General features: G+C 62.3%; 55 protein-coding genes (1 of these 55 cut by a window edge). 25 read left to right on the plus strand and 30 right to left on the minus strand.

Features of this window, described 5'->3' with window-relative positions; genetic code table 11:
• Positions 1–159 precede the first annotated feature (159 nt).
• Positions 160–906 carry an NRDE family protein gene (locus tag BLL38_RS14235; RefSeq protein WP_076963121.1) on the minus strand — a complete coding sequence of 249 codons (747 nt, stop codon included), beginning with the start codon at positions 904–906 and terminating at the stop codon, positions 160–162.
• 214 nt (positions 907–1,120) lie between these two features.
• On the opposite strand from BLL38_RS14235, the gene lgt reads away from it, so the two are divergent.
• On the plus strand, positions 1,121–1,933 hold the full coding sequence (gene lgt, locus BLL38_RS14240) for a prolipoprotein diacylglyceryl transferase (protein WP_032858860.1): 813 nt from the start codon (positions 1,121–1,123) through the stop codon (positions 1,931–1,933).
• A gap of 51 nt (positions 1,934–1,984) precedes the next feature.
• Complete coding sequence (locus BLL38_RS14245) at positions 1,985–2,956, plus strand: thymidylate synthase (protein WP_076963122.1); 972 nt, start codon at positions 1,985–1,987, stop codon at positions 2,954–2,956.
• A gap of 130 nt (positions 2,957–3,086) precedes the next feature.
• Here the strand turns inward: BLL38_RS14245 and cadR are convergent, their stop codons facing one another.
• Positions 3,087–3,536 (minus strand): Cd(II)/Pb(II)-responsive transcriptional regulator, encoded by a 450-nt coding sequence (gene cadR, locus BLL38_RS14250; RefSeq protein WP_076963123.1) that lies wholly within the window; start codon positions 3,534–3,536, stop codon positions 3,087–3,089.
• 85 nt (positions 3,537–3,621) lie between these two features.
• Between cadR and BLL38_RS14255 the strand changes: the two genes are divergently transcribed.
• From BLL38_RS14255 to BLL38_RS14285, 7 genes are all read left to right on the plus strand, one after another.
• Entirely contained in the window at positions 3,622–5,940 is a 2,319-nt protein-coding gene (locus tag BLL38_RS14255) for a heavy metal translocating P-type ATPase (RefSeq protein ID WP_076963124.1), read from the plus strand.
• 16 nt (positions 5,941–5,956) lie between these two features.
• Positions 5,957–6,820, plus strand: coding sequence for a LysR family transcriptional regulator (locus BLL38_RS14260; RefSeq protein ID WP_076963125.1), 864 nt, complete (start codon positions 5,957–5,959; stop codon positions 6,818–6,820).
• Positions 6,821–7,057: 237 nt separating this feature from the next.
• Positions 7,058–8,122 (plus strand): putative 2-aminoethylphosphonate ABC transporter ATP-binding protein, encoded by a 1,065-nt coding sequence (locus tag BLL38_RS14265; protein WP_076963126.1) that lies wholly within the window; start codon positions 7,058–7,060, stop codon positions 8,120–8,122.
• Between the two features lies 1 nt (position 8,123).
• Entirely contained in the window at positions 8,124–9,848 is a 1,725-nt protein-coding gene (locus BLL38_RS14270; protein WP_076963127.1) for a putative 2-aminoethylphosphonate ABC transporter permease subunit, read from the plus strand.
• Positions 9,849–9,874: 26 nt separating this feature from the next.
• On the plus strand, positions 9,875–10,900 hold the full coding sequence (locus BLL38_RS14275) for a putative 2-aminoethylphosphonate ABC transporter substrate-binding protein (protein ID WP_076963128.1): 1,026 nt from the start codon (positions 9,875–9,877) through the stop codon (positions 10,898–10,900).
• Positions 10,901–11,024: 124 nt separating this feature from the next.
• Positions 11,025–12,158, plus strand: coding sequence for a TIGR03364 family FAD-dependent oxidoreductase (locus BLL38_RS14280; protein ID WP_076963129.1), 1,134 nt, complete (start codon positions 11,025–11,027; stop codon positions 12,156–12,158).
• A complete protein-coding gene (locus BLL38_RS14285) occupies positions 12,158–12,712 on the plus strand; it encodes a phosphonate degradation HD-domain oxygenase (protein ID WP_076963130.1) in 555 nt (184 codons plus the stop codon). Before BLL38_RS14280 ends, BLL38_RS14285 begins: the two co-directional genes overlap by 1 nt.
• Here the strand turns inward: BLL38_RS14285 and BLL38_RS14290 are convergent.
• Both BLL38_RS14290 and BLL38_RS14295 read right to left on the minus strand, forming a co-directional pair.
• Complete coding sequence (locus tag BLL38_RS14290; protein ID WP_076963131.1) at positions 12,709–14,076, minus strand: DUF3482 domain-containing protein; 1,368 nt, start codon at positions 14,074–14,076, stop codon at positions 12,709–12,711. The genes BLL38_RS14285 and BLL38_RS14290 overlap by 4 nt on opposite strands.
• The gene (locus tag BLL38_RS14295) at positions 14,069–15,448 is read right to left on the minus strand and encodes a DUF2868 domain-containing protein (protein ID WP_076963132.1); all 1,380 of its coding nucleotides are present in this window, start codon (positions 15,446–15,448) and stop codon (positions 14,069–14,071) included. Before BLL38_RS14295 ends, BLL38_RS14290 begins: the two co-directional genes overlap by 8 nt.
• A gap of 69 nt (positions 15,449–15,517) precedes the next feature.
• Here BLL38_RS14295 and BLL38_RS14300 point away from each other — a divergent pair, with 69 nt between their 5' ends.
• A complete protein-coding gene (locus tag BLL38_RS14300) occupies positions 15,518–16,030 on the plus strand; it encodes a dihydrofolate reductase (protein ID WP_076963133.1) in 513 nt (170 codons plus the stop codon).
• A gap of 73 nt (positions 16,031–16,103) precedes the next feature.
• Here BLL38_RS14300 and BLL38_RS14305 read toward each other — a convergent pair whose 3' ends face one another.
• On the minus strand, positions 16,104–17,495 hold the full coding sequence (locus BLL38_RS14305; protein ID WP_076963134.1) for an L-cystine transporter: 1,392 nt from the start codon (positions 17,493–17,495) through the stop codon (positions 16,104–16,106).
• 242 nt (positions 17,496–17,737) lie between these two features.
• Here BLL38_RS14305 and BLL38_RS14310 point away from each other — a divergent pair, with 242 nt between their 5' ends.
• Positions 17,738–18,796 (plus strand): HAD family hydrolase, encoded by a 1,059-nt coding sequence (locus BLL38_RS14310; RefSeq protein ID WP_076963135.1) that lies wholly within the window; start codon positions 17,738–17,740, stop codon positions 18,794–18,796.
• A gap of 150 nt (positions 18,797–18,946) precedes the next feature.
• On the opposite strand, the gene ilvD is transcribed toward BLL38_RS14310, so the two are convergent.
• From ilvD to BLL38_RS14325, 3 genes are all read right to left on the minus strand, one after another.
• Complete coding sequence (gene ilvD, locus BLL38_RS14315) at positions 18,947–20,788, minus strand: dihydroxy-acid dehydratase (protein ID WP_076963136.1); 1,842 nt, start codon at positions 20,786–20,788, stop codon at positions 18,947–18,949.
• Positions 20,789–21,016: 228 nt separating this feature from the next.
• Positions 21,017–22,216 (minus strand): MFS transporter, encoded by a 1,200-nt coding sequence (locus BLL38_RS14320; RefSeq protein WP_076963137.1) that lies wholly within the window; start codon positions 22,214–22,216, stop codon positions 21,017–21,019.
• A 246-nt stretch (positions 22,217–22,462) separates the two neighbouring features.
• On the minus strand, positions 22,463–23,659 hold the full coding sequence (locus BLL38_RS14325; RefSeq protein WP_057960898.1) for a class I SAM-dependent rRNA methyltransferase: 1,197 nt from the start codon (positions 23,657–23,659) through the stop codon (positions 22,463–22,465).
• Between the two features lie 279 nt (positions 23,660–23,938).
• Between BLL38_RS14325 and BLL38_RS14330 the strand changes: the two genes are divergently transcribed.
• Together BLL38_RS14330 and mutM are read left to right on the plus strand one after the other, a co-directional pair.
• Positions 23,939–24,751 carry an HDOD domain-containing protein gene (locus tag BLL38_RS14330; RefSeq protein ID WP_169865750.1) on the plus strand — a complete coding sequence of 271 codons (813 nt, stop codon included), beginning with the start codon at positions 23,939–23,941 and terminating at the stop codon, positions 24,749–24,751.
• A 21-nt stretch (positions 24,752–24,772) separates the two neighbouring features.
• Positions 24,773–25,585 carry a bifunctional DNA-formamidopyrimidine glycosylase/DNA-(apurinic or apyrimidinic site) lyase gene (gene mutM / locus BLL38_RS14335; protein ID WP_076963139.1) on the plus strand — a complete coding sequence of 271 codons (813 nt, stop codon included), beginning with the start codon at positions 24,773–24,775 and terminating at the stop codon, positions 25,583–25,585.
• Between the two features lie 124 nt (positions 25,586–25,709).
• On the opposite strand, the gene BLL38_RS14340 is transcribed toward mutM, so the two are convergent.
• The 5 genes from BLL38_RS14340 to BLL38_RS14360 all read right to left on the minus strand — a co-directional run bounded on the left by BLL38_RS14340 (position 25,710) and on the right by BLL38_RS14360 (position 30,309).
• A complete protein-coding gene (locus BLL38_RS14340) occupies positions 25,710–25,961 on the minus strand; it encodes a YfhL family 4Fe-4S dicluster ferredoxin (protein WP_003213796.1) in 252 nt (83 codons plus the stop codon).
• Positions 25,962–26,064: 103 nt separating this feature from the next.
• Positions 26,065–26,544 carry a pantetheine-phosphate adenylyltransferase gene (gene coaD / locus BLL38_RS14345; RefSeq protein WP_003176711.1) on the minus strand — a complete coding sequence of 160 codons (480 nt, stop codon included), beginning with the start codon at positions 26,542–26,544 and terminating at the stop codon, positions 26,065–26,067.
• Between the two features lie 114 nt (positions 26,545–26,658).
• Positions 26,659–28,254 (minus strand): GMC family oxidoreductase, encoded by a 1,596-nt coding sequence (locus tag BLL38_RS14350; protein WP_076963140.1) that lies wholly within the window; start codon positions 28,252–28,254, stop codon positions 26,659–26,661.
• A 53-nt stretch (positions 28,255–28,307) separates the two neighbouring features.
• Positions 28,308–28,853, minus strand: coding sequence for a twin-arginine translocation pathway signal protein (locus BLL38_RS14355; RefSeq protein WP_076963141.1), 546 nt, complete (start codon positions 28,851–28,853; stop codon positions 28,308–28,310).
• Positions 28,854–28,881: 28 nt separating this feature from the next.
• Positions 28,882–30,309, minus strand: coding sequence for a coniferyl aldehyde dehydrogenase (locus BLL38_RS14360; RefSeq protein ID WP_076963142.1), 1,428 nt, complete (start codon positions 30,307–30,309; stop codon positions 28,882–28,884).
• Positions 30,310–30,456: 147 nt separating this feature from the next.
• Here BLL38_RS14360 and BLL38_RS14365 point away from each other — a divergent pair, with 147 nt between their 5' ends.
• Both BLL38_RS14365 and BLL38_RS14370 read left to right on the plus strand, forming a co-directional pair.
• Positions 30,457–31,128 (plus strand): TetR/AcrR family transcriptional regulator, encoded by a 672-nt coding sequence (locus BLL38_RS14365; RefSeq protein WP_029300622.1) that lies wholly within the window; start codon positions 30,457–30,459, stop codon positions 31,126–31,128.
• 33 nt (positions 31,129–31,161) lie between these two features.
• Positions 31,162–32,016, plus strand: a complete 855-nt coding sequence (locus tag BLL38_RS14370) for a sulfurtransferase (RefSeq protein ID WP_076963143.1) — start codon at positions 31,162–31,164, stop codon at positions 32,014–32,016.
• Between the two features lie 9 nt (positions 32,017–32,025).
• Here the strand turns inward: BLL38_RS14370 and BLL38_RS14375 are convergent, their stop codons facing one another.
• The 4 genes from BLL38_RS14375 to BLL38_RS14390 form a co-directional block, all read right to left on the minus strand.
• On the minus strand, positions 32,026–33,024 hold the full coding sequence (locus BLL38_RS14375) for a hydrolase (protein WP_076963144.1): 999 nt from the start codon (positions 33,022–33,024) through the stop codon (positions 32,026–32,028).
• 236 nt (positions 33,025–33,260) lie between these two features.
• Entirely contained in the window at positions 33,261–33,875 is a 615-nt protein-coding gene (gene rsmD / locus BLL38_RS14380) for a 16S rRNA (guanine(966)-N(2))-methyltransferase RsmD (protein WP_076963145.1), read from the minus strand.
• Positions 33,875–35,365 (minus strand): M16 family metallopeptidase, encoded by a 1,491-nt coding sequence (locus BLL38_RS14385; protein ID WP_076963146.1) that lies wholly within the window; start codon positions 35,363–35,365, stop codon positions 33,875–33,877. Before BLL38_RS14385 ends, rsmD begins: the two co-directional genes overlap by 1 nt.
• Positions 35,358–36,713, minus strand: a complete 1,356-nt coding sequence (locus tag BLL38_RS14390) for a M16 family metallopeptidase (protein WP_076963147.1) — start codon at positions 36,711–36,713, stop codon at positions 35,358–35,360. The genes BLL38_RS14385 and BLL38_RS14390 overlap by 8 nt, the downstream gene beginning before the upstream one ends.
• A 341-nt stretch (positions 36,714–37,054) precedes the next feature.
• Between BLL38_RS14390 and ftsY the strand changes: the two genes are divergently transcribed.
• The 4 genes from ftsY to rpoH all read left to right on the plus strand — a co-directional run bounded on the left by ftsY (position 37,055) and on the right by rpoH (position 41,120).
• Positions 37,055–38,449: a signal recognition particle-docking protein FtsY gene (ftsY, locus tag BLL38_RS14395; protein ID WP_076963148.1), complete on the plus strand. Its 1,395-nt coding sequence runs from the start codon at positions 37,055–37,057 to the stop codon at positions 38,447–38,449.
• Positions 38,446–39,117, plus strand: coding sequence for a cell division ATP-binding protein FtsE (gene ftsE / locus BLL38_RS14400; RefSeq protein ID WP_017476533.1), 672 nt, complete (start codon positions 38,446–38,448; stop codon positions 39,115–39,117). Before ftsY ends, ftsE begins: the two co-directional genes overlap by 4 nt.
• Positions 39,114–40,136, plus strand: a complete 1,023-nt coding sequence (ftsX, locus tag BLL38_RS14405; RefSeq protein ID WP_076963149.1) for a permease-like cell division protein FtsX — start codon at positions 39,114–39,116, stop codon at positions 40,134–40,136. Before ftsE ends, ftsX begins: the two co-directional genes overlap by 4 nt.
• A 129-nt stretch (positions 40,137–40,265) precedes the next feature.
• A complete protein-coding gene (gene rpoH / locus BLL38_RS14410; protein ID WP_003176698.1) occupies positions 40,266–41,120 on the plus strand; it encodes an RNA polymerase sigma factor RpoH in 855 nt (284 codons plus the stop codon).
• A 100-nt stretch (positions 41,121–41,220) separates the two neighbouring features.
• Here rpoH and mtgA read toward each other — a convergent pair whose 3' ends face one another.
• Positions 41,221–41,943, minus strand: coding sequence for a monofunctional biosynthetic peptidoglycan transglycosylase (gene mtgA / locus BLL38_RS14415; protein WP_076963150.1), 723 nt, complete (start codon positions 41,941–41,943; stop codon positions 41,221–41,223).
• A 74-nt stretch (positions 41,944–42,017) separates the two neighbouring features.
• On the opposite strand from mtgA, the gene BLL38_RS14420 reads away from it, so the two are divergent.
• From BLL38_RS14420 to trmB, 4 genes are all read left to right on the plus strand, one after another.
• Positions 42,018–42,398: a DUF423 domain-containing protein gene (locus BLL38_RS14420; protein WP_076963151.1), complete on the plus strand. Its 381-nt coding sequence runs from the start codon at positions 42,018–42,020 to the stop codon at positions 42,396–42,398.
• Positions 42,399–42,469: 71 nt separating this feature from the next.
• Positions 42,470–42,670, plus strand: coding sequence for a sulfur carrier protein ThiS (thiS, locus tag BLL38_RS14425; protein WP_207303155.1), 201 nt, complete (start codon positions 42,470–42,472; stop codon positions 42,668–42,670).
• A 55-nt stretch (positions 42,671–42,725) separates the two neighbouring features.
• Positions 42,726–43,520 (plus strand): thiazole synthase, encoded by a 795-nt coding sequence (locus BLL38_RS14430; protein WP_017845016.1) that lies wholly within the window; start codon positions 42,726–42,728, stop codon positions 43,518–43,520.
• A 9-nt stretch (positions 43,521–43,529) separates the two neighbouring features.
• Entirely contained in the window at positions 43,530–44,255 is a 726-nt protein-coding gene (gene trmB, locus BLL38_RS14435) for a tRNA (guanosine(46)-N7)-methyltransferase TrmB (protein ID WP_076963153.1), read from the plus strand.
• 138 nt (positions 44,256–44,393) lie between these two features.
• On the opposite strand, the gene BLL38_RS14440 is transcribed toward trmB, so the two are convergent.
• The 9 genes from BLL38_RS14440 to BLL38_RS14480 form a co-directional block, all read right to left on the minus strand.
• A complete protein-coding gene (locus tag BLL38_RS14440) occupies positions 44,394–44,717 on the minus strand; it encodes a DUF3392 domain-containing protein (protein WP_029300493.1) in 324 nt (107 codons plus the stop codon).
• A 19-nt stretch (positions 44,718–44,736) separates the two neighbouring features.
• Positions 44,737–45,939: a radical SAM family heme chaperone HemW gene (gene hemW / locus BLL38_RS14445; protein ID WP_076963154.1), complete on the minus strand. Its 1,203-nt coding sequence runs from the start codon at positions 45,937–45,939 to the stop codon at positions 44,737–44,739.
• Positions 45,936–46,532 carry an RdgB/HAM1 family non-canonical purine NTP pyrophosphatase gene (rdgB, locus tag BLL38_RS14450; protein WP_162493908.1) on the minus strand — a complete coding sequence of 199 codons (597 nt, stop codon included), beginning with the start codon at positions 46,530–46,532 and terminating at the stop codon, positions 45,936–45,938. Before rdgB ends, hemW begins: the two co-directional genes overlap by 4 nt.
• Positions 46,529–46,963: a DUF4426 domain-containing protein gene (locus BLL38_RS14455; protein ID WP_076963156.1), complete on the minus strand. Its 435-nt coding sequence runs from the start codon at positions 46,961–46,963 to the stop codon at positions 46,529–46,531. The genes rdgB and BLL38_RS14455 overlap by 4 nt, the downstream gene beginning before the upstream one ends.
• A 21-nt stretch (positions 46,964–46,984) precedes the next feature.
• On the minus strand, positions 46,985–47,605 hold the full coding sequence (metW, locus tag BLL38_RS14460) for a methionine biosynthesis protein MetW (protein ID WP_076963157.1): 621 nt from the start codon (positions 47,603–47,605) through the stop codon (positions 46,985–46,987).
• A gap of 7 nt (positions 47,606–47,612) precedes the next feature.
• The gene (metX, locus tag BLL38_RS14465; protein WP_076963158.1) at positions 47,613–48,752 is read right to left on the minus strand and encodes a homoserine O-succinyltransferase MetX; all 1,140 of its coding nucleotides are present in this window, start codon (positions 48,750–48,752) and stop codon (positions 47,613–47,615) included.
• A 156-nt stretch (positions 48,753–48,908) separates the two neighbouring features.
• Positions 48,909–49,499: a YggT family protein gene (locus BLL38_RS14470; RefSeq protein WP_038444147.1), complete on the minus strand. Its 591-nt coding sequence runs from the start codon at positions 49,497–49,499 to the stop codon at positions 48,909–48,911.
• Between the two features lie 9 nt (positions 49,500–49,508).
• Positions 49,509–50,327: a pyrroline-5-carboxylate reductase gene (proC, locus tag BLL38_RS14475; RefSeq protein WP_076963159.1), complete on the minus strand. Its 819-nt coding sequence runs from the start codon at positions 50,325–50,327 to the stop codon at positions 49,509–49,511.
• Between the two features lie 34 nt (positions 50,328–50,361).
• Positions 50,362–51,048, minus strand: coding sequence for a YggS family pyridoxal phosphate-dependent enzyme (locus tag BLL38_RS14480; protein ID WP_076963160.1), 687 nt, complete (start codon positions 51,046–51,048; stop codon positions 50,362–50,364).
• 57 nt (positions 51,049–51,105) lie between these two features.
• Here BLL38_RS14480 and BLL38_RS14485 point away from each other — a divergent pair, with 57 nt between their 5' ends.
• Entirely contained in the window at positions 51,106–52,140 is a 1,035-nt protein-coding gene (locus tag BLL38_RS14485; RefSeq protein ID WP_076963161.1) for a type IV pilus twitching motility protein PilT, read from the plus strand.
• A 118-nt stretch (positions 52,141–52,258) separates the two neighbouring features.
• Here BLL38_RS14485 and BLL38_RS14490 read toward each other — a convergent pair whose 3' ends face one another.
• On the minus strand, positions 52,259–52,894 hold the full coding sequence (locus BLL38_RS14490) for a C40 family peptidase (RefSeq protein ID WP_076963162.1): 636 nt from the start codon (positions 52,892–52,894) through the stop codon (positions 52,259–52,261).
• 249 nt (positions 52,895–53,143) lie between these two features.
• Between BLL38_RS14490 and BLL38_RS14495 the strand changes: the two genes are divergently transcribed.
• Entirely contained in the window at positions 53,144–53,572 is a 429-nt protein-coding gene (locus tag BLL38_RS14495) for an NINE protein (protein ID WP_057440372.1), read from the plus strand.
• A gap of 128 nt (positions 53,573–53,700) precedes the next feature.
• On the opposite strand, the gene BLL38_RS14500 is transcribed toward BLL38_RS14495, so the two are convergent.
• Both BLL38_RS14500 and BLL38_RS14505 read right to left on the minus strand, forming a co-directional pair.
• Complete coding sequence (locus BLL38_RS14500) at positions 53,701–54,972, minus strand: dihydroorotase (protein WP_076963163.1); 1,272 nt, start codon at positions 54,970–54,972, stop codon at positions 53,701–53,703.
• A protein-coding gene (locus BLL38_RS14505; protein ID WP_076963164.1) for an aspartate carbamoyltransferase catalytic subunit crosses the window boundary here: on the minus strand, positions 54,969–55,045 show its 3' portion. It continues 928 nt past the right edge of the window; only the last 77 of its 1,005 coding nucleotides appear in the window; its start codon lies off the right edge, out of view; it ends in the stop codon at positions 54,969–54,971. Before BLL38_RS14505 ends, BLL38_RS14500 begins: the two co-directional genes overlap by 4 nt.

The following is a 55,045-nucleotide window of genomic DNA, read 5'->3' on the forward strand; positions in this document are numbered from 1 at the left end:
TTGGATTGAGCTTGGTAACTTCTTGAAGATCGTTTTGGAGGGGCATGAAACGAACTCATAAAAACAGAGCCCGTTTCTATTATTGCTTGGCGGAGAAGTCAATTTCTTAACTGACTGGCATTAGGGCAAGCCCGCTCCCACCGTTGACCTGCGGCGCTGTTAAATCCTCAGTTCCACCTCACCCAGCCGCCCACCATGAGGCCCAAAACTGCGCTCGACCATATGCCGCATGCCATCGGCATGCACAATCAGCGCGGTACTCGCCCGCGTCCCGTAACTGGGGCTGGCGATAAACACACTCGACAATAAACTCTCCGTGGCCAACCCCACCCCGGTATCCGGCAGTTCGGCAAAGGGCGCGGTCTGCGGGTCGTTCAAAATACCCAGCAAGGCTTCCGGTTGCGGATCATCCAGCACGTGGGCCAGTGCCGCCTTGGCCTTGAGCAGTTTCGGCCATGGCGTGTCCAGCCCGGCATTGGATAAGCCATAGATCCCGGCCGTCAGTTGGGTAGGCGTCGACTCATGGGCGTTGTAGTGCCATAGCTCTTGAGGCGTGCCAATCAGCAGGTTGAAGCCGGCATATTCAATGGATCTGCCGTTAACATCGGCTAAATAGTCGCTAACCGGCAGCGAACCGTTGAGAAAGCGTGCCACCAACTCGCCCCGGGACTTGCGCGCCGGTGGCTGGTGCGGGTCACGGATATTGGTCAGCGCGGCAAACCGTCCGTCGGCGCCGATCCCCAGCCAGGTGCCTCCGGCTTCCTGGTCGCGGCCGGCATACACCTGCGGTGCATCCAGCCACTGGGCCAGGGGCAGGCTGGGCCGGGCGTAGAATTCGTCACGGTTGGCCGCGACGATCAGCGGCTGGGCATGGCCCGGCCGCCAGGCGAAAACAATCAGGCACATAAGGCGATCCCTTTGTGTTTTGCCCACTCTACCCATAGAACCGCCGGCTATCCATCGTATCGAAGTTGGGCCACAGGCCTCCCATCCGTTAACATGCCAGGCTGCTTGGCGTGGGGGGCGTACTTCTTCATTTGATCGAACTGCTGTAACGCAGGCTTAATCGCCCACCGGCATGGTCCGTGCGCAATAACCAATGATTTAACGAGGAGTCGCAATGCTGCCTTACCCGCAGATCGACCCGGTGGCCCTGGCCATCGGTCCGCTGAAAATCCACTGGTACGGGTTGATGTACCTGATCGGCATCGGCGGCGCCTGGCTGTTGGCTTCCCGACGCCTGAACCGCTTCGACCCGACCTGGACCAAGGAGAAGCTCTCCGACATGGTGTTCTGGATGTCGATGGGCGTGATCGTCGGCGGGCGCCTGGGCTACGTGCTGTTCTACGACCTGAGCGCGTACCTGGCCAACCCGACCCTGATCTTCGAGGTGTGGAAGGGCGGCATGGCGTTCCATGGCGGCTTTATCGGCGTGATGCTCGCGGCCTGGTGGTTTGGCCGGCGCAATGGCAAGTCATTCTTCCAGTTGATGGACTTCGTCGCACCGATGGTGCCGATTGGCCTGGGGGCCGGGCGTATCGGCAACTTTATCAACGCCGAATTGTGGGGCAAGCCGACCGACGTGCCGTGGGCCATGGTGTTCCCGCCGTTCAGCGACCCGGCGCAACTGCCGCGCCATCCGTCGCAGTTGTACCAGTTCGCCCTCGAAGGCGTGGCGCTGTTCCTGATTCTCTATATCTTCTCGCGTAAACCGCGCCCCACCATGGCGGTTTCGGGGATGTTCGCCCTGTTCTACGGGATCTTCCGCTTTATCGTCGAGTTCGTGCGGGTGCCGGATGCGCAACTGGGTTACCTGGCCTTTGGCTGGCTGACCATGGGGCAGGTGCTGAGCATTCCGATGATTCTCGCCGGCCTGGGCATGCTCTGGTGGGCTTACAACCGTCCGCAGGCGATCAAGAACACCGCGCTATAAATTTGAACGCCGGGGCCTTGGGGCCTCGGCTTCACCGATACAGGTAATGTCATGAAGCAATATCTCGAGCTGGTTTCCCACGTCATCAACAACGGCACCAAGCAGGCCAACCGCACGGGCGTGAACACCATCAGCTTCCCCGGTGCGATGTTGCGTTTTGACCTGCAGGAAGGTTTCCCGGCCATCACCACCCGCAAAATGGCCTTCAAATCGGCGATTGGCGAGATGTGTGGCTTTTTGCGTGGGGTGAATAACGCCGCCGAATTCCGCGCCCTGGGCTGCAAGGTCTGGGACCAGAATGCCAACGAAAACGCGCAGTGGCTGGCCAACCCGTTCCGCCAGGGCGAGGACGACCTGGGCGAGATCTACGGCGTGCAATGGCGCAAATGGCCGGCGTACAAGCAGATCCCGCTGAGCAACCAGGCGGCCATCGAGCAGACCCTGGCCCAGGGCTATCGCCAGATCGCCGAAGGTGAGGAAGACGGCCAGGCCTACGTGGTGCTGTACAAGGCCATCGACCAGATCCGCCAGTGTGTCGACACCATCATCAAGGATCCGGGCAGCCGGCGCATCCTGTTCCACGGCTGGAACTGCGCCCAGCTCGATGAAATGGCCTTGCCGCCGTGCCACCTGCTGTACCAGTTCCACCCGAATGTGCAGACCAAGGAAATCTCCCTGACCCTCTACATCCGTTCCAACGACCTGGGCCTGGGCACGCCGTTCAACCTCACCGAAGGCGCCGCGCTGCTGAGCCTGATCGGGCGCCTGACCGGCTACACGCCGCGCTGGTTCACCTATTTCATTGGTGATGCCCACGTCTACGAAAACCACCTGGACATGCTCAACGAACAGCTCAAGCGCGAGCCATTCGCCGCGCCGAAACTGGTGATCAGCGAGCGCGTGCCGGAGTTTGCCAAGACCGGGGTGTACCAGCCGGAGTGGCTGGAGCTGATCGAGCCGGGCGATTTCTCGCTGGAAGGCTATGAGCACCATGCGCCGATGACGGCGCCGATGGCGGTCTGATCTAAACGCGGTCAAAAAATGTGGGAGCGGGCTTGCTCGCGATAGCGGGGTATCAGTCGACATCTTAATCGACTGGCCCACCGCTATCGCGAGCAAGCCCGCTCCCACATTTAGTTGGTGTTCACATGAGTTAGTGGCCGTGGCTTCTGCCCACATGGGAATGCTCCGCCTCACTGGCCGCCACACTCCCACTGACCTCCAGGCGCTGCAAGATCCCGCACTGCTCAATCTCCGGCCCTTCGCCACAACGCTGGCGCAGGTCGAGCAATTGCTTCTGCAAGGCCAACAACCCATCAATCCGCGCCTTGACGTGATGGATATGCTCGTCGATCAGTGCATTGACGCTTTCGCACTGGTCCTGGGGGCTGTCGCGCAGGCCCAGCAGGCTGCGGATCTCTTCCAGGGTCATGTCCAGGCTGCGGCAGTTGCGGATAAACGTCAGGCGCTCGGTGTGGGCCTGGGTGTACAGGCGGTAGTTGCCCTCGCTGCGAGCCGGCGGCGGCAGCAGGCCTTCCTTCTCGTAATAACGGATGGTTTCCACCGGGCATTCGGTCAGTTTTGCCAGTTCACCGATCTTCATCGCAGCAATCTCCAAAAGGGGGCTTGACCCTATAGTGGCTACAGGGTCTTTACTTGGCAACAGGCACCTCTATGGACGCGACACAATGAGCGATTCCCTGCGCACCCCACACAAGCACGACCACAGCCACGATCACGACCACGGTCATGATCATGACCATAGCCATCACGACCACAGCCATGATCATAGCCACCATGATCACGCGCAAAAGCTTGCGCCTGTGAAAAAGCATGATCACGGCGGCGATTCCTGCTGCTCCGGCGCGGCGGCCCCGTCGTTGGTGACGTTGACGCAAGCCACCAGCGCCAACGCGCGCCTGAGCACTTTCCGCATCGAAGCCATGGACTGCCCCACCGAGCAGACGCTGATCCAGAACAAACTGGGCAAGATGGCCGGTGTGCAGCAACTGGAATTCAACCTGATCAACCGCATCCTCGGTGTCACCCACGACCTGCCGAGCACCGCACCGATCGTCGAGGCCATCAAGTCCCTGGGCATGCAGGCCGATCCGATCGAAGAGGGCGTGCCGGCCGCCGCACCACCGGCCAAGAAGCATTGGTGGCCGCTGGCCCTGTCTGGCTTTTGCGCCCTGGCGGCGGAGGTGATCCATTTCACCGACGCGGCCCCGACCTGGGTGGTGGCGCTGGTGGCGCTGGTGTCGATCCTCAGTGGCGGCCTCACCACCTACAAAAAGGGCTGGATTGCCCTGAAAAACCTCAACCTGAACATCAACGCGCTGATGAGCATCGCCGTGACCGGTGCGATCCTGATCGGCCAGTGGCCGGAAGCGGCGATGGTGATGTTCCTGTTTACCGTGGCCGAGTTGATCGAGGCCAAGTCCCTGGACCGTGCGCGCAATGCCATCAGTGGCTTGATGCAGATGACCCCGGAACGGGCCACGGTGCGCCAGGCTGACGGTAGCTGGGTCGAACAGGAGGTCAAGAACATTGAGTTGGGTGCGATCGTGCGGGTACGCCCCGGCGAGCGTATTGGCCTGGACGGCGAAGTCAGCGCCGGCCAGTCCACCATCGACCAGGCGCCAATCACCGGCGAAAGCCTGCCGATCGAGAAAACCGTGGGCGATAAAGTCTTCGCCGGCACCATCAACCAGGCCGGTTCCCTGGAATACCGGGTGACCGCTGCCGCCAACAACTCCACCCTGGCGCGCATCATCCATGCCGTGGAACAGGCCCAGGGCTCGCGGGCACCGACCCAGCGCTTTGTGGACAGCTTCTCGAAAATCTATACCCCGGTGATATTCCTGTTTGCCCTGGCCGTGGCCGTGATCCCGCCGCTGTTCATGGGGGGCGTGTGGTTCGACTGGATCTATCGTGCCCTGGTGCTGTTGGTGGTCGCCTGCCCTTGTGCCCTGGTGATTTCCACCCCGGTCACCATCGTCAGCGGCCTGGCGGCTGCCGCGCGCAAAGGTATCCTGATCAAGGGCGGCGTGTACCTGGAGGCCGGCTACAAGCTGGACTACCTGGCCCTGGACAAGACCGGCACTATCACCCATGGCAAGCCGGTGCAAACCGACTACCTGGCGTTGTTCCCCAACGTAGAAGACCACGCACCGGCCTTGGCCGCCAGCCTGGCCGCGCGTTCCGACCACCCGGTGTCGCTGGCGATCGCCAATGCTGCGGTGGATAAAAACCTGCCGCTGCGGGTTGTGGATAACTTCGAGGCCCTGGCTGGGCGCGGGGTACGCGGCGAGATCAACGGTGAGGTCTACCACTTGGGCAACCACCGCCTGGTGGAGGAGCTGGGCCTGTGCTCGCCGGCCCTTGAAGAAAAACTCTTCGCCCTGGAAAAACAAGGCAAGTCCGTGGTGTTGCTGCTCGACAAATCCGGCCCAATGGCGCTGTTTGCCGTGGCCGATACGGTCAAGGACAGCAGCCGCGAAGCCATCCAGCAGTTGCACGACCTGGGCATCAAGACCCTGATGCTCACCGGCGACAACGTTCACACCGCCCGGGCGATTGCTGCCCAAGTGGGCATCGACGAGGCCCAGGGCGATCTGTTGCCCACCGACAAGCTCAAGGCTATCGAGGACCTGTACGGGAAAAACCACCGGGTCGGCATGGTCGGCGACGGCATCAACGACGCCCCGGCCCTGGCCCGCGCCGAGATTGGTTTTGCCATGGCCGCCGCGGGCACCGACACGGCCATCGAGACCGCCGACGTGGCGCTGATGGACGATGATTTGCGCAAGATTCCGGCATTCATACGCTTGTCGCGTCAAACGTCGAGTATCCTCAAGCAAAACATCGGCCTGGCGTTGGTGATCAAGGCGATCTTCCTGGTCGTCACCTTCATGGGCATGGCCACCATGTGGATGGCGGTGTTTGCCGATATGGGCGTGAGCTTGCTGGTGGTGTTCAATGGTCTGCGCCTGTTGCGCAAATAGTCGATGAGAGGGTGGTGTGCTGAGTGCCGAGCTGAAGGCGTTTTACATGGTCGCCCGCCTGGGCAGCATTACCCAGGCGGCGAAAAAGCTCGGCCTGAGCCAACCCACGGTGACCACCCAGATCCGCCATCTGGAAAGCCAGTACGCAGTTGAGCTGTTCTATCGCGGTGGCCGCCGCCTCACCGTCAGCGACGAAGGGGCGCGGCTGCTGCCGATGGTCAAGGCGTTGTTGCAACAGGAAGCGGATATTGAGTTTTTCCTGCGCAACAGTGGCCAGCTCCAGGGCACGTTGCGGATCGCCGCGACTGCGCCGTATTACATCCTCGACCTGGTAAAAACCTTCCGCGAACGCCTGCCGCACGTCGAGGTGGCGGTGGAAATCGGCAACTCCCAGCAGGTCCTCGAAGCTCTGGATGATTACCGGGTGGACGTCGCCGCCTCCTCGCAGCTGCTGGAAGACCCGCGCCTGATCCGCCGGGTGCTGGGCAGCGACCCGCTGGTGCTGGCAGTGCATCGCAATCACCCGTTGGCCGTGCTGGAACATGTGCCGCTCAGTGCACTGGCGGGGCATACCCTGTTGATGCGCGAGGCAGGGTCCACCACCCGGCGCCTGACCGAAGAGATGCTTAAGGGCAGCGGTGTGCGTTATGGGCCGCTGCTGGAAATCGGCAGCCGCGAATCGATTCGCGAGGCGGTGCTGCGCAATATCGGCATCAGCATCATCGCCCGCCAGGAAGTGCCCCATGACCCGCAGCTGCGGGTGCTGACCATCGAGAACGCGCCGCAGATTCCTGAGTACCTGTACTGCCTCAAGGAGCGCAAAGGTGCGCGGTTGCCGGCGGCATTTCTGGGGTTGGCGCAGGAAATGTCGCCACTCTGAAAGATTTTGGGTGGTTTTGAAATCGCCATCGCCGGCAAGCCAGCTCCCACACTTGAAGGTATTCACAGCTCCAAATGTGGGAGCTGGCTTGCCTGCGATAGCGGTAGACCAAACACCCCAAGGCTATACCCCTACCCAAATCCACCAATACCACTATCACCCACTTTTGCCTTCCTGCCACACCAGGGACGCATTTGCTCCCTAGCATGGCCTTCATCCGTTCGATGAGGTGCCATCATGCACACAGCCCAGCTCAACCCCGGCGCGCCGATGAAGGTGCGTGGTATTCAGAAGCGCTTTGGCGCCTTTACTGCCCTGGACCATGTGTCCCTGGACGTCGCCGCCGGTGAACTGGTGTGCCTGCTCGGCCCCTCGGGTTGTGGCAAGACCACCTTGCTGCGCTGCATCGCCGGCCTGGAACGCCAGGACAGCGGCGAGTTGTACCTGGGGGATCGCGATGTTTCCCTACTGGCGCCCCAGGCGCGGGACTACGGCATTCTGTTCCAGTCCTACGCGCTGTTTCCCAACCTCAACGTCGAGGCCAATATCGGCTACGGCCTGAGCGGCAGCGGCCGCGATGAAGTGCGCAAGCGCGTGGCGCAAATGCTGGAGCTGGTGGGTCTGAGCGGCAGCGAAAAGAAATACCCCGGCCAACTGTCCGGCGGCCAGCAGCAACGGGTCGCCCTGGCCCGTGCCCTGGCGCCGGCCCCGTCGCTGTTGCTGCTGGACGAACCGATGTCAGCCCTCGATGCCCGGGTGCGCGAGCACCTGTGTACCGAACTGCGCCAACTGCAACGCCGCCTGGGCATCACCACCCTGATGGTCACCCACAACCAGGACGAGGCCATGCTGATGGCCGACCGCATCGCCGTGATGAACAACGGCAAGGTCGAGCAGTACGCCACCCCGCAAGAAATCTACGACCGCCCGGCCACACCGTTCGTGGCCGAATTTGTCGGCCAGGGCAACTGGCTGCCGTTCAGCCGCAACAGTGCCAGCCACGCCCAGGTCGGCGGGATGAACGTACGCCTGGCCGAAGACAGTGGTAAAGCGGCGTCGGGCCGCCTGTTCTGCCGCCCGGAAGCGATCAGCATCAACCCGCCGGCGCACGAGGAAAACCTGTTCCCGGCCAAGGTCCGCGAGATCACCTTCCTCGGCAACCGTTGCCGCATGAGTTTTGAGCTGAACCAGTTGCCCGGCCACCCGCTGCTGGCCGAACTGGCGCCGGAAGCCATGCCGCGCCTGGGCGCCCAGGATATCTGGGTGGCACTGCCGCCGCGCAGCCTGCAGGTGTTTGCCTGAGATGGCCGCGGATATGACCTTGCCGATACCCGGCCGCGTGGCCCGTCAGGTTTCCCGTGCGCAAATCGGCGACCGTATTTTTGTCCTGGGCGGCAAGTTGCTGCTGCTGTGCCTGTTGGGCATCGCCGTATTGCTGCCGTTGCTGGCGATCTTCTGGCGCGGCTTCAGCGCCGAAGACGGCCAGGGCGGCGGGCTGGTGGCGGCGCGTGAGTTGCTGACCAGCGCCAACTTCCACTGGCTGCTGGGCAATAGCCTGAAGGTTTCCCTGAGCGTTGCGATCATTGTCGTACCCCTGGCCTACCTGTTTGCCTACGCCCTGCAACGCACGCTGATCCCTGGCAAGCCCCTCTGGCGCGGCCTGTCGTTGCTGCCGCTGATGGCGCCGTCGATGCTGCCGGGCATCGCCCTGGTGTACCTGTTCGGCAACCAGGGTCTGTTGCGCGGCCTGCTGTCCGACAACATCTATGGCTTCTGGGGGATTGTCCTCGGTGAAGTGATCTACACCTTTCCCCATGCGCTGATGATCCTGCTGTCGGCGCTGTCCCTGGCGGATGCGCGGCTGTTCGACGCGGCGTCGAGCATGGGCGCCAGCCCGGCCCGGGCGTTTCGCAGCATCACTTGGCCGGCGACGCGCCAGGCCGTGTTCGCCGCGTTCTGCCTGGTGTTCACCCTGACCATCACCGACTTCGGCGTGCCGGTGGTGGTGGGCGGTGACTATCAAGTGCTGGCGCTGGAAGCCTACAAGGCCGTGGTCGGCCAGCAGCAGTTCGGTCGCGGGGCCTTGATCGGCATGGTGTTGCTGCTGCCGGCGCTGCTCAGTTTTGCGGTGGATACCTGGCTGCGCCGGCGCCATGGCGATGCCATGAGCGGCCGCGCCCAGGTGTTCCAGCCGGCGCCATCGCGCCTGCGGGATGGCTGCTACCTGGCGATTGTGCTGCTGATCTGCGCGGTGTTGCTGTTGGTGTTCGGCATGGCGGTGTATTCGTCGCTGGTGAAGTTCTGGCCGTACAACCTGTCGCTGTCGCTCAACCACTATCAGTTCGACGACACCGCCGGCGGCGGCTGGCTGGCCTATCGCAACAGCCTGACCATGGCGATCTGCACCGCCCTGATCGGCAGCGTGCTGATCTTTACCGGCGCTTACCTGATGGAAAAGACCAAGGGGCAGAAGGGCTTGAACCTGGCGCTGCGCATGCTCAGCTTTGTGCCGATGGCGGTGCCGGGCCTGGTGCTGGGCCTGGGCTACGTGTTCTTTTTCAACCTCAACGGCAACCCGCTGCATGTGCTCTACGGCACCATGACACTGCTGGTGGTGTGCACCATTGCGCACTACTTGACCACTGCGCAGATGACCGCCACCACCGCCCTGCGCCAACTCGACGCCGAGTTCGAGGCCGCCGCGCTGTCGCTCAAGGCGCCGCTGTACCGCCACTTTTTGCGGGTGACGGTGCCGATCTGCCTGCCGGCGCTGTTGGATATCCTGCGCTACCTATTTGTCTCGGCGATGACCACCGTATCGGCCGCGATCTTCCTCTACAGCCCCGACACCATCCTGGCGGCGGTGGCAGTGCTGAATATGGACGATGCCGGCAACGTGGGCGGCGCGGCGGCCATGTCGACCCTGATTCTGTTCACGTCAGCCGGCGTCTCGCTGCTGCTGGCGTGGGCCTCACGCGGCTTGTTGCGCCGCTCCCAGGCCTGGCGCCAAACCGCGCCTGGTCAATAACTCTGCCCCACACAAGGACACGCACCATGTTCAAGCCCCTGGCCCTCGCCGCTGCTGTGCTTACCGCGTTCAGCCTCAATGCCTTTGCTGCCAAGACCGAGTTGACCGTGTACACGGCCCTTGAGGCCGAGCAGTTGAAGACCTACAAAAAAGCCTTCGAGGCGGCCAACCCGGACGTCGAGATCAAGTGGGTGCGCGATTCCACCGGGATCATCACGGCCAAGCTGCTGGCGGAAAAAGCCCGCCCGCAAGCCGATGCCGTGTGGGGCCTGGCGGCGTCCAGCCTGGCGATCCTCGATCAGCAGGGCATGCTGCAAAGCTACGCGCCCAAGGATCTGGACAAGATCGGCAAGAACTACCGCGACGCCGCCAATCCACCGGCCTGGGTCGGCATGGACGTGTGGGCCGCGACCATCTGCTTCAACACCGTCGAAGCCGAGAAACAGGGCCTGAGCAAGCCGATCAGTTGGCAGGACCTGACCAAGCCCGAGTACAAGGGCAAGATCGTCATGCCGAACCCGGCGTCATCCGGCACCGGCTTTCTTGACGTCAGCGCCTGGTTGCAGACCTTCGGCGAGAAGCAGGGCTGGCAGTACATGGATGACCTGCACCAGAACATCGGCCAGTACGTGCACTCCGGTTCCAAGCCGTGCAAGTTGGCGGCGTCCGGGGAGTTCCCGATCGGTATCTCCTTTGAATACCCGGCGGTGCAGTTGAAGCGCCAGGGCGCGCCACTGGATATCGTATTGCCCAAGGAAGGCCTGGGCTGGGATATCGAAGCCACGGCGCTGATCAAGGGCACGGCGCACCAGGACGCGGCGCAGAAACTCGCCGACTTCTCTGCCAGCCCCGCCGCGATGGAGTTGTACAAGGAGAATTTCGCGGTGCTGGCCCAGCCGGGCATTGCCAAGCCGCAGACCGAATTGCCGGCGGACTATGAGCAGCGCCTGATCAAAAACGACTTTGCCTGGGCCTCGAAGAACCGCGACAGCATCCTGGCTGAGTGGCGCAAGCGCTATGACGGCAAGTCGGAGAAAGTGGCAGGTCAATAATATTCGTTGGGGCTGATGGCCTCATCGCCGGCAAGCCAGCGCCCACATGTTGATCTGTGAATACATTCAAATGTGGGAGCTGGCTTGCCGGCGATAGCGGCCTCAAATTCAGGACATCACTTAAATGACACACCACAGCGACCTGCTGATCATCGGCGCCGGCATCCTCGGCCTGTCCCACGCCTACGCCGCCGCCAAACGCGGCCTCAGGGTCAAGGTGTTCGAGCGCACCGCCACGCCCCTGGGCGCCTCGGTGCGTAACTTCGGCCAGGCCCTGGTCACCGGCCAACCGCCCGGGCAGATGCTCGACCTGGCCCGGCAAAGCCGTGAGATCTGGGGCCAATGGGCACAACTGGCAAACCTGCAACTCAAGCGCAATGGCTCCTACCTGTTTGCCCGCACCGAAGCCGAAGAACACCTGCTGCAAGCGTTTTGCGCCGGTCGCGCCGAGGAATACGGCTACCGCGTCAACCTATTGCAAGGCGCCGCGCTGCATGATCTGTATGGCGGCCAGTTTCGCCATCATCGCGCCGCGCTGCATGGCCTGGACGATCAGCAACTGTATTCACGCCAAGCACTCCCCGCACTGATCAACTACCTGCACCGCGAACTCAAGGTGGAGTTCCACTTCTCCACCCTGGTACGTGATATCGAGCCCGGCCAATTGCACAGCACCGCTGGCAGCTTTCGTGGCAAGCAGATCATCGTGTGCTCCGGCCACGACTACCAGACCCTGCTGGCCGAGCAGATCGCCGAACTCCAGCCGCAAATCTGCCAACTGCAAATGCTCCGTGCCCGGCCCAAGGTCGACTTGAACCTGCAACACGCGCTGCTGACCGGCCTGAGTTGCGTACACTACGGCGCCTTTGCCGACTTGCCGGAAGCGGCCCCCGTGCAGGCGCAGATCCTGCGCGACACGCCGCACCTGCATGAGCATGGCATCCACCTGTTGATCAGCCCGACGCCCCATGGCGAGTTGATCATCGGCGATTCCCACCATTACGGCAGCGATCCATCGCCGTTCAATGCCGAACAGGTGGACAACTGGATGATCGAACTGGCAGAACAGACCCTGGGCTGCCCGATCCAAGTCGTGGAGCGCTGGCAAGGCGTCTATGGTGCCCGTGGGCCGGCGCCGTTTTCGTTCCTGCGCGCCGCCGAGGGGGTCAGCGTGGCCTTGATGCACACTGGCGTGGGCATGAGCGTGGGGCCGGCGCTGGCCGAACGCGCTATCACTGAACTGTGGGGGGAGGCGTGATGAACGCTGAGCAGGTAGTCGCCGAAGTCTTCGGCCTGTACGAACAGCATGGTGCCGCCGATTACATTGGCGAGCCGGTGTCGCAGATCGAGCATATGTCCCAGGCCGCGCAACTGGCCATGGCCGAGGGCTTCGACGACGAAGTGGTGCTGGCGGCGTTCTTCCATGATATCGGGCATCTTTGCGGCCAGGGTGGCGCGAATATGGGCGGCTACGGCGTGGTCAGCCACGAACGCCTGGGCGCCGATTACTTGCGGCGTGCCGGGTTCAGCGAGCGCCTGGCGAAACTGGTGGAGTACCACGTACAGGCCAAGCGCTACCTGACCTTCAGCCAGCCGGACTATTACGCACGCTTGAGCGAGGCCAGCCGCCGCACCCTGGGCTACCAGGGCGGGGTGATGACGGCCGACGAGGCCCGTGCGTTCGAGCAGGACCCGCTGTGTGCGCTAAGCCTGCGCATGCGCCACTGGGATGAACAGGCCAAGGCAATGCACGTGCCGCTGCTCGACCTTGAGGTGTTAAAGGCCAAGGCCCGGCACTTGCTGGCGGCTTAGGCCTCGTCCAGGCGCTGGGCCAGGGCTTGGATCTGTTCCTGGCGCTCGGCCTGGCTCAACCTTGGGTGAGGGTTGAGGGACGACCATTGCGGATGGGCGCGCGCCTTGTGCAGGGCGTCGGGCAGCTTGCCTTCGCGCCAGCTCTTGTCTTGTGGGGTGTCGACCTTGATGCTGTGCAGCGCCGCATGCCCGCGCAGGTTCAGGGCCTTGAGCAACTGGCGCTGGCGCAGGGCCAACAGGCGCAACACGCTGTCATCCACGGTCAGCTCGCGCTGGCCCTTGATCTTGCCCAGCAAACGGCTGCCGTAGCTGCGTGCGGTTTGCAGCGCGCCGCCGGCAATCGCCCCAGCCAGGGCGGCGGCGCCCAGGGTCAGGCCGCCGACCAGCAAGTCCACACCCGCCCCGGCGGCGGCCCCCGCGGCAATCCCGCCGCCGACCCGCACCCCCAGTTGCTTGAGGGTTTCGGGGTTGAACAAGTCATCGCCCCAACGCCCGTCCAGCAACGGCAGGTCGCTGGCGGCGGCGTCTTGCGGGCGGAAGCCGTAGAGTTTGAGCAGGGCCTCGACGCAACGTTGTTCGCGCTGGCGCACGGCCTTGCGCAGATCGCTGATGGCTTGCTGTTCATCCTCGGTGACCACGCTGCGCCGGCACGCGGCGCAATCGATCAGCAGCTCGGCGATCAGGCGTGCGGCGCTTTGCTGGCGCGCCTGGCGCTGGGCCTGCTGGTCGAGGATCAGCCGTTCCAGCTGTGGTCGTGCGCTTTCCAGCAACAGGGCCAGGCTTTCATACAACCGCCGCTCGCCATCTTCGGGGGGCGCCACGCTGTCAAAGCGCACCAGCGCATGCAGGCCCAGGCGGGCCAGGGCTTCGCGCCAGTCCGGCTCGCGGTGGTCGCTGCTGCTGACAAAGTTGAGCACCGGCAGCAGCGGCTTGCCACAACTGGCCAGCACTTGCAGCTCGTCGCGGTATTTGGCCAGTACCGGCTCCCGCGCATCGATCACGTACAGGCCGGCGTCGGACGCCAATAACTGGCGCAGCACCTTGGCCTCCTGTTCAAAGCGCTGGCGGGCTTCGCTGCCTTCGAGGAAACGGGCGAGGCGGGCCGGGCCGTCGAGGCGTTCGCCGGGGCGGTCCAGGTGTTCGAGGTAGTCGAGCAGGGCGATGGCATCTTCCAGGCCCGGCGTGTCGTACAGCTCCAGCAAGGCCTCGCCGTCGACTGACAGGCGCGCGCCTTCGACATGCCGGGTGGTGCTGGGGCGGTGGGACACCTCGCCAAAGCCCACGTCCCGGGTCAGGGTGCGCAGCAGCGAGGTCTTGCCGACGTTGGTGTGGCCGACCACCGCCAGTTTCAGGGGTTTAGTCATGACCCGTCTCCAGCCAGGTGAGCGGCGCGCAATCGGCGAAGGGGAGATCCAGTTGCTGCAAGGCCGTGTGCCAATCGCCGAGGCGCTCGGCATCCAGTGCCTGGCCGGGCGGTGCTTGCAGCAGCCAGACCCGGGTAGCGCTGGCGCTGCGGGCCAGTTCGCCGATCAGCGCCAGGCTGCCGCGATCCGGCGAGCGGCGTGGGTCACAGGCGATCAGCAGGCGCGCGGGCGGGAAGCGGGTCAGTTGCTCCAGCAGTGTGTGGCGCGATTCGCGGCTGTCGAGGATGCCGGCGTCCCTGACCGTGGCCGGCAACTTGGGCGGCCAGGGGCGCTGGTCGTCCAGTTCGATGGCCACCAGCAGGGCGCCATCGCTGTGCAGTTCGCTGGCGCCGCCGCTGACGTGGTGCAACTGCTCAGGCGCGGCATCGTTGACGCCCAGGCGTTCGCTGCTGGGCATCAAGGCTTCGCGCAAGTGGGCGTAGCCGGGCAGGTTGAGGTCCAGGGCCAAGGCAGCGCGCCCGCGCTTCCAGCGCCATAGGGACAGCACCGCGAGGATCAGCCGGGGCAGCAGGCCATAGACCAGCAACACCCCCACCAACCACGCAGCCCAGGCCTGGCGGGCGCTTTCGAGAGTCAGCGCCGAGTCGCCGCTGGCGCGGATCATCTCCACGGTCGGTACGCTAAAACCCAGCAGCGCAGGCAGGCTGCCCAGGGCCTGAGTCACGCTGACAAAGGTGTCGGCGCCGAGAAGGGTGGTTTCCCAGACAAACCCGTAGCGCCGGGTGGCCATCAAGATCAGCAGGATCACCAGCGCGCTGCACAGCGCCAGCAGCCACAGGCCATTGACCAGCACGCCCACCGCCCAGCGGTTGAGCTTCTGGCGTTGCAGCAGCAACAACAGCGCCGGCGCCAGTTGTGCGGCCTTGGCATCTCGGGCAAGTTTTTCGCTGAGCCACAACCACAGGCGGCCCAAGCTGGCGCTGTGTTCTCCGGCAAACAACAGGCCCAGGGCCCAGCTCAGCAGCAGGATCAGGTTCAAGCCCAGTAGGCTGCCCAGGGCCCAGAACACATTGACCGGGGCCAGGCCGTTGCCCAGGGCGGCGAAGGCCAGGCCAGCGCCGCTGACGATGGCCAGCACCATCAGCACGATCAGCGCCAGGCGTGCGCCTTGCAGCCAGTGGAGCAGGGCGGCGCGCAGGCCGTCACGCTCGGCCAGCCACAACGCGCGGTTTTGAATGCGCGTCGGCAGGTCGCCGCCGTTGCTGCGGGCCAGTCGATTGGCTTCCTGGTCTTCCAGGGGGCCGGCGTGTTCTTCACGCAGGCGCACGGTTTCCGTCAGCCAGAGTGTGTGCAGGGGAGTCAGAGCAGTCACGCGCCGTCCTGTTGTGTCAGTGAGCCTGGAGCATAACCTCTGGCCCGCGCCTCTGGTATTCTCGTCGCCATGAAAAAAACTCTCCCTTTAAGCCTGATCGCAGCCCTCGGTGAAAACCGCGTGATCGGCGTCGACAACAGCATGCCCTGGCATTTGCCGGCGGATTTCAAATATTTCAAGGCCACCACCCTGGGCAAGCCGATCATCATGGGGCGCAAGACCTGGGATTCCCTGGGACGACCGTTGCCGGGTCGCTTGAACATTGTGGTCAGCCGTCAGACCGATCTGGTGCTCGAAGGTGCGGAAGTTTTTCCGTCCCTCGATGCAGCCGTTGCGCGCGCCGAGGCTTGGGCACTGGAACAGGGCGTGGACGAGCTGATGTTGATCGGCGGCGCGCAGCTGTATGCGCAGGGGCTGGAGCAGGCGGATCGCCTGTATTTGACGCGGGTGGGGCTGAGCCCGCAAGGGGATGCGTGGTTTCCAGAGTTTGATACCAACCATTGGAAGCTGGTGTCGAATGTGCAGAACCCGGCTGAAGGCGACAAGCCGGCCTATAACTTTGAAGTCTGGGAAAAAGCCTAAAAGCATCGCGGGCAAGCCCGCTCCCACATGGTGACTCAACTGTGGGAGCGGGATTGCCCGCGATAGCGCTCTATCAGGCCTGCGCCAACTCAGCGTGCTCATCGGCATTGAGCCGTTCTTTATCGGTCTGCTGCATGATCTGGCTGGTAATCGCCCCCGCCGTCATCGAACCATTCACGTTCAACGCCGTACGGCCCATGTCGATCAGCGGCTCCACGGAAATCAGCAGCGCCACCAACGCCACCGGCAGGCCCATGGCCGGCAGCACGATCAGCGCGGCAAACGTCGCACCGCCGCCCACACCGGCTACACCGGCCGAACTCAGGGTCACGATTGCCACCAGGGTAGCGATCCATAGCGGGTCGAGCGGGTTGATGCCCACGGTCGGCGCCACCATCACGGCCAGCATCGCCGGGTACAGGCCGGCGCAGCCGTTCTGGCCAATCGTCGCGCCGAACGAGGCGGCGAAGCTGGCGATGGACTGCGGGATGCCCAGGCGGCGGGTCTGCGCCTCGATGCTCAACGGGATGCTCGCCGCGCTGGAGCGGCTGGTGAAGGCAAAGGTCAGCACCGGCCATACCTTGCGGAAGAAACGCAGCGGGTTGATCCCGGCCAGCGACAGCAGCAGGCCGTGGACTACAAACATCAGCCCCAGCGCCAGGTAGGACACCAGCACAAAGCTGCCGAGCTTGATGATGTCTTGCAGGTTGGAGCTGGCGACCACTTTGGTCATCAGCGCCAGCACGCCGTAGGGGGTCAGCTTCATCACCAGGCGCACCAGGCGCATCACCCAGGCTTGCAGGGTGTCGATGGCGTTCAGCACTTTCTGGCCTTTTTCCACGTCATCCTTGAGCAGTTGCAGCGCGGCAACCCCCAGGAACGCCGCGAAGATCACCACACTGATAATCGACGTCGGCTTGGCCCGGGCCAGGTCGGCAAACGGGTTCTGCGGGATGAACGACAGCAGCAACTGCGGGATATTCAGGTCGGCGACCTTGCCCGCATAGTCACTCTGGATCACCTGCAGGCGCGCCAGTTCTTGGGTGCCGGCCACCAGGCCTTCGGCGGTGAGGCCGAACAGGTTGGTCAGGCCGATACCGATCAGCGCCGCGATGGCGGTGGTGAACAGCAGCGTGCCGATGGTCAGGAAGCTGATCTTGCCCAGGGACGCGGCGTTATGCAGGCGGGCCACGGCGCTGAGGATCGAGGCGAACACCAGCGGGATCACGATCATCTGCAACAGTTGCACATAACCATTGCCCACCAGGTCGAACCAACTGATCGAGGCCTTGAGCACCGGGTGGCCGGCACCGTAAATGGTGTGTAGCACTCCACCAAACACCACCCCGAGTACCAGTGCGAGCAGGACCTTTTTGGCCAGGCTCCAGTGGGTGTGACGGGTTTGGGCCAGGCCCAGCAATAACGCCAGGAACACCAGCAAATTGAGAATCAGCGGCAGATTCATTGAAGCTCCAATTAAATGGCTGCCAGTCGCCTGAGCGTGCGACTGCGAACCGGAAAGCCTAACAGCTTGAAATATATTGATTTAATACCGTTATGGAATGACTACTGTCGTTTTTGGAATAAGGGTTCGGCGTCTAGAGATAAATGGGTGGCGGTATCAGGACGCAGACCGTCGTGCTGGTGCCGGAAACAGTCATAAGGATTTGCTAGCGTTGTGGCCTTTCACTCAGGGAGAAAACGCACATGAAGCTTGCGCCGAGACTGTTTGCCGCCGCGCTATGCCTGGGGCTTGCCAGCCAGGTCATGGCCGCCACCGAGTTGAAACACTGGCCGGCACCCGCCGCCAAGCAACTGAATGCAATGATCGCTGCCAACGCCAACCAGGGCAATTACGCGGTGTTCGACATGGACAACACCAGCTACCGCTTCGACCTCGAAGAATCGCTGCTGCCGTATATGGAAAACAAAGGCCTGATCACCCGCGACAGTCTCGATCCTTCGCTCAAGCTTATGCCCTTTAAAGACACCGCCGACCATAAGGAAAGTCTGTTCAGTTACTACTATCGCCTGTGCGAAGTGGACGACATGGTCTGCTACCCGTGGGTCGCCCAGGTGTTTTCAGGCTTTACCCTCAAGGAACTCAAGGGCTACGTCGATGAGCTGATGGCGAGCGGCAAGCCGGTGCCGGTCACCTATTTTGAAGGCGATGTGGTGAAGAACATGGAGGTGCAACTGCCGAAAATCTTCACCGGCCAGACCGAGTTGTACAACAGGCTGATGGAAAACGGCATCGACGTGTATGTGATGACGGCGGCCTCTGAAGAGCTGGTGCGCATGGTCGCCTCGGATCCGAAGTACGGCTACAACGTCAAGCCGCAGAACGTGATTGGCGTCACCACCTTGCTCAAGGACCGCCAGACCGGCGAGCTGACCACCGCCCGCAAGCAGATCAGCGCCGGCAAATACGACGAAAAAGCCAACCTGGGTCTGGAACTGACCCCCTACCTGTGGACCCCGGCAACCTGGATGGCCGGCAAGCACGCGGCGATCCTCACCTACATCGACGAATGGAAAAAACCGGTCCTGGTCGGCGGCGACACCCCCACCAGCGACGGCTACATGCTGTTCCACGATGTGGACGTGGCCAAGGGCGGCATCCACCTGTGGATCAACCGCAAAGACAAGTACATGACCCAGCTTAACGGCATGATCGTCAAACATGCTGCGGCCCAGGCCAAGGAAGGGTTACCGGTGACGGCGGATAAGAACTGGGTGATCGTCAAGCCTGACGAAATCCAGTAACCCTGTAGGAGCTGGCTTGCCAGCGATGGCATCGACTTCGGTGTATCAGGAACACCGTGGTGTCTGCATCGCAGGCAAGCCAGCTCCCACATTGATCTTCGGTAGGCAAAAAAAGCCCCGCACTTGGCGGGGCATTTTTATGGGCGAGGATTACAGGCCGTCGAGCATGGCCTTGTTGCGCACCGCACCCTTGTCGGCGCTGGTGGCCAGCAGGGCGTAGGCCTTCAGGGCGGTGGTGACTTTGCGCGGGCGCTTCTCCACCGGTTTCCAGCCTTTCTTGTCCTGCTCGACCCGGCGTGCGGCCAGTTCTTCATCGCTGATCAACAGGTTGATCGAGCGGTTCGGAATGTCGATCAGCACCTTGTCGCCATCTTGCACCAGGCCAATCGCGCCACCGGCAGCGGCTTCTGGCGACGCATGGCCGATGGACAGGCCCGAAGTACCGCCGGAGAAACGCCCGTCGGTCAGCAGTGCGCAGGCTTTGCCCAGGCCCTTGGATTTCAGGTACGAGGTCGGATAGAGCATTTCCTGCATACCCGGGCCGCCTTTCGGGCCTTCGTAGCGGATGATCACGATGTCGCCTTCTTTCACTTCGTCGGCGAGGATGCCGCGCACCGAGCTGTCCTGGCTTTCGTAGATCTTGGCGCGACCCTCGAACACATGGATCGATTCATCCACGCCGGCAGTCTTCACCACGCAGCCGTCGAGAGCGATGTTGCCGTAGAGCACGGCCAGGCCGCCTTCCTTGGAGTAGGCGTGTTCGACACTGCGGATGCAGCCGTTTTCACGGTCGTCGTCCAGGGTGTCCCAACGGGTCGACTGGCTGAACGCCGTCTGGGTCGGAATGCCGGCCGGGCCCGCTTTGAAGAAGGTGTGCACGGCTTCGTCGTTGGTCTGGGTGATGTCCCACTTGGCGATGCCTGCTGCCAGGGATGGGCTGTGCACGGTCGGCAGGTCGGTGTGCAACAGGCCGCCACGGGCCAGGGAGCCCAGGATCGAGAAGATCCCGCCGGCGCGGTGCACGTCTTCCATGTGGTACTTCTGGATGTTCGGCGCGACCTTGCACAACTGCGGCACATGCCGGGACAGGCGGTCGATGTCGCGCAGGTCGAAGTCGATCTCGGCTTCTTGCGCCGCGGCCAGCAAGTGCAGGATGGTGTTGGTGGAACCGCCCATGGCGATATCCAGGGTCATGGCGTTTTCAAAGGCCTTGAAGTTGGCGATATTGCGCGGCAACACCGACTCGTCGTTCTCGGTGTAGTAACGCTTGCACAGCTCGACGATGGTGCGGCCGGCCTGCAAAAACAGCTGTTCGCGGTCGCTGTGGGTGGCCAGTGTGGAGCCGTTGCCCGGCAAGGCCAGGCCCAGGGCTTCTACCAGGCAGTTCATCGAGTTGGCGGTGAACATGCCGGAGCACGAACCGCAGGTCGGGCAGGCGCTGCGCTCGTATTCCGCGACCTTCTCGTCAGAAGCGCTGGAATCGGCGGCGATGACCATGGCATCCACCAGGTCCAGGCCGTGGGAGGCGAGCTTGGTCTTGCCGGCTTCCATCGGGCCACCGGAGACGAAAATCACCGGGATGTTCAGGCGCAGGGCGGCCATCAGCATGCCAGGGGTGATCTTGTCGCAGTTGGAGATGCAGACGATGGCGTCGGCGCAGTGGGCGTTGACCATGTACTCCACGGAGTCGGCGATGATCTCGCGGCTCGGCAGGGAATAGAGCATGCCGTCATGGCCCATGGCGATGCCGTCATCCACGGCGATGGTGTTGAATTCCTTGGCCACGCCGCCGGCGCGTTCGATCTCGCGGGCGACCAGTTGGCCCAGGTCCTTGAGGTGGACGTGGCCCGGTACGAACTGGGTGAACGAGTTGGCAATCGCGATGATCGGCTTCTTGAAGTCGTCATCTTTCATCCCCGTGGCACGCCACAGTGCGCGGGCGCCGGCCATGTTGCGGCCATGGGTGGATGTTTTCGAGCGGTAATCTGGCATGGAGCACTCCGGGCGGCTAATCAGGTACTAAATAGGGGAGTGAGCTTCTATTGACGTCTGGAACACTCAGAAATAGCCGTGTGTCCGGAGGTTGCCGCAAACGCTACGGGATCGCCGTGCGCATTGGCCTTGAGCTCATAAACCCGCCGGGGGATGACTGGCGATGAATAGGGTCGATTCTACACCGCTGGCGGCGGGAGGGAATGGCGAGAAACATGTCCCGGGGCTTTATCGCCCGACCCGCGTATTTGTCAGCCAGCCCCAGAGGCTGAAGACGATAAAGCTTGCAGCAATGGTCATCAGCAAATGCGCTCCGGTTTGTGCAAGGGCGGCGCTGCTGAGGGCGGCCGTCAGGAACATGATGCTGTTGCCTGCCGAGGCGGCCGTGCCCGCGCTGCTTGAGAACAGCAGCATCGCCGCCGAAATCGCCGCCGGGCGCACCAGGGTCACGGCCAGGGCGCTGATCAGCATCGGGATCAGCAGGGTTATGGTGGTGATGGCATCCAGGCTGACGATCAGCATCAGTAGCACACCGGCCACCAGCAGTAACCCCAGGCCGATATTGATTTGCCGGGCCAGCGAGATGCGTTTTTGCAGAAACGAGGCCGCCACGCCGCCCAGCAGATAGGCCACGCCGTAGACCATCAGCACCAGGGCGTACTGGTATTCGGACAGTTTCAGCCCATCCATGAACATCAGCGGTGTGACGCTGATCAAGGCGAAGTAGCAGGCGAACACCAGTGCGGCGATCCACCAGTAGCGCAGGAAGTCCCGATTGCCGGCCACGGCTTTCAAGGTGGCGATGATCGACACCGATGCGCGATGGGGGCTGGCGGACTTGGTGGGCAGGATGCACAGCGCATGGATCAACATGCCCAATGCCATCACCGCGAACCCGTAGAAGCTGCCTTGCCAGTCAAAGGTGGTTTGCAGCCAGGAGCCGATCAGCGGTGAAAGAGCGACGAACGAGCCGCTCAGGGTCATGTAATACAGGCGCACGCGGGCCCGGTCCTGCTCCTCGAACAGGTCCTCCACCAGGGCGTGGCCCAGCACGAAGAAGCCACAGCCCATGGCCTGCACGCTGCGAAACAGCAGGAAGGTCAGGTAGTCCGGTGCCAGCGCACACCCTATCGCCCCCAGGATCGCCAGTGTGATGCAACCAAGCAGGACTTCCTTGCGCCCCCATTTATCCGAGAGTGGGCCGGCGATCAGTTGGGAGATCGAAAAGACCAGGGTAAACAGGCTGATGGACAGCGCGACATTGGCGCTGGGCGTGTCGAACCTGGCGGCGAGGGCCGGAAATGAAGGCAGCAGGATATTGATCGGGAAGAAGCTGATCAGGGCAATGCAGGTGATGAGGGTGAAGCGGGAAAGATACTGGCGTTTGGCTGGGCCATCGAGGACGGGCGAGCAGGTGGAGTCAGACATTGTTTTTGTTTTCCGCAGTGAAGCCAGAAACCGATACTAGTCTGCAAAAAGTGGAATTCAATCAAAACCTTTGAGGGAAATTTCCTGGGGGTGCGTGGCTGGCGACAGTAGGAAAAATCTTTCTGGCACGGCGCAAAAAAGGTGGGAGCTGGCTTGCCTGCGATAGCGGCGTAACAGATTAAAAATCTGTAACTGATACACCGCTATCGCAAGCAAGCCCACTCCCACCTTTGCTCTGCGTGTTACTTAGCTATTGGGCAACAACCGGCACGTAATGCTCTTGATATACCGCGTCTCGGCAATCGCCGGGTGCACCGGGTGGTCCGGGCCCTGGCCGCCGCGTTCGAGCATCTGGATATTGCGGTCCAGGTGGCGGGCGCTGGTCAGCAGGATGTTTTGCAGGTCGTCTTCGGGCAGGTGCATGGAGCACGAGGCGCTGACCAGGATGCCGTCCTTGCTGAGCAGGCGCATGGCTTGCTCGTTCAGGCGACGGTAGGCGCCTTCGCCATTCTTCATGTCTTTCTTGCGCTTGATGAAGGCCGGTGGGTCGGCGACGATCACGTCGAAGCGTTCTTCGCTGGCTTTCAGTTCTTTCAACGCTTCAAACACGTCGCCTTCGATGCAGGTCATTTTCTCGGCAACGCCGTTCAGCGCGGCGTTGCGCTCTACGCCATCCAGGGCGAAGGCCGAGGCATCGACGCAGAACACTTCACTGGCACCGAACGCTGCGGCTTGCACGCCCCAGCCGCCGATGTAGCTGTACAGGTCCAGAACACGCTTGCCCTTGGCATACGGGGCCAGGCGGGCGCGGTTCATGCGGTGGTCGTAGAACCAGCCGGTCTTCTGGCCCTGGATCACCGGGGCCTCGAATTGCACGCCGTTTTCTTCCAGGGCGACCCACTCTGGCACCAGGCCGAATACGGTTTCGACGTAGCGGTTGAGGCCTTCGGCATCACGCGCGGCGGAATCGTTCTTGAACAGGATGCCGCTGGGCTTGAGCACTTGGGTCAGGGCCGCGATCACGTCTTCTTTATGGGCTTCCATGGTCGCCGAGGCGATCTGTACCACCAGGATATCGCCAAAACGGTCGACCACCAGGCCCGGCAACAGGTCGGAATCGCCGTAGACCAGGCGGTAGAACGGCTTGTCGAACAGGCGGTCGCGCAGGGACAGGGCGACGTTGAGGCGGTGCACCAGCAGCGACTTGTCCAACGGCAACTTGATGTCGCGCGACAGCAGGCGCGCGCAGATCAGGTTGTTCGGGCTCATGGCCACGATGCCCAGGGTCTTGCCGCCGGCCGCTTCGAGGATGGCCTGGTCGCCTGCCTGGAAGCCGTGGAGTGGAGTGGCGGCCACGTCGATTTCGTTGCTGTAGACCCACAGGTGGCCGTTGCGCAAACGACGATCGGCGTTGGCTTTGAGACGCAGGCTTGGCAGGGACATGACGTCGCTCCGGAAAAAAGAGCGGGAGTATACCCTTTGCGCACCGGTTCATGTGGGAGCTGGCTTGCCTGCGATGCAGACGGCGCGGTGTATCTGACGTACGGCGGTGATGCAATCGCAGGCAAGCCAGCTCCCACATTTGATCGCGGTTCGGTTCGGGTTTTTGAGGTGTCGGTCAGCTTTGCTTAGAGGTTAGAATTCGCGCCTAGCCCAGAGTGTGTACCTATGTCCCAAGAGCTTTCCGCCGAACAGATCCAGCAGGCCCTGCAAGGCATCAGCGTGCCGCCCCAACCGCAAATCATGGTGGATTTGCAGATGGAGCAGTACATGCCCGATCCAGACCTGGAAGTGATTGCCCGGCTGATCTCCCAAGACCCGGGCCTGTCCGGTTCGTTGCTGAAAATCGTCAACTCGCCGTATTACGGCCTGAGCAACAAAATTGCCTCGATCCAACGCGCAGTCAACCTGCTGGGCAGCCGTTCCATCGTCAACCTGATCAATGCCCAGTCGATCAAGGGCGAGATGAGCGATGACACCATCGTCACCCTCAACCGTTTCTGGGACACCGCCCAGGATGTGGCAATGACCTGCCTGACCCTGGCCAAGCGCACTGGCTCCCAGGCGGTAGACGAAGCCTACGCCCTGGGCCTGTTCCATGATTGTGGCGTGCCGCTGATGCTCAAGCGCTTCCCCGACTACATGAGCGTGCTGGAGGATGCCTACGCCAAGGCGGGGCCCGAATGCCGGGTGGTCGACACCGAGAACAGCGCGTTCCATACCAACCATGCGGTGGTGGGTTATTACACCGCCAAGTCCTGGCGCCTGCCGGAGCATGTGACCAACGCCATCGCCAACCACCACAACGCCCTGGCGATTTTCAGCGATGAGTCGGCGCGCAACAGCCCGTTGAAAAACCTGCTGGCGATTTTGAAGATGGCCGAGCATATCTGCGCGTCCTATCGGGTACTGGGCAACCAGGTGGTTGACCATGAATGGGACAGCATCGGCCATCTGGTGCTGGATTACGTGGGCCTGTCAGACTACGACTTCGAGAGCCTGAAGTTGTCGATCCGCGAGTTGGGCGCGCACTAACCTTTCTATTGCGAGACGAATATGCCTGAGCTGCCAGAAGTCGAAACCACCCGGCGCGGGATTGCGCCGCACCTGGAAGGCCAGCGGGTCAGCCGGGTCGTCGTACGTGAACGGCGCCTGCGCTGGCCGATCCCCGAAGACCTGGATGTGCGCCTGTCCGGGCAGCGCATCGTGCTGGTGGAGCGGCGGGCCAAGTATCTGCTGATCAATGCCGAAGTCGGCACCTTGATCAGCCACTTGGGCATGTCGGGCAATTTGCGCCTGGTGGAAGTCGGTTTACCGGCGGCCAAGCATGAACATGTGGATATCGAGCTGGAATCGGGCCTGGCCCTGCGCTACACCGACCCCCGGCGCTTTGGCGCGATGCTCTGGAGCCAGGACCCGCACAACCACGAACTGCTGCTGCGCCTGGGGCCGGAGCCGTTGACCGACCTGTTTGACGGCGAGCGCCTGTTCCAGCTGTCCCGTGGGCGCTCCATGGCGGTCAAGCCGTTCATCATGGACAACGCGGTGGTGGTGGGGGTGGGCAATATCTACGCGACCGAGGCGCTGTTTGCCGCCGGGATCGACCCGCGCCGGGAGGCCAAGGGCATTTCCCGTGGGCGTTACCTGAAACTGGCGATCGAGATCAAACGCATCCTCGCGGCCGCCATCGAGCGCGGCGGGACGACCTTGCGCGACTTTATCGGTGGCGATGGCCAGCCGGGGTATTTCCAGCAGGAACTGTTCGTCTACGGCCGGGGCGTCGAGGCGTGCAAGGTCTGCGGGACTGAACTGCGCAATGTGATGCTGGGGCAGCGGGCGAGTGTGTTTTGCCCCAAATGCCAGAGCTGAGGTTCGCGGGTGCTGCGAATGGCCTCATCGCAGGCAAGCCAGCTCCCACATTTGAAGGGGTTCACAAGTCAAAATGTGGGAGCGGGCTTGCCTGCGATGAGGCCCGCCCAGCCACCACAAGGTCTCAGGCCTTGCCGGTAATCAACCGGTACTTCTCCATCAACTGCTCTTCAGTCTCGGGGTGTGCCTCATCCAGCGGGATGCAATCGACCGGGCACACTTGCTGGCACTGGGGTTCGTCGTAGTGGCCGACACACTGGGTGCACAGGTTGGGGTCGATCACGTAGATCTCTTCACCCTGGGAAATGGCAGCGTTCGGGCACTCGGGTTCGCAGACGTCGCAGTTGATGCAATCGTCGGTGATGATCAGGGACATGGAAACTCCTGCCAGGGCACTCTGCCAAGGCATCTGAAAAACTAATGCGCGCAATTGTGCCGCATTGGCGCCCGCAGTGCGAGCGGGCGCCGGTCGAGCGGTCTTACTTCTTGAAGCGCAGCGTCAGCGCATCGGCGACCGCAGGGTGCACAAACTTGGTGATATCCCCGCCCAATGCCGCGATTTCCCGCACCAGGGTCGAGGAAATGAACGAATAACGTTCCGACGGTGTAAGAAACAGGCTCTCCACATCCGGCGCCAGTTGGCGGTTCATATTGGCCAGCTGGAATTCATACTCGAAGTCCGACACCGCCCGCAGCCCGCGCAGGAAGACATTGGCGTTCTGCTCCTTGGCAAAATGCGCCAGCAGCGTCGAAAAGCCCACCACTTCAACGTTGGGCAGGTGCTTGGTGACCTCGCGGGCCAGCTCCACACGCTGTTCCAGGGGAAACAGCGGGTTTTTCTTGGGGCTGGCCGCGACCGCGATGATCACATGGTCGAACAAGCGCGAGGCGCGTTCGACCAGATCGCCATGGCCTTTGGTAATCGGGTCGAAGGTACCTGGGTACAACACTCGGTTCATCGCGTCGTCCTGGCGGAGTCCGTTGGGGAACCGGATGGTATCGCAGCCATCCCGGTCGGCCAAGTCAACTTATGCAGAAGAAAGCACTATAGACACCGCGAATACCTGGTTTTTTCATGCTGTTTTCAGACGTTCGGCCAGTGCTGTCGCCAGTTGCGCCGTCAGGCCATACACCGAAAGCTGGGGGTTGGCGCCAATACTGGTGGGGAACAGCGAGCCATCGTGGATCGACAGATTGCGCAACTGGTGATGCCGCCCCAGGCTGTCGGCCACGGCATTTTTCGGCTCTTCGCCCATGGCGCAACCGCCCATCACATGGGCGCTGCCCAGGCAGGTGCGATGCAGTTCCAGGTTCAGGCCGTCGATCAGGCTGCGGGCCTCGGCCAGTGTGCTGACGTAGCGCGCATCGTGGTGCAGCGGCTTGACCGACTTGGCGCCGGCGGCAAACTGGATCTCGGCCATGCTGTGGAACGCCCGGCGCAGGCCGTCCCAGGCGTAGGGCGAGACTTCATAGTCGAGCACCGGCGTGCCATCGCCGCGCAGGCCGACGCTGCCGCCCTGGCTGTCGGGGTGGAAGCCGTCGCGCAGCAGCGCCAGCATGGCGTGGGTGTTGGGCAACTGGCCCATGTCCAGGGCGTTCTGCGTGCCATAGCCACCGAACAGCGTGCTGGCCAGGGCCGGGTGCAGGGGGGGGGCTTCGAGTTTGTAGGACATTTTACCGGTGGTGCCGTCCTGCCATTGGAAGTGGTCGGAGTAAATCGACTGCGGTGCGCCATAGAACGGGTTGATCACCTCGTCGAACAACCCCGCAGAAAAATTCACCAGATGCAGGAACGTGCGCTTGCCCAGGCGCGAATGGGGGTCGGGTGCGTCCGAGCGCATCAGCAGCGCCGGGCTGTTGATCCCGCCGCCGGCCAGCACGTAATGCCTGGCCTTGACCGTGACCTTGCGGCCGGTGGGCGCTACGCTGCGCGCATCCATGGCCACGCATTCGAGGCTGGTGATGGTGTCGCCGCTGAATTTCAGGCGCTCGGCGCGGGCCAGGTACAGCAACTCGCCGCCTTGCTCCAGGGTCGAGGGAATGGTGGTCACCAGCATCGACTGCTTGGCGTTGACCGGGCAGCCCATGCCGCAATAGCCCAGGTTGAAACAGCCGCGCACGTTGCGCGGGATCACGTGCCAGCTGTAGCCGAGCTTTTCGCAGCCTTTGCGGATCACATCGTTGTTGGCGTTGGGCGGCAGGGCCCAGGGCGCGATGCCCAGGCGTTGCTCCATCTTTGTAAACCATGGCGCCATCTCGGCACTGCTGTGGCCCTTGACCGCGTATTCGCTGGCCCAGTGGGCCAGGGTCGGGTCGGGTGTGCGAAAGCTCGACGTCCAGTTGATCAGCGTGGTGCCGCCCACGGCGCGGCCCTGCAGGATGGTGATGGCGCCGTCCTTGCTCATGCGGCCGATGCCTTCCTGGTACAGGCTGGCGTAGGCCTCGTCTTCCAGCAGCGTGAAATCGCTGCTGGTCTTGAGCGGGCCTTCTTCGATCAGCAGCACCTTGTAGCCGGCGGCGCTGAGAATCTCTGCGGTAGTGCCGCCGCCTGCACCGCTGCCGATGATCGCGACATCGGCTTCCAGAGTCAGGTCCTGGTCGAGGGCAGCGCCATTATGGGTCTTCCAGCCGCGGGCCATGCCATCGCGGAACACATCAGGTACGGGCATCAGCTTGTTCTCTTGTTTTTATCAGCGGTCATGACGTGTAGGAGCTATCACGGTCAGATTTTCGGTGGCCCGGGGTACCCGCAATGGGCCCAGGACTCGGGCCGAAAGTACCAGGCCATGATCACCAGCTTGAGCAGCGAGCCCTGGCCCATGCGCAACAGGTTGAGGAAGCTGTTTTCCCAGCGATGCAGGAAGTTGCGGATCTGCTCGCCGCTGGCATTTTCCCAACTGCCCCAGATGCCGGTCAGCGGGCCACGGGTGATGGCCATGCCCAGCACGTCGAACAACTGCTGGGTCAGCTTGAACATCTCCGGTGACAGGTGCAGCAGGCTGTAATCGAGTTTTTTCAGGGTGTCTTCAATACCCGCTGCCACCACCTCGGCGCTGGCCGCGCCTTCCAGTAACACCGGGATCACTGCGCGCAAAAACGGCAGGTCGCTGTTGCGTAGCATGGCAAAGCCGCTGGCCGGCGTGCTGCTGGAGCAGCCGCTGAGGCTGGCGCCAAGGCCTGCGGTGGCGAGGAAGGCGCTGGCGCACAGGCCGATTTTCAAGACGCCGCGCCGCGACAGTGCGGGTGATTCAGTCAGGCTAGGGTTCATTTTTATTGTGGTCCCGGTGGTCACGGTGTTAGCGCACGAACAGCTTCTGGATCAGTTTCTGGATGGCTTTGCCATACGGCGGGTAAATCAGCTTGGCCGCATTCAGGCGCTGCTTGATCAGCACGCCCTTGGCCTTGCTGAAGGTGAGGAAGCCTTCATGGCCGTGGTAATGGCCCATGCCCGATGGGCCGATACCGCCAAAGGGCATATCGTCCTGGGCCACATGCAACAGGGTGTCGTTCAGGCACACGCCACCGGAATGGGTTTCGTGGAGGACGCGATTCTGTTCGGCCTTGTTGTAGCCGAAGTAATACAGCGCCAGTGGGCGAGGGCGCTGGTTGATGTAGGCAAAGGCCTGGTCGATGCCGCGATAGGGCACGATGGGCAGCACCGGGCCGAAAATCTCGTCCTGCATCACGGTCATATCATCGCTGACATTTAGCAGCAGGCTATGGGCCATGCGCCGGGCCTGGCCCTGGTCATAGAGCGGCACCAGGGTCGCGCCCTTGTCGGTGGCGTCCTTGACGTAGGCATTGAGCCGGGCGAGTTGCCGCTCGTTGATGATGGCGGTGTAGTCCGGGTTGTCGGCCAGGGTCGGATAAAACCCACGCACCGCCTGGGTGTAGGCCTCGACGAAGCCCTCCACACGGTCTTCGGGAACCAGCACGTAGTCCGGCGCCACACAGGTTTGCCCGGCATTCAGCGCCTTGCCGAAGGCGATCCGTTCGGCAGCGTCCTTGAGGGGCACATCGGCCGAGACAATCGCCGGGGATTTACCGCCCAGCTCCAGGGTGACCGGGGTCAGGTGTTCGGCGGCGGCGCGCATCACATGTTTGCCAATGCTGGTGGCCCCGGTGAACAGCAGGTGATCGAACGGCAGTTTGGAAAACGCCATGCCCACTTCCGCTTCGCCGAGCACCACGCACACTAGGTCTTCGGGGAAAATTTGCGCCAGTAGGGTCTTGAGTAACTGGCCAGTGGCCGGGGTGGACTCGCTGAGCTTGAGCATCACCCGGTTGCCCGCCGCCAACGCACCGACCAGCGGGCCGATGGCCAGGTATAACGGGTAGTTCCAGGGTACGATCACCCCGATAACGCCCAGGGGTTGATAGATCACTTTGGCAGACGCCGGCTGGAAGGCTATACCTACAGCACGCCGCGAGGGTTTCATCCAACCCTTGAGGTGTTTGCTGGCGTAATGGATGCCGTGCAGGCTGGGCATCAGCTCGGCGAACAGGGTTTCATCGGCGCTGCGATGGCTGAAATCGTTGCTGATGGCCTCGATCAGCGCCTGGCGCTCATCGCTGAGCAGGTCGCGCAGCGCCTTGAGCCACTGCTGGCGCTGCGCCGCTGGCGGCATCGGGTTGGCCGCGTAGGCGCGACGCTGGGCGTCGAACAGGCTCTGGAGTTGGCCCAGCGCCTGGGAGTCTTGCAGGTAAGCAACGTTGGCAGACATGACGCAGCTCCAGGATATTATTGGTTTACCTGCGTTTTTAGAGTTATTGCTCTAATTTGTCAAATGGCATCGCATCAACATGCAGTTTTATCCTGGCAAGGATAGACCGTAAGATGTTTGCATCAGGATTCAAGAAGCCGATACCCCATGGCACCACGAGTAAAGACCAGCGAACGTATTGTGCAAACCAGCCTGGAGCTGTTCAACCAGCAGGGCGAGCGCAGCATCAGCACCAACCATATTGCCGCCCACATGGAAATATCCCCGGGCAACCTGTACTACCACTTCCCGAACAAGCAGGCGATTATCGCGGTGCTGTTTCGCGAGTACGAAGCCCTGGTGGACAGCTTCCTGCGCCCACCCCAGGGGCGCGCCATGGTGGTCGAAGACAAGCGTTTTTACTTGCAGGCGGTGCTGGCCGGCATGTGGCGCTACCGCTTTCTGCACCGCGACCTTGAGCATCTGCTGGAGAGCGACCCGGAGCTGGCCACCGGCTACCGGCGTTTTTCCCAGCGCTGCCTGATCCAGGGCGGCGCGATTTACCGGGGGTTTGTCGAGGCCGGGATCCTGAACATGGACCCGGTGCAGACCGAAGCCCTGACCCTCAACGCCTGGATTATCCTCACCTCCTGGGTGCGCTTTTTGTGCACCACCAATGAAAACTCCGCGCACCTGAGCGCCGAGGCGATCAAACGCGGGGTGTACCAGGTGCTGGTGCTGGAGGCAGGGTTTATTACGCCGCAGGCTAAAGAAGCCGTGGACGCGCTGTTCAAGGAATTTTATGTGCCGTTAAGTCAGGCACTGGAAGAAGTGAAGTAGGCCCTTTCCCGAACGTATTTCCAGGAGTCCGTTATGCCGCTTGCACAACTGATCAGCCCGCAACAACTGGCCGAGCGCGAGCAGCGCGCCGGCTTAGTCATCCTCGACTGCCGCTTTGCCCTGGAAGACCCGGATTACGGGCGTTGCAGCTATGCCGAGGGGCATATCGAAGGGGCGCAGTATGCGGACCTGGAGCGCCACCTCAGCGGGCCGGTGATCAAGGGCGTGACCGGCCGCCATCCGCTGCCGGCGGCCCAGGTGCTGGTTCGGCAGTTGCAGGCCTGGGGCATCCATGCCGACAGTGAGATCGTGCTGTATGACGACGGCCCTGGCGCATTTGCCGCCCGTGCCTGGTGGCTGCTGGCCTGGCTGGGCAAGCGCAGCGGTGTGTCGATCCTCGATGGTGGCCTGAAGGCCTGGCACGCCGCGGGTTTCCCCCTGAGCCTGGATGCACCTGGCACCGAGCCGGGCACCTTTGCTGGCAGCCCGGACGACCATCTGCTGCTGGACGCTGAACACCTGCAAAAACGCCTGGGCCAACCGGGCCTGACCCTGATCGATGCCCGTGCCTTGCCGCGTTTTCGCGGTGAAGTGGAACCCATCGACCCGATTGCCGGGCATATTCCCGGCGCGCAATGTGCGGCGTTCAGCGAGAACCTGGGCAGTGACGGGCGCTTCTTGCCGGTGTCGCAGCTCAAGCAACGGTTTGCTGAAAAACTGCAAGGCCGCTCGCCCCAGGAATTGGTGGCGTATTGCGGCTCGGGTGTGACGGCGTGCCACAACCTGTTTGCCTTGAGCCTGGCGGGTTATCCGTTGGGCAAGTTGTATGCGGGGTCGTGGAGTGAGTGGATCAATGATCCGCAGCGACAAATTGCAACCGGCGACTGAGCTCCCACTTTATGGATCGAGTTGAGACAGCAGCCATTGCGGGATCCGCCGCTCCAGGTAGTAACCCGGCTGTTTCAGCGAACCCTCGACAAACCCCACATGCCCGCCCCTGGCCTGCAGTTCAAACTCGATGCAGTCCGACAGTTCGCTGGCCTGAGGCAGGCTGTGGGCAAACACAAAAGGATCATCCGCCGCCTGGATGATCAGCGTCGGCGTACAGATCGCCCCGAGGAAGTAACGACTCGACGCCCGCCGATAATAGTCCTCGGCGCTCAGGTAGCCATGCAGCGGTGCGGTGACGCGCCCATCAAAATCCCAGAACGTGCGCATTTTCTCCAGTGAGCCCAGCTCCGCCAGGGTTTTCAGTGCGTCTTCACGCCCATCCTGCAGGAACTGGCGCTGCTTGACCCGGATATAGCCGAGCATCTCGCGCATGAAGTGCTTCTGATAGACCCGGGAAAAGCCCAGGCCGATGCGGTCGGCGCACTGGTCCAGGCGAAACGGCACCGATACCGCTGCCGCGCCTTGCAGGCCAGAGCTGTCGCCGGTTTCGCCCAGGTGCTTGAGCAGCACATTGCCGCCCAGGGAATAACCCACGGCATACAGCGGCGCCAAGGGGCGCTTGGCCCGCAGGTGCGCGATGGCGGCGGCCAGGTCTTCACTGGCGCCGGAGTGGTAACTGCGGGCCAACAGGTTGGGTTCGCCGGAACAACCCCGCCAATTCAGCGCGACGCTGGCCCAGCCCTGGCTGGCCAGGGCTTTTTGCAGGCCGGCGACGTAGGGCGAATTGGACGAGCCGGTCAGCCCGTGCAGTACCAGCACCAAAGGTGCGTGCGGGTCGTGGGGGCCGTGCCAGTCAAGGTCAAGAAAGTCGCCATCCTCCAGCCACAGGCGCTCGCGCTGGCGTTCGAGGTGGGTGGTGGGGCGCCAGAGCGGGCCCCACAGCGTTTGCAGATGGGGGTTGCCGAGGCCGAAGGCGGGAGTGAAGCGATTGGCTAGCGGTGTCATGAATACCTGTCCTGCAGGAGCGGGTTTGCCCTAATGCCGATCAGTTAAGCGAACGCAATGCTCAAAGCAGCGCAGATCAAATGTGGGAGCGGGTTTGCCCGTGATGGCGGTGGATCAGCCAACACAGTTGTTAACTGACATACCGCTATCGCGGGCAAGCCCGCTCCCACAGGGGATCTGCGCTTAACTGAACGGCATTAGCAGGCTTGCCCGACAAGCTCGCGCCTACAGTGTTTTTAGTGGGCCAGAGCCGTACGTTGCCACAACGCGTAATACACCCGCCCGGATTTTTGCTCGCGGTGCAGGCGCCAGTTGCCCGGCAGGCCCAGGGTCGACGGCGCGGTTTCGCTTTCGGTGTAGACCCAGGCATCATCGGCCAGCCATTGGCGCTCTTCCAGCAGCGTGCAGACGGTCGGCAACAGGTTCTGGTTGAACGGCGGGTCGAGGAACACCACGTCGAATGCACTGGCCGGCTGGGTTTCCAGGTAGCGCAAGGCATCGGCGGTTTGGACGTGACCGGTGGTGCAACGCAGGGTGCCCAGGTGTTCGCGCAGGCTGGACACCGCCACGTTGCTCGCGTCCAGGGCCTGGCCCAGGGCGGCGCCACGGGACAGGGACTCGAGGAACAACGCGCCGCTGCCGGCGAACGGGTCCAGCACCTTGGCCCCTTCGATGTACGGCGCGAGCCAGTTGAACAGGGTCTCGCGGACCCGGTCCGGGGTCGGACGCAGGCCCACTACGTCGGGGAAGCTCAGCTTGCGGCTGCGCCATTGGCCGCCAATGATGCGCAATTGGCCCACACCGTTGTGAACGTTATGGACAGGTTTTTTAGGACGGGATGGACTAGCCATTAATGCTCCGGAACCCCGAGCGGCTGCTCGGCAGGTTTATCAGTGGGGGGCGGTAGTGGCTTTTGCGCGGTGGTGGGACCTGCGGTCACGATCACCATTTTATCGCTACTCAAGTGCTTGTTCAGTGCAGCCTTGACCTGTTCGGTGGTCAGGGCCTGGGATTGCTTCATGAAATCTTCCAGGTAATTGAGCGGCAGGTTGTAGAACCCCATGACGCCCAGTTGCCCGACGATATCGGCGTTGCTCGCGGTGGACAGCGGGAAGCTGCCGGCCAACTCGCGCTTGGCGTCATCCAGTTCTTTTTGCGTCGGGCCGGTCTTGAGGTAGTCGGCCAACACTTGCTCGACCAGGCGCAAGGTGCCGCCGCTCATTTCGGCGCGGGTCTGCAGGTTGATCATGAACGGGCCACGGGCCTGCATCGGCGAGAAGCCCGAGTAGACGCCGTAGGTCAGGCCGCGCTTCTCGCGTACTTCGCTCATCAAGCGGGTGCCAAAGCCACCGCCGCCAAGGATCTGGTTGCCCAGGGACAGGGCGGCGTAGTCCGGGTCGGCGCGGTCGATGCCCAGTTGTGCGAACAACAGGTGGGTCTGCTTGGATGGGAATTCGATATGGCCCAGGCCGGCCTTGGGCTCGCTCGGCTCGGCGATCTTCGCCAGTGCCGGGCCCTTGGGCAGGGAGGCGGACACCTTGGCCGCCATGGCCTCGGCCTCGGCGCGGGACAGGTCGCCAACCATCGCGATCACCGCGTTGCCGGCGGCGTAGGCCTTGGCGTGGAAGGCCTTCAGCTGTGCCAGGGTAATGGCCGGAACGCTTTCAGGCGTGCCTTCGCTGGGGTGCGCATAGGGATGGTCGCCATACAGGCGCTTGAATAGCTCGATGCTTGCCAGCTTGCCCGGGTTCTGCTTCTGGTACTCGAAGCCGGCCAGCAACTGGTTTTTGATGCGTGCCAGGGAGTCGGCGGGGAAGGTCGGCTGGCCGATCACCTGGTCGAACAGCGTGAGGGCGGCGTCGCGCTTGTCGGCGGCACTGAGGCTGCGCAGCGAGACCAGCGCCATATCGCGGTAGGCACCGTTGCTGAAATCCGCGCCCAGGCCTTCAAAACCGGCGGCAATCTGCCCCACATCCTTGCCTGGTACGCCTTCGTTGAGCATGGCGTTGGTCAGCAGCGCCAGGCCCTGCGTGTTGCCGTCCTGGCTGCTGCCGGCGGCGAACAGGATGCGCATGTCGAACATCGGCAGTTCGTGGGCTTCGACGAACAGCACCTTGGCGCCTTCGGCGGTACTCCAGGTCTGCACGTTGAGCGTGCGGTTGGTCGGGTTCTTGCCGTCCAGCTCCGCCAGGGATTGCAGGGTCTTGCTGGACTTGGCCTGCTCCAGCGCCGGGCTGGCAATGGAGTCGTCCGGGCGACCGATATACACCGCGACCGCGGCCACCAGGGTCACGACGATCAGGCCGGGCAGCACCAGGCGGTTGTTTTTGCGATCACTCATGAGTGGTCTCCTCGGGCAGGACATGGGCGACACTCAGGCGTTCGCGGGTGAAATAGGTGCGCGCGGCCTTCTGGATATCCTCGGGCGTCACGCTTTGCAGCTCGGCCAGCTCAGTGTCCATGAGCTTCCACGACAGGCCGACCGTTTCCAGGGAGCCAATGGCCGTGGCCTGGCTGGTGATGGAGTCGCGCTCGTAGACCACGCCGGCAATGACCTGGGCGCGAATACGCTCCAGTTCCTCGGCGGTCGGTGGCTTGGCCTTGAGTTCGTCCAGCAGGCGCCAGAGCCCGGCTTCGGCCTGGGCTACGGTTTTCTTCTTCTGCTGGTTGGGCGTGGCGCTCAAGGTGAACAGGCTGTCGCCACGGGTGTAGGCGTCGTAGTTGGTCGAGGCGCCGGACACCAGTTCTTCACCGCGCTCCAGCTGGCTCGGGATGCGTGCGCTGTAGCCGCCATCGAGCAGCGCCGAGATCAGGCGCAGGGCGTTGACCGAGCGCTTGTCTTCGGCGGTGGCCAGGCCCGGTACGTTGAAGCCGAGGATGACGCTCGGTAGCTGCGTCTGCACATGCATAGTCAGCAGGCGTTCGCCTGGTTCGGCCAGTTCCAGGGGCTTTTTCGCCGGTGGTACGTCACGCTTGGGGATCGGGCCGAAGTAGCGCTGGGCCAGGGTTTTCACCTCGTCCGGGGTCACGTCGCCGACCACCACCAGGGTGGCGTTGTTCGGCACGTACCAGGATTGGTACCAGTGGCGCAGTTCCTCGACCTTCATGCGGTCCAGGTCGGCCATCCAGCCGATGGTCGGCGTGTGGTAGCCGCTGGCCGGGTAGGCCATGGCCTTGAAGCGCTCGAAGGCCTTGGACATCGGGTTGTCATCGGTGCGCAGGCGGCGCTCTTCCTTGATCACTTCGATCTCGCGGCTGAACTCGTCGGCCGGCAGGCGCAGGGTGGCCATGCGGTCGGCTTCCAGCTCCAGGGCAACGCCCAGGCGGTCGCGGGCCAGCACTTGGTAGTAGGCGGTGTAGTCGTCGCTGGTGAAGGCGTTTTCTTCGGCGCCCAGGTCGCGCAGGATCAACGAGGCCTCGCCGGGGCCGGTCTTGGAACTGCCCTTGAACATCATGTGTTCCAGGGCGTGGGACAAACCGGTCTGGCCAGGGGTTTCATAGCTGGAGCCGACCTTGTACCAGACCTGCGAGACCACCACCGGGGCACGATGGTCTTCGCGCACGACGACCTTGAGGCCGTTGTCCAGGGTGAATTCATGGGTGGGTTGTGGGTCGGCAGCCAAGGCTGAAAGGGGCAGACAAACTGTGCTGAGCAGCAGGCCTGCGGCGCGGCGGGCTAGAGCATTCATTCGTTTTTAAACCTGTTGGGCTGCCCGCTTGGTCTTAGCGTCGGCGGGCGAGGAGGTGCTAGGATACTGATCCGTATTAGCGGCGGCCACTGCGGCGGTCATATCGTTTCGGATCCAGTCGTCGTGAAGATGGAATTATTCGTGGGTTTTCCCGATTTTCATCCGCTTTTCGCCGATTTTATCGCTTCAGTCCTATATTGAATCGATTTGTTGAGGCTGTATTCACGCCTCGCACAATGCTGCGCATGAACAAGCTGGCTAAAAAACAGTCTGTTGCGCATTGAATATTATTTACCGAGGCGCCTCCTTGGCGCGTCGCTACCTTGAGATAGCCGTCCTCCATGTTTGGTTCCAACGACGACAAGAAGAGCCCAGCTGCGGCTGGCGAGAAAAAAGGCCTGTTCGGATGGCTGCGCAAAAAGCCGCAGGAAACCGTCGTCGAACAGCCGCAAGTCCAACCTGAGCCTGTTCTGCAAGCGGAACCGGCGATTGAACCAGTGGCCGAGCCTGTCGTCGAGGCGCCTGTGGTGCTGCCTAGCGCCGAGCCGGTCCTGCAGCCGGTGGTGGAGGCTGCGCCAGAGCCAGAGCCAGAGCCAGAGCCAGAGCACAAGCCGTGGCCGCCATTGCCGGTGGCTGAAGAGCCTGTCGCGCTGGTCGAGGATGTGCAGGCCGAACATGTGACACCGCCGATCCCCGTGGTGGTGGAGCCGGTGCAGGTCGCCGTCGAGCCCCTGCCTGTCGTGGTTGAGCCGGCGCCGCTGGTGGTCGAGCCCGTTGCCGTCGTTGCCGCACCTGCCGAAACCAGCAAGACCGGCTTCTTCGCCCGCCTCAAGCAAGGCCTGAGCAAGACCAGCGCGAGCATTGGCGAAGGCATGGCCAGCCTGTTCCTGGGCAAGAAGATCATCGATGACGAGTTGCTCGAAGACATCGAGACCCGCCTGCTGACCGCTGACGTGGGCGTCGAAGCCACTGCCGTGATTATCCAGAGCCTGACCCAGAAGGTCGCGCGCAAGCAGCTCACCGACGCCGACGCGCTCTACAAGTCATTGCAGGCCGAACTGGCCGCCATGCTCAAGCCCGTGGAAGCGCCGCTGGTGATTGTCGAGAAAAAACCCTTCGTAATCCTGGTGGTCGGCGTCAACGGTGCCGGCAAGACCACCACCATCGGCAAGCTGGCGAAGAAGCTGCAACTGGAAGGCAAGAAAGTCATGCTTGCCGCCGGTGACACCTTCCGCGCCGCTGCCGTGGAGCAATTGCAGGTGTGGGGCGAGCGCAACAAGATCCCGGTGATCGCCCAGCACACCGGCGCCGATTCCGCCTCGGTGATCTTCGATGCCGTGCAGGCCGCCAAGGCCCGTAACATCGATGTACTGATTGCCGATACCGCCGGTCGCCTGCACACCAAAGACAACCTGATGGAAGAGTTGAAGAAAGTGCGTCGGGTGATGGGCAAGCTCGACGCCGACGCGCCGCACGAGGTGTTGTTGGTGCTGGACGCCGGGACCGGGCAGAACGCAATCAGCCAGGCCAAGCAATTCCACCAGACGGTACAGCTGACTGGCCTGGCGTTGACTAAGCTCGATGGCACGGCCAAGGGTGGGGTGATTTTTGCCCTGGCCAAACAATTCGGGCTGCCGATTCGTTATATCGGTGTCGGCGAAGGTATTGATGACCTGCGCACGTTTGAGGCCGAACCCTTTGTCCAGGCACTGTTTGCCGAGCGGGAGCGTTCATGATTCGTTTTGAACAGGTGGGCAAGCGCTACGCCAACGGGCATGTCGGCTTGCATGAGCTGAGTTTCCGGGTGCGCCGTGGCGAGTTTTTGTTTGTCACCGGTCATTCCGGCGCCGGCAAAAGTACCTTGCTGCGCTTGCTGCTGGCCATGGAGCGCCCCACTACCGGTAAATTGCTGCTGGCGGGCCAGGACCTGGCCACTATCAGCAATGCACAGATCCCGTTCCTGCGCCGGCAGATCGGCGTGGTGTTCCAGAACCACCAGTTGCTGTTCGATCGCACGGTGTTCAATAACATCGCCCTGCCATTGCAGATTCTCGGGCTGTCCAAGGCCGAGATCATCAAGCGTGTGGATTCGGCCCTGGAGCGCGTGGCGCTGTCGGACAAGACCGACCTGTACCCCGGCGACCTGTCCACCGGCCAGCAACAGCGCGTCGGCATTGCCCGTGCCATCGTCCATCGCCCGGCCTTGCTGCTGGCGGACGAACCCACCGGTAACCTCGACCCGCGCCTGGCCGCAGAAATCATGGGCGTGTTTGAAGACATCAACCGCCTGGGCACCAGCGTGCTGATTGCCAGTCACGACCTGGCATTGATCGCGCGCATGCGCCACCGCATGCTGACCTTGCAGCGCGGCCGCCTGATTGGTGATGGGGAGGCCGGCGTATGAGTGCCACACGTAGCCCTAAAGTTTCCGAGCGCGTGGCGCCGAAAGCCGCCGACCCGCAACCGCAGAAAAAGAAACGCGACGATGATGACGGCCCCGACTTCAGCACCTTGCTGCATGCCTGGGTCGAAAGCCATCGCGCCAGCCTGGTGGACAGCCTGCGCCGCCTGGGCAAGCAGCCGATTGGCAGCTTCTTCACCTGCCTGGTGATGGCCGTGGCGTTGAGCCTGCCGATGGGGTTGTCGTTGCTGCTTAATAATGTCGAGCGCCTGGGCGGTTCCTGGCAGCGCGCGGCGCAGATTTCCCTGTACCTGCAACTGGATGCCAGCGCTACCGAAGGCGAGGCCCTGCGCGAGCAGATCAAGAACCTGCCGGGCGTGGCGGAGGCCGAGTACATCAGCCGCGACCAGGCGCTGGAAGAGTTCCAGCAACAGTCCGGCCTGGGTGAGGCGCTCAAGGAGCTGCCGCAGAACCCGCTGCCGGGTGTGGTGCTGGTCACGCCCAATGAAATCGACAAGACGGCCCTTGAAGCATTAAGGCAAAAATTGGCTGAATTGCCCAAGGTACAGCAGGCGCAGCTTGATCTGGTGTGGGTCGAGCGTCTGGCGGCGATTCTCAAGCTGGGCGACCGGTTTGTCTTCGGCCTCACGGTGTTGCTGGTTTCTGCATTACTTTTGGTGATAGGCAATACCATTCGTCTTCATATTGAAAACCGCCGCACCGAGATAGAAGTGATTAAACTGGTCGGCGGCACAGACAGCTATGTGCGTCGTCCTTTTCTATATATGGGCGCGCTTTATGGCTTCGGTGCGGGGATTCTGTCCTGGGGCGTATTGGCGTTTGGCCTGGATTGGCTGAACGACGCGGTAATCGGCCTGGCCGGTTTGTATGGCAGTGACTTTGCCCTGGCTGGCGTACCCGCTGCTGATGGTCTATCACTCTTGCTTGGCGCGGTGTTGTTGGGGTATATCGGTGCTTGGATTGCGGTCGCACGGCATCTACGTGAGCTGGCGCCGAAGTAGTTAATGTCAGATTAATGTGGTTTCGTTTGTATTGACCGTATCAGTGGTTTAGGGAACTTGTCCTACGGTTCCCGGTCAATTTTCGCAGTGCTGAACTGCACGAGTTATGTGAGTCGGAGGTTTTTTCGTATGACCACTTCTTTGCAACCTGCTTATGCTCTGGTCCCAGGCGCGAACCTGGAAGCCTATGTGCACACGGTCAACAGCATTCCTTTGCTGACGCCCGAGCAGGAGCGTGAACTGGCCGAGAGTCTCTACTATGAGCAGGATTTGGGGGCGGCTCGGCAGATGGTGCTCGCCCACCTGCGTTTTGTCGTACATATCGCCCGTAGCTATAGCGGCTACGGCCTGGCCCAGGCTGACCTGATCCAGGAAGGTAACGTCGGCCTGATGAAGGCGGTGAAACGTTTCAACCCGGAAATGGGTGTGCGCCTGGTATCGTTCGCCGTGCACTGGATCAAGGCGGAAATCCACGAGTTCATCCTGCGCAACTGGCGCATCGTGAAAGTGGCGACCACCAAGGCCCAGCGCAAGCTGTTCTTCAACCTGCGCAGCCAGAAGAAACGCCTGGCGTGGCTGAACAACGAGGAAGTCCACCGTGTGGCCGAAAGCCTCGGCGTGGAGCCCCGGGAAGTGCGCGAGATGGAAAGTCGCCTGACCGGCCATGACATGGCCTTCGACCCGGCCGCCGAAGCGGACGACGACAGTGCCTTCCAATCGCCGGCCAACTACCTGGAAGACCACCGGTACGACCCGGCGCGTCAACTGGAAGATGCCGATTGGAGCGACAACTCCAACCACAACCTGCACGAAGCACTGGAAGTGCTGGACGACCGCAGCCGTGACATCCTCTACCAGCGCTGGCTGGCAGAAGAAAAAGCCACGCTGCACGACCTGGCGCAAAAGTACAACGTGTCGGCCGAGCGCATTCGTCAGCTTGAGAAGAGCGCGATGAATAAGCTGAAACTGTCGATCGCCGCCTAATACGCAGCGAACGAGCAAAAAAATGCCCCGATCGAGAGACCGGGGCATTTTTGTTCGTGCCTGAAAACCTCAAGCCAGCCCCCACAGGTTCTGTGGTGGGTCAGTTGGCCCATGGCGCCTGGCGCGTGTTGTCCAGTGCGTTCAAATAGCCTGCGCCCCCCAACTGCCCCATCTGCTGGCGAATCCACGCCGCCCGCCGTGCCACATACGCCGTTGGATGGCTGGCACTCCACACCCGTGGATTGGGCAGGACAGCGGCCAGGTAGCTGGCCTGCTGGCGCGAAAGCCCCTTGGCACTCACCCCAAAATGATGCCGCGCCGCCGCCTCTGCGCCAAACACCCCTTCATCCCATTCCACGCTGTTGAGGTACACCTCAAGGATCCGCTGCTTGGGCCAGAGGATTTCGATCAGCCCGGTAAACCAGGCCTCCAGGCCCTTGCGCACATAGCTGCGGCCGGCCCATAAAAACAGGTTCTTCGACACCTGCTGGCTCAGCGTACTGGCGCCGCGAATCGAACCGCCGCGCTCGTTATGCAGCAGGGCGGCCTGGATCGCACCAAAGTCAAAGCCCCAATGCTGCGGGAAACGCTGGTCCTCACCGGCCATCACCGCCACTTTCAGGTCATCGGCGATCTCATCCCACGGCACCCAGGTGCGTTGCAGGTCGATGGGCTCGCCGTCGACCCAGGATTCGATCTTGCGCTCGATCATCAGCGCAGTGAACGGTGGTGGCACGACACGAAACAGCAGCACCAGCAAAACACTGCCGATGACAAACCATTTCACGACTTTGAGAAAACGACTGAAGAGGACACGCAGCATAGAGATGGCTTGGCCGAACCCGTTGAGCGGGCCATTATACAGACCCGGCCCTTTGAGTCTGACTGGAGTTCCCCATGCTGCGTGGCTTTCTGATGTTGGCGGCCTTTTTCGGCTTTACCGGTGTTGCCCTCGGCGCGTTCGCCGCCCATGGCCTGAAAAAAAGCCTGACGGCTGAATACCTGGCGATATTCCACACCGGCGTGACCTACCAACTGGTGCACGCCCTGGCGTTGTTTGGCGTGGCCTTGCTGGCCGCGCATGTGCCCGGGCGCCTGGTGCTCTGGGCCGGTGTGTCGTTCAGCATCGGCATCTTGTTGTTCTCCGGCAGCCTGTACCTGCTGACCACCATTGGCATCGGCAAACTGGGGATCATCACGCCGTTTGGCGGCCTGGCGTTCCTGATTGGCTGGCTGTGCCTGGGGCTCGCCGCCTGGCGCCTGCAACTGACCGCCTGACGCTTGTAGCTGACCTTCAGGTCACGATCAGGCTAGAATACTGGCCCCTAAAAACGATGGCGGCCCGTGGCATGCGCATTCAATTGAACGGCGAATCCTATGAACTGCCCGACGGTGAAACCGTCGCGGCCCTGCTGACCCGTCTGGAACTGACCGGACGTCGCGTCGCAGTGGAGCTCAACCAGGATATCGTCCCGCGTAGCCTGCACACCGAAACCGCCCTCACCGAAGGCGATCAGGTTGAAGTGGTCCACGCCATCGGCGGCGGCTAGCCCTGGGGTAACTACCCGAATTCTGCAGAACCTCACCCCTACTCGAGGATTTCCCATGAGCATCGTTCGTAGCGACAAGCCCTTCGTCCTGGCCGGTCGTACCTACCAGTCGCGTTTGCTGGTAGGCACCGGCAAGTACCGCGACATGGAAGAAACCCGCCTGGCTATCGAAGCCTCGGGCGCCGAAATCGTGACGGTGGCCGTGCGCCGCACCAATATCGGCCAGAACCCGGGCGAACCGAACCTGCTGGATATCCTGCCGCCGGACCGCTACACCATCCTGCCCAACACCGCCGGTTGCTACGATGCCATCGAAGCCGTGCGCACCTGCCGCCTGGCCCGTGAACTGCTCGACGGCCACAACCTGGTGAAGCTGGAAGTGCTGGCGGACCAGAAAACCCTGTTCCCCAACGTGATCGAAACCCTCAAGGCCGCCGAGACCCTGGTCAAGGAAGGTTTCGACGTGATGGTCTACACCAGCGATGACCCGATCATCGCCCGCCAACTGGCCGAAATCGGCTGCATCGCCGTTATGCCGCTGGCCGGCCTGATCGGCACGGGCCTGGGGATCTGCAACCCGTACAACCTGCAGATCATCCTCGAAGAAGCCAAGATCCCGGTGCTGGTGGATGCCGGCGTCGGCACCGCGTCCGATGCCACCATCGCCATGGAGCTGGGCTGCGAAGCGGTGCTGATGAACTCGGCCATCGCCAACGCGCAACAGCCGATCATGATGGCCGAAGCCATGAAACACGCGATTGTCGCCGGCCGCCTGGCGTACCTCGCCGGGCGTATGCCGAAAAAACTCTATGCCAGCGCCTCCTCGCCGCTGGATGGTCTGATCAAGTAAGAGCCATTGATGACTGAATCAAACGAAACGCCGAACCCCGTGGAAGAAGGCGACGAGTCCAAGCACCGCCGCATCAAGAGCTTTGTGATGCGTGCCGGGCGCATGACCGAAGGCCAGCAAAAAGGCCTGGACCAGGGCGCGCCGCTGTTCGTCCTGCCCCTGGCCGATGCGCCGGTGGACTTCGACCAGGTGTTTGGCCGTTCGGCCCCGCGCTCCCTGGAAATCGGCTTTGGCATGGGTCATTCCCTGCTGGAAATGGCCGCCGCGTCGCCCGAGCAAGACTTTATCGGTGTGGAAGTACACCGTCCGGGCGTGGGCGCGCTGCTTAACGGCGTGCTGACCCAGGGCCTGAAAAACCTGCGGGTCTATGACTGCGACGCGATCGAAGTGCTTAACCGCTGCATCGCCGACAACAGCCTCGACCGCCTGATGCTGTTTTTCCCGGACCCATGGCACAAGAGTCGTCACCACAAGCGCCGTATCGTTCAGGCGTCCTTTGCGGAGCTGGTGCGCAGCAAGCTGAAAGTGGGCGGCATCCTGCATATGGCCACCGACTGGGAACCGTATGCGCAGTACATGCTGGAAGTGATGAACGTCGCCCCTGGCTACCGCAACCTGGCGGCAGACGGCCAGTGCGTGCCACGCCCGGCCGAGCGCCCGATCACCAAGTTCGAGCGCCGTGGCGAGCGGTTGGGGCATGGGGTGTGGGATTTGAAGTTTGAAAAGCTGGCTTGATCAGCTAGACGACTGAAATGCGATCAACTGTGGGAGCTGGCTTGCCTGCGATAGCATCACTTCGGTATCACTGATACACCGAGGTGATGCTATCGCAGGCAAGCCAGCTCCCACAGTTGTTTTGCGGTGGGCTTTGAGTCAGCGACGGTCGGCAACCACGCCAATCAACACCAGCACCACCAACAGCACCGGTGCCAGGCTGTAGTTATTGAACTGGCTCAACCCCCGCACAATCCACGGCGTGGCGTAGATCAGCGCAGCACCGCTGCCGATCATGCACAGCAGGGCCATCAGTGGCACACGCAAGGCGCCGGCGATGTTGCCCAGGCGCGCTTCGACCCAGCCCTTGATATCGGCGCCGAACAGCACCAATAGGCAGCCTACCAGCGCCAGGGAGATTTCCGACAGGTTGCTACGGCTCCAGCGGGATACGGTGGCGAGCAGGTCGAGTACCAGATCCATTCGATTTCCTTAAGAGCGATCAGCTCAAAAACTTCTGCAGCAGGTCATTGAGAAAGAGTTGCCCACGGTCCGTGGCCGCCAGGCGTGACGGTTCGACCTGCAATAAGCCACTTTGTTCTGCCTCGCGACGGGCCTCGTTGAGGCTGGCCAGGTCCAGGCCAGTGCGTTCGGCGTAAAGCCTGGCTTCAACGCCGTCGGTAAGGCGCAGGGCGTTCATCAGGAACTCGAAAGGCAATTCTTCGTTGGTCAGCTCTTTCATGCCTGCCTGAAAGCTTTTGGCCGGGTTGAGGTAGTCCTTCGGTGCGCGGGTCTTCCAGGTGCGCACGATGCGCCCGTCTGGATGACTGAGCTTGCCGTGGGCACCGGCGCCAATGCCGATAAAGTCGCCAAAGCTCCAGTAATTGAGGTTATGCCGTGCAGGTCGGCCCGGTTGGGCGTAGGCCGAGACTTCATATTGCGCGTAGCCGTGTTCGGCGAGCAGGGCCTGGCCGGCTTCCTGGATATCCCACAGGGTGTCGTCTTCTGGCAGCGTCGGCGGCTGGTTCCAGAACACGGTGTTGGGTTCCAGGGTCAGTTGGTACCACGACAGATGGGTCGGCTTGAGGGCGATGGCCTGGCGCAGGTCGCTCAAGGCATCGTCCAGGGATTGATCAGGCAAACCGTGCATCAGGTCCAGGTTGAAGTTATCGAACCCGGCCTGGCGTGCCATGCCGGCGGCGCGTACGGCTTCGTCGCCGTTGTGGATGCGGCCCAAGGCCTGGAGCTTTTCCTGTTGGAAGCTCTGGATGCCGATGGACAGGCGATTGATCCCCAGCTTGCGGTAGGCGACGAACTTCTCTTGCTCGAAGGTGCCGGGGTTGGCTTCCAGGGTGATCTCGATGTCGCGGGCAAACGGGATGCGTTGTTCCACGCCTTCCAGCAACCGGCCCAGCGCGGCCGCACTGAACAGGCTGGGCGTGCCGCCGCCAAAGAAGATCGAACTCAACTCGCGGCCATACACCGCGTGCAGGTCCTGGTCCAGGTCCGCCAGCAACGCGTCGACATACTCTTGTTCCGGCAGCACCTGGCTGGCGGTGTGGGAGTTGAAGTCGCAATAGGGGCATTTGCGCACGCACCACGGGATATGGATATACAGCGCCAGGGGCGGCAGCACCGGCAGGGCCGCCCGAGGTGTTTGCGCGCCACCGTGGATCAGTGGCAGCGCGGAGGTGTCCTGGGTCATTGCAAACCCAGACGTTGGCGCAGCAAAGCCATGGCGCGGGCGCGGTGGCTGATCTGGTTCTTGTCGGCCGGGCTCAGTTCGGCGCTGGACACATTGCGCTCCGGCACCCAGAACAGCGGGTCGTAGCCAAACCCGTGCTCGCCGCTGGCGGCATGCAGGATGCGCCCGTGCCACAGGCCTTCGCAGAGGATCGGCAGCGGGTCGTCGGCATGCCTTACCAGCGCCAGCACGCACACAAACTGCGCGCCGCGCATCGCGTCCGGCACGTCTTTGAGGGCGTCCAGCAGCTTGGCGTTGTTCGCCGCGTCGCCTTTGCCGTCGGCATAGCGCGCCGAGTAGATGCCAGGAGCGCCGCCGAGGAAGTCCACGGCCAGGCCCGAATCGTCGGCCAATGCCGGCAGGCCGGAAATGCGCGCGGCATTGCGGGCCTTGAGGATGGCGTTCTCGACGAACGACAGGCCGGTCTCTTCCGGCTCCACCTGGCTGAACTCGCCAATCGAGCGCAATTGCACCGATTCGCCGAGCATGGCCTGGAGTTCCTTGAGTTTGCCGGCGTTATGGCTGGCCAGTACGAGTTGTGTCAGGTTCATTATTCGGCCGGGAACAGTTCTTGGGTGAAACTGAAACCGTGGGCCTTGCCGCCGGTTTCAACATTGATGGTAAAGGTGCGGAATTCCTGCTGCGGCACCGAGTAGGGGGCCAGGTAGTAGATTGCGCCTTTTTCGGTGATTTGCTTGAACGTCAGCATTTCGCTCTTGCCGGTCAAGTCCTTGATCGTGCCGGTCACTTGCGCCGCCACCGCCTCCCCGCCTTTTTTCACCGTGATGTTGATCATGCCCTTGTTCTTGCTGCGTACCACGCCCACGGCCTGGGCCGTCTCGGGTTGCAGGAAGCTGGAGGTGAAGGTGCTGTAGTGCACGGTGATATCACCAAACGCCTTCTGCCGATTACTGTCGATAGGGCCGGCGGCCATGGCGCTGGCGCCCAGGCAGGCGGTGAGTAGAAAAATAGCCAGGCGACTCATGATCGTCCTCCTCGGAAATGGTTAGACGGCAATCTGATGCTCGGTCAGGCCAGGACTGCTGACCCGATAAATCCCGATTTCACCTAAAAGATTGGGCCACAGCTTACTTGCCCAGCCGTGACGATGTTGTTGATCGACGGCAAGGCGGTTGATCACCTTGGCTTCGCGCCCGCGGCACAGGGCCTCGAAGTCCTCGAAGGTGCAGAAGTGAATGTTGGGCGTGTTGTACCAGGTGTACGGCAGGAAGTCCGATACCGGCATCCGGCCCTTGGTGGCCAGGTACCAGCGGCAGCGCCAGTGCCCGAAGTTGGGGAAGGTGATGATGCACTGGCGACCGACGCGCAACATCTCGTCGAGGATCCGATCCGGGTAGTGCACGGCTTGCAAGGCCTGGGTCATCACCACGATATCGAAGCTGTTGCTGGCAAAGTTGCCCAGGCCCTTGTCCAGGTCCTGCTCGATCACGTTGATGCCCTTGGCCACGCACTGGGCGATGTTATCCGGGTCGTTTTCCAGGCCATAGCCGGTGACTTGCTTGTTGTCGCGCAGCCAGCTCAGCAGTTCGCCATCGCCGCAACCCAGGTCGAGCACGCGGCTGCCGGCGGGGATCCAGTCTTGGATGATTTCCAGGTCGGCTCTCATGGCGTTCTCACAAAGTTATGCGGTTCATGTAGTTGCTGAAGGCCTGCAAGTAGCGCGGGATCGGGATCAGGAAGGCGTCGTGGCCTTGCGGTGCATCGATCTCCAGGTAGCAGACGTCTTTGCGCGCGGCCATCAACGCATCCACCAGCTCCCGCGAGCGGGCCGGCGAAAAGCGCCAGTCGGTGGTGAACGACATCACGCAGAACTTGGCGCTGGCACCCTCGAAGGTCTTCGCCAGGTCGTCGTCACAGTTTGCCGCCGGGTCGAAGTAGTCCAAAGCCTTGGTCATCAGCAGGTAGGTATTGGCGTCGAAACGCCCGGAAAACTCCTCGCCCTGGTAACGCAGGTAGCTTTCGACCTGGAATTCGACGCTGTGGAAGTCGTAGTTGAGTTTCTCGCTCTTGAGCCCACGGCCGAATTTTTCGCCCATGGAGTCATCCGACAGGTAGGTGATGTGCCCGACCATCCGCGCCAGCATCAAGCCGCGCTTGGGAATCACCCCGGCTTCCTGGAACGACCCGCCGTGGAATTCGGGGTCGGTGAGGATCGCCTGGCGCGCCACTTCGTTGAAGGCGATGTTCTGCGCCGACAACTTGGGGGCCGAGGCGATAGCCAGGCAATGGCGCACGCGGTCGGGGTAGGTGATGGTCCATTGCAGGGCCTGCATGCCGCCCAGGCTGCCACCGATCACGGCGGCCCATTGCGGGATGCCCAGCAGGTCGGCCAGGCGCGCCTGGCTGTGCACCCAGTCTTCCACGGTCAGCACCGGGAAGTCGGCGCCAAACGGCTTGCCGGTTTCCGGGTTGAGGCTGCTGGGGCCGGTGGAACCATTGCAGCCGCCGAGGTTGTTCAGGCTGACCACAAAGAACTTGCTGGTGTCGATGGGCTTGCCGGGGCCGATGCAGCTGTCCCACCAGCCGGGCTTGCGCTCGTCGACGCTGTGGTAGCCAGCGGCGTGGTGATGGCCGGACAGGGCGTGGCAGATCAGCACGGCATTGCTGGCCGTGGCGTTCAACTCGCCGTAGGTTTCATAGATCAGGTCATAGGCCGGCAGCGATCGACCGCAGGCCAGGGCCAGGGGTTCGCTGAAGTGCGCCACTTGGGGCACGACCAGTCCAACAGAATCGGGGGGGAAGGCAGCTGGCATCGACCCTGCTCTCGTTTAAATGAGGCGTAAGTCTAAAGAGAGGGGGGCCTAGCGGCAAGCAAAGGCCTGCATGGATTCACTTCAAGACACAGTTACCAAAATGTGGGAGCTGGCAAGCCAGCTCCCACAGGTCATCTGTGCCAGGCAGGGGGCTGGTCAGATCAGCAAGCGCAGGATGTCCGGCATCATGGTCATGGCCGCCAGGTTGTTGATCACCAGCATGTCCAGGAGCTTGAGCACCATGAACGCAAGGATCGGCGAGATATCCAGGCCACCCAGGTTCGGCAGGATCTTGCGAAACGGCGCCAATGCCGGCTCGCAGATCTGGTTGACCAGTTCGGCGCCAGGGTTATGGCTGCCCGGTGCGACCCAGGACAGGATCACGCTGATAATCAGGGCAAAGAAGAAGATCTTCAGGAACAGCGCGGTCACGCCAATCACGGCCCAGACCAGCAGTTGCAGGAAGTTGCCCATGGTGCCGTAGGTCAGCAGCAGCGTCAGGGCCATCAGCGCCAGTTGGACCAGGATCGCCAGCACCAGCGACGACATGTCCAGGCCGAACAGGCTTGGGATCACCCGGCGCAACGGCTTGAGCAGCGGCTGGGTGGCCTTCACGGCGAATTGGCAGAGCGGGTTGTAGAAGTTGGCGCGTACCAGTTGCAACACAAAACGCAACAGCACGATCAGCAGATAGAGGCTGCCGAGGGTTTGCAGCACGTAGACGGCTGCGGTGTTCAAACCAATCATATTGGCTCCTTATTGACCCAGTTGTTCGGCAAGTTCCGCCGAGCGGTGCGCGGCGGCACCCAGTGCTTTTTCGACCAGGGCTTCAAAGCCCCCGGCCTGGAATGATTCGATGGCAGCCTGTGTGGTGCCATTGGGCGAGGTCACGCGGCGACGCAACTCGGCCGCGTCCACATCGCTGGACACCACCATATGCGCGGCGCCGAGGGCGGTCTGCTGGGTCAGTTGCTCGGCGATTTCCCGAGGCAGGCCCAGTTTCACGCCGGCGGCGGTCATGGCCTCGACCAGCAGGAAGAAATACGCCGGGCCACTGCCGGATACCGCCGTGACGGCGTCCAGTTGCTGTTCTTCGTCCAGCCACAGGGCCAGGCCCACGGCCGACAACAGCGCCTGGGCCTGCTCACGCTGCGCGGCGCTCACTTGGGCGGTGGCATACAGGCCGCTGACACCCTGGCGCAGCAGCGATGGCGTGTTGGGCATGCAGCGCACGATGGGCTGGGCGCCGAGCCAGGCGTTCAGGCTGGCGCAGTTGATGCCGGCGGCAATCGACACCACCAGTTGCTGCGGCGCCAGGCTTGGGCGCAAGGCTTCGCACACGGCCTTCATGGCCTGTGGCTTGACCGCCAGCACGATCACGTCGGCGCCCTGGATGGCCTCGGCGTTGTCGGCAAAGGTTTGGATACCGTGCTCGGCGCTTACCCGGGCGCGGGTCTCGGCGCCCGGATCGCTGGCGCGAATCTGCGAGGCTTCCAGGCCCTTGGCCCGCAGGCCGCCGATCAGGCTGGCCGCCATGTTACCGGCGCCGATAAAGGCTATACGCGTGCTGCTCATGACAGGTCCTTACTCAGATGGAAGTCAGCGATTTTCATGGCTGGCCGTAGTCGCGGGCACCAAACAGGGCGGTCCCGATCCGCACCCAGGTGGCCCCTTGGGCAATGGCCGACTCAAGGTCATGGCTCATGCCCATGGACAGTGTGTCGAGCCCAAGGTCCAGGCCCGCCTGCAAGTCACGCACGGCGGCAAACGCCGCATCCTGCGCCGCACGGTCGTCGGTGGGCTCGGGGATCGCCATCAGGCCCCGCAGCGTCAAGCGGGGCAGGGACTGGATCGCCGTGGCCAGCGCCGGCAAGTCGGCGGGCGTACAGCCGGATTTGCTGGCTTCGCCACTGACATTGACCTGAATGCAGATATTGAGCGGCGGCAGGTCGGCCGGGCGTTGCTCGGACAGGCGTTGGGCAATTTTCAGGCGGTCCACGGAGTGCACCCAGGCGAAGTTTTCGGCGATAGCGCGCGTCTTGTTCGATTGAATGGGGCCGATAAAGTGCCAACTCAAGGGCAAGTCGGTTAAATCGGCCTGTTTGCCGAGGGCTTCCTGCAAGTAGTTCTCGCCAAAGTCGCGCATTCCGGCGGCATAGGCTTCGCGCACGGCTTGCGCGGGTTTGGTCTTGCTCACGGCCAGCAAGTGCACGCTGGTTTCATTGCGTTGCACGGCCCGGGCTGCGGCACGGATTCGCTCGGTAACCAGGCCGATATTGTCTGCTATGTTCGACATTAAAGTTGCGCCCGCGGATATGGAGTCCGCGGCATTCTACTGGAAATGGATAGCCCTATGGACATCACTGAACTGCTGGCGGCAAGCGTCAGCCAGGGCGCCTCCGACCTGCATCTATCGGCAGGGCTGGCGCCGAGGATGCGCGTCGATGGCGAAGTACTGCCACTGGATTGGCCGGTACTGAGCGCTACGCAAGTAGCGGACTTGCTCAGCCCGATCCTCAATCAGCATCAACAAAAGGATTTCGAAACATCTCTTGAAACGGATTTTTCCTTCGAGTTGCCTGGCGTCGCGCGCTTTCGCGCCAATGTGTTCCAGCAGCACCGGGGGATGGGTGCGGTGTTTCGCGTGATCCCCACCCGGGTCCAGAGCCTGGAAACCCTGGGGCTGGGCGATATATTCCGGCGCATCGCCGAGCTACCCAGGGGGCTGGTGCTGGTGACCGGCGCCACGGGCTCGGGCAAGTCCACCACCCTGGCGGCGATGGTCGATTACCTCAACAACACCCGCCAGCAACACATCCTGACCCTTGAGGACCCCATCGAGTTTGTCCATGAGCCGCGCAAGGCGTTGATCAGCCAGCGCCAGGTGTATCGCGATACCCACAGCTTTCCGACGGCCCTGCGTTCGGCGCTGCGCGAGGACCCGGATGTGATCCTGGTCGGCGAATTGCGTGACCTGGACACCATCCGCCTGGCCCTGACGGCGGCAGAAACCGGGCACCTGGTGTTTGGCACCCTGCACACCAGTTCGGCGGCGAAAACCGTGGATCGGCTGGTGGATGTGTTCCCGGCGGGGGAAAAGGCCATGATCCGCTCGATGCTCTCGCAATCGCTGCAGGCGGTGGTGTCCCAGGTGTTGTTGAAGAAGGTGGGCGGCGGGCGCGTGGCGGCCCATGAAATCATGCTCGGCACACCGGCGATCCGTAACCTGATCCGCGAGGACAAGGTGGCGCAGTTGTACTCGGCGATCCAGACGGGTGGGGCGTTGGGGATGAAAACGTTGGATATGAGCTTGAAGGGGTTGGTCGGTCAGGGGCTGATTAATCGCGAAGAGGCGCGGGGGCAGGCGCGGGTACCAGCAGATATATAGGATGTGGGAGCTGGCTTGCCTGCGATGCAGGCAACCCGGTGTGTCAGTCACACTGAGGTGATGCTATCGCAGGCAAGCCAGCTCCCACACAAGCCAGCATTCACATTTGCATTCGCTGTCAGCGTTGCACAAGCTGCAGGTTGCTCTGCTCTTTAGGCAGCACGCGCTTGGCAATCACGTAGTTCTTGTTCCAGAACGGCTTTTTCAGGGTGTCGATGCTGACCGACTTGCCACGGCGCGGTGCGTGGATAAAACGGTCGTTGCCCAGGTAAATGGCTACATGGTTGACCTGGCGGCTCTTGAGCTTGAAGAACAACAGGTCGCCAGGCTTCAGGTCTTTGCGATCAACCTTTTGCCCGTGGCCGCTGGCCATGGCATTGGAGGTGCGTGGCAAATCCACTGCGGCCACATCATTGAAGGCGTATTTCACCAGGCCGCTGCAATCAAAGCCTTTACTTGGGCTGCTGCCGCCCCAACGATAAGGGGTGCCGAGCACGTTGACCGCACGGCTCAAGACTTTGCTGCTTTGCTGGTTATTGCTCGCTACCAGGCCGGGAACTGCTTTAACGTTGGACTTGCCCGGTTGAGTCGGGCGCTTGACCGTGAGTTTTACCGATTTGGCGGAGCTGGTAGTGGCGTGGGCTTTAGGGGTGAAACCATTAACGTTCGGAAGTCGTTGCTCACGATTGGTGGCGTGGGCGGCCAGTGGCATTAATAGGCAAATGGTTAGCCATGTCTTTAAAAATGGTCGCATTAGGCAGGCTCTTGTTGGTTTGCGCGCAACTTTATAACAGCTTTTAGTGTCTTTCTCAGGCCGTTTGTCGACTGAACCTTGACGTCAAAATCAGGAAATCCGCGACGAACTGTCGCAATTGTCCTACACAAGTCAGGCGGCATAAGGCTTTGAGGGAAGCGACGATAGCATTTGCCGTACGTCGGGTGCCTGTAAAAAAGTCACAAAGAAACCAGAAATATTTATCTATCGAGGCAAAAGAGGTTATTCATGAACACCTATCGACAGGATGTTTCGCAACAGGACACCCATAGCAAGGTGATCGGTTACCTGCTCTGGATCTTCGGTTTTACCGGGGCGCACCGCTTCTATTACGGCAAGCCGGTGACCGGGACGATCTGGTTCTTTACCTTCGGGTTGCTGGGGATTGGCTGGCTGATCGACCTGTTTTTGATCCCGGCAATGGACCGCGAAGCCGACCTGCGCTTTACCGCCGGGCCCATTGAATACAACGTGGCCTGGATTCTTCTGACGTTTCTTGGGGTGTTTGGCTTGCACCGCATGTACCAGGGCAAATGGCTCACCGGCCTGTTGTACCTGGTGACGGGTGGCTTGTTCCTGGTGGGTGTGCTGTATGACTTCTGGACACTGAATACGCAGGTTTCGATTCGCAATGCCGAGCGGTTGGGCGGTCGGTAAGCATAGCTAGGTTCATGTGGGAGCTGGCTTGCCTGCGATGCGGGCACCTCGGTATGTCAGTGACACTGAGGTGATGCAATCGCAGGCAAGCCAGCTCCCACACAAGCCTGTTCCCACTCTTTAGCGGATCAGGCCTGGTAGCTGATCCGCCCATCCACCAGGGTGTAGCGCACGGTCGCCGGCAAACTATGGCCGATGAACGGGCAGTTCTCACCCCGAGACAGCCACTGCTCACCCGCCACGGTGGAGCTGGCCGGATCAAACAGCACCAGGTCCGCCGCCGCACCCACCGCCAGCTTGCCTGCGGGCAGGCGTAGCGCCTCGGCCGGGCCTGAGCCCAGGCGTGCCAGCAGCGTTGGCAGGTCCAGCAACCCATCCTCCACCAGGGTCATTGCCAGTGGCAGCAGCAGCTCGACGCTGCTGATCCCAGGCTCTGTCGCGCCAAACGGTGCCAACTTGGCATCCCGTTCGTGGGGCTGGTGATGGCTGGAGATTGCCGACACCACCCCGGATTTCACCGCCGCACGCAAACCGTCACGGTCGGCGCGGGTGCGCAGTGGCGGTTGTACGTGGTACAGGCTGGAGAAGTCGATCAGCGCCTCATCGGTCAGGATCAACTGGTACAACGCCACATCGGCGGTCACCGGCAACCCACGGGCCTGGGCCTGGGCGATCAGGGCCACGCCGCGGGCGCTGGTCAGTTGGCTGAAGTGCGCGCGTACGCCGCTTTGTTCCACCAGCAGCAGGTCACGGGCCAGGGCCACGGTTTCTGCGGTTTCCGGGATGCCTGCCAGGCCGAGGAAACTGGCGGTGGGGCCTTCGTGGGCCAGGCCGCCTTCGGCCAGGTCGTGGTCCTGGGAATGGAAGATCACCGTCAGGTCGAAGGTGGCCGCATATTCCAGGGCACGGCACAGGGTGCGGGTGCTGCGAAAACTCTCCAGGCCATTGCCGAAGGCCACGCAACCGGCGTCGCGCAGGGCAATCAGTTCGGCCAGTTGCTCGCCATCCAGGCCTTTGCTCAGGGCGCCAATGGGGAACACTTTGCAATTGCCGGCCTCGCGGGCGCGGTCGAGAATCAGCTCGGCCACGGCCGAGGTGTCCAGCACCGGTTTGGTCTGCGGCGGGCAGCACAGGCTGGTGACACCGCCAGCCGCCGCGGCGCGGGTTTCGCTGGCGATGCTGCCTTTGCGGCTGTAGCCCGGCTCGCGCAGGGCGACGTTCAGGTCCACCAGGCCGGGCGCGGCCACCAGGCCTTTGGCGTCGATGCTTTGAACCGGGCTGAAACCGCTGGGGGCGGCGCCGATGGCAATGATCTTGCCGGCTTCCAGGTGCAGATCAGTGACTTGATCCAGGCCGCTGGCCGGATCGATGACTCGGGCGCCGAGAATGCTGAGCTTCACTGGGCGTTCTCCTGCTCGAATTGACGTTGGGCCGTTTGCCCGCTCATGGCCATGGACAGCACGGCCATGCGTA

The sequence above is a fragment of the Pseudomonas gessardii genome (assembly GCF_001983165.1).
Classification (GTDB): Bacteria; Pseudomonadota; Gammaproteobacteria; order Pseudomonadales; family Pseudomonadaceae; genus Aquipseudomonas; species Aquipseudomonas gessardii.

Coding starts and splice junctions, on each gene's coding strand:
- BLL38_RS14470 (WP_038444147.1), bottom strand. CDS start 49,499: ATGATTGGTTTGAACACCGCAGCCGTCTACGTGCTGCAAACCCTCGGC.
- BLL38_RS14440 (WP_029300493.1), bottom strand. CDS start 44,717: ATGGATCTGGTACTCGACCTGCTCGCCACCGTATCCCGCTGGAGCCGT.
- ilvD (WP_076963136.1), bottom strand. CDS start 20,788: ATGCCAGATTACCGCTCGAAAACATCCACCCATGGCCGCAACATGGCC.
- mutM (WP_076963139.1), top strand. CDS start 24,773: ATGCCTGAGCTGCCAGAAGTCGAAACCACCCGGCGCGGGATTGCGCCG.
- BLL38_RS14390 (WP_076963147.1), bottom strand. CDS start 36,713: ATGAATGCTCTAGCCCGCCGCGCCGCAGGCCTGCTGCTCAGCACAGTT.
- BLL38_RS14355 (WP_076963141.1), bottom strand. CDS start 28,853: ATGAACCCTAGCCTGACTGAATCACCCGCACTGTCGCGGCGCGGCGTC.
- BLL38_RS14490 (WP_076963162.1), bottom strand. CDS start 52,894: ATGCGACCATTTTTAAAGACATGGCTAACCATTTGCCTATTAATGCCA.
- rsmD (WP_076963145.1), bottom strand. CDS start 33,875: ATGGCTAGTCCATCCCGTCCTAAAAAACCTGTCCATAACGTTCACAAC.
- BLL38_RS14275 (WP_076963128.1), top strand. CDS start 9,875: ATGTTCAAGCCCCTGGCCCTCGCCGCTGCTGTGCTTACCGCGTTCAGC.
- BLL38_RS14255 (WP_076963124.1), top strand. CDS start 3,622: ATGAGCGATTCCCTGCGCACCCCACACAAGCACGACCACAGCCACGAT.
- thiS (WP_207303155.1), top strand. CDS start 42,470: ATGCGCATTCAATTGAACGGCGAATCCTATGAACTGCCCGACGGTGAA.
- metX (WP_076963158.1), bottom strand. CDS start 48,752: ATGCCAGCTGCCTTCCCCCCCGATTCTGTTGGACTGGTCGTGCCCCAA.
- BLL38_RS14285 (WP_076963130.1), top strand. CDS start 12,158: ATGAACGCTGAGCAGGTAGTCGCCGAAGTCTTCGGCCTGTACGAACAG.
- BLL38_RS14280 (WP_076963129.1), top strand. CDS start 11,025: ATGACACACCACAGCGACCTGCTGATCATCGGCGCCGGCATCCTCGGC.
- lgt (WP_032858860.1), top strand. CDS start 1,121: ATGCTGCCTTACCCGCAGATCGACCCGGTGGCCCTGGCCATCGGTCCG.
- proC (WP_076963159.1), bottom strand. CDS start 50,327: ATGAGCAGCACGCGTATAGCCTTTATCGGCGCCGGTAACATGGCGGCC.
- BLL38_RS14305 (WP_076963134.1), bottom strand. CDS start 17,495: ATGAATCTGCCGCTGATTCTCAATTTGCTGGTGTTCCTGGCGTTATTG.
- coaD (WP_003176711.1), bottom strand. CDS start 26,544: ATGAACCGAGTGTTGTACCCAGGTACCTTCGACCCGATTACCAAAGGC.
- BLL38_RS14480 (WP_076963160.1), bottom strand. CDS start 51,048: ATGTCGAACATAGCAGACAATATCGGCCTGGTTACCGAGCGAATCCGT.
- rpoH (WP_003176698.1), top strand. CDS start 40,266: ATGACCACTTCTTTGCAACCTGCTTATGCTCTGGTCCCAGGCGCGAAC.
- BLL38_RS14385 (WP_076963146.1), bottom strand. CDS start 35,365: ATGAGTGATCGCAAAAACAACCGCCTGGTGCTGCCCGGCCTGATCGTC.
- BLL38_RS14365 (WP_029300622.1), top strand. CDS start 30,457: ATGGCACCACGAGTAAAGACCAGCGAACGTATTGTGCAAACCAGCCTG.
- ftsE (WP_017476533.1), top strand. CDS start 38,446: ATGATTCGTTTTGAACAGGTGGGCAAGCGCTACGCCAACGGGCATGTC.
- BLL38_RS14325 (WP_057960898.1), bottom strand. CDS start 23,659: ATGTCCCTGCCAAGCCTGCGTCTCAAAGCCAACGCCGATCGTCGTTTG.
- metW (WP_076963157.1), bottom strand. CDS start 47,605: ATGAGAGCCGACCTGGAAATCATCCAAGACTGGATCCCCGCCGGCAGC.
- BLL38_RS14270 (WP_076963127.1), top strand. CDS start 8,124: ATGGCCGCGGATATGACCTTGCCGATACCCGGCCGCGTGGCCCGTCAG.
- BLL38_RS14300 (WP_076963133.1), top strand. CDS start 15,518: ATGAAAAAAACTCTCCCTTTAAGCCTGATCGCAGCCCTCGGTGAAAAC.
- ftsX (WP_076963149.1), top strand. CDS start 39,114: ATGAGTGCCACACGTAGCCCTAAAGTTTCCGAGCGCGTGGCGCCGAAA.
- BLL38_RS14350 (WP_076963140.1), bottom strand. CDS start 28,254: ATGCCCGTACCTGATGTGTTCCGCGATGGCATGGCCCGCGGCTGGAAG.
- cadR (WP_076963123.1), bottom strand. CDS start 3,536: ATGAAGATCGGTGAACTGGCAAAACTGACCGAATGCCCGGTGGAAACC.
- BLL38_RS14375 (WP_076963144.1), bottom strand. CDS start 33,024: ATGACACCGCTAGCCAATCGCTTCACTCCCGCCTTCGGCCTCGGCAAC.
- BLL38_RS14485 (WP_076963161.1), top strand. CDS start 51,106: ATGGACATCACTGAACTGCTGGCGGCAAGCGTCAGCCAGGGCGCCTCC.
- BLL38_RS14430 (WP_017845016.1), top strand. CDS start 42,726: ATGAGCATCGTTCGTAGCGACAAGCCCTTCGTCCTGGCCGGTCGTACC.
- ftsY (WP_076963148.1), top strand. CDS start 37,055: ATGTTTGGTTCCAACGACGACAAGAAGAGCCCAGCTGCGGCTGGCGAG.
- BLL38_RS14360 (WP_076963142.1), bottom strand. CDS start 30,309: ATGTCTGCCAACGTTGCTTACCTGCAAGACTCCCAGGCGCTGGGCCAA.
- BLL38_RS14310 (WP_076963135.1), top strand. CDS start 17,738: ATGAAGCTTGCGCCGAGACTGTTTGCCGCCGCGCTATGCCTGGGGCTT.
- BLL38_RS14290 (WP_076963131.1), bottom strand. CDS start 14,076: ATGACTAAACCCCTGAAACTGGCGGTGGTCGGCCACACCAACGTCGGC.
- BLL38_RS14235 (WP_076963121.1), bottom strand. CDS start 906: ATGTGCCTGATTGTTTTCGCCTGGCGGCCGGGCCATGCCCAGCCGCTG.
- trmB (WP_076963153.1), top strand. CDS start 43,530: ATGACTGAATCAAACGAAACGCCGAACCCCGTGGAAGAAGGCGACGAG.
- BLL38_RS14370 (WP_076963143.1), top strand. CDS start 31,162: ATGCCGCTTGCACAACTGATCAGCCCGCAACAACTGGCCGAGCGCGAG.
- BLL38_RS14455 (WP_076963156.1), bottom strand. CDS start 46,963: ATGAGTCGCCTGGCTATTTTTCTACTCACCGCCTGCCTGGGCGCCAGC.
- mtgA (WP_076963150.1), bottom strand. CDS start 41,943: ATGCTGCGTGTCCTCTTCAGTCGTTTTCTCAAAGTCGTGAAATGGTTT.
- BLL38_RS14265 (WP_076963126.1), top strand. CDS start 7,058: ATGCACACAGCCCAGCTCAACCCCGGCGCGCCGATGAAGGTGCGTGGT.
- hemW (WP_076963154.1), bottom strand. CDS start 45,939: ATGACCCAGGACACCTCCGCGCTGCCACTGATCCACGGTGGCGCGCAA.
- BLL38_RS14420 (WP_076963151.1), top strand. CDS start 42,018: ATGCTGCGTGGCTTTCTGATGTTGGCGGCCTTTTTCGGCTTTACCGGT.
- BLL38_RS14245 (WP_076963122.1), top strand. CDS start 1,985: ATGAAGCAATATCTCGAGCTGGTTTCCCACGTCATCAACAACGGCACC.
- BLL38_RS14340 (WP_003213796.1), bottom strand. CDS start 25,961: ATGTCCCTGATCATCACCGACGATTGCATCAACTGCGACGTCTGCGAA.
- BLL38_RS14320 (WP_076963137.1), bottom strand. CDS start 22,216: ATGTCTGACTCCACCTGCTCGCCCGTCCTCGATGGCCCAGCCAAACGC.
- BLL38_RS14495 (WP_057440372.1), top strand. CDS start 53,144: ATGAACACCTATCGACAGGATGTTTCGCAACAGGACACCCATAGCAAG.